General features: G+C 68.0%; 55 protein-coding genes (1 of these 55 only partly in view). 34 read left to right on the forward strand and 21 right to left on the reverse strand.

Going from position 1 to position 55827, the window contains the following annotated elements; genetic code table 11:
- Positions 1–1754, reverse strand: a 1754-nt coding sequence (locus ACLQ7T_RS02630; RefSeq protein WP_420478006.1) for a type I secretion system permease/ATPase, incomplete at its 3' end; no start/stop codon positions are given.
- An 86-nt stretch (positions 1755–1840) separates the two neighbouring features.
- Positions 1841–2485, reverse strand: a complete 645-nt coding sequence (gene upp, locus ACLQ7T_RS02635) for a uracil phosphoribosyltransferase (RefSeq protein ID WP_420478007.1) — start codon at positions 2483–2485, stop codon at positions 1841–1843.
- A 91-nt stretch (positions 2486–2576) separates the two neighbouring features.
- On the opposite strand from upp, the gene ACLQ7T_RS02640 reads away from it, so the two are divergent.
- From ACLQ7T_RS02640 to ACLQ7T_RS02700, 13 genes are all read left to right on the forward strand, one after another.
- Positions 2577–2879: a hypothetical protein gene (locus ACLQ7T_RS02640; protein WP_420478008.1), complete on the forward strand. Its 303-nt coding sequence runs from the start codon at positions 2577–2579 to the stop codon at positions 2877–2879.
- A 164-nt stretch (positions 2880–3043) separates the two neighbouring features.
- Positions 3044–3343 carry a PadR family transcriptional regulator gene (locus tag ACLQ7T_RS02645; RefSeq protein WP_420470946.1) on the forward strand — a complete coding sequence of 100 codons (300 nt, stop codon included), beginning with the start codon at positions 3044–3046 and terminating at the stop codon, positions 3341–3343.
- A 25-nt stretch (positions 3344–3368) separates the two neighbouring features.
- Positions 3369–4478 carry an HAAS signaling domain-containing protein gene (locus ACLQ7T_RS02650; protein ID WP_420478009.1) on the forward strand — a complete coding sequence of 370 codons (1110 nt, stop codon included), beginning with the start codon at positions 3369–3371 and terminating at the stop codon, positions 4476–4478.
- A gap of 63 nt (positions 4479–4541) precedes the next feature.
- Positions 4542–6317 carry an SLC13 family permease gene (locus ACLQ7T_RS02655; RefSeq protein ID WP_420478010.1) on the forward strand — a complete coding sequence of 592 codons (1776 nt, stop codon included), beginning with the start codon at positions 4542–4544 and terminating at the stop codon, positions 6315–6317.
- 136 nt (positions 6318–6453) lie between these two features.
- The gene (locus ACLQ7T_RS02660; RefSeq protein ID WP_420478011.1) at positions 6454–7554 is read left to right on the forward strand and encodes a bifunctional transcriptional activator/DNA repair enzyme AdaA; all 1101 of its coding nucleotides are present in this window, start codon (positions 6454–6456) and stop codon (positions 7552–7554) included.
- A complete protein-coding gene (locus tag ACLQ7T_RS02665) occupies positions 7538–8068 on the forward strand; it encodes a methylated-DNA--[protein]-cysteine S-methyltransferase (protein WP_420478012.1) in 531 nt (176 codons plus the stop codon). The genes ACLQ7T_RS02660 and ACLQ7T_RS02665 overlap by 17 nt, the downstream gene beginning before the upstream one ends.
- A gap of 53 nt (positions 8069–8121) precedes the next feature.
- The gene (locus tag ACLQ7T_RS02670) at positions 8122–8946 is read left to right on the forward strand and encodes a hypothetical protein (protein ID WP_420478013.1); all 825 of its coding nucleotides are present in this window, start codon (positions 8122–8124) and stop codon (positions 8944–8946) included.
- A gap of 161 nt (positions 8947–9107) precedes the next feature.
- Entirely contained in the window at positions 9108–10196 is a 1089-nt protein-coding gene (gene nadA, locus ACLQ7T_RS02675) for a quinolinate synthase NadA (RefSeq protein WP_420478014.1), read from the forward strand.
- A gap of 33 nt (positions 10197–10229) precedes the next feature.
- Positions 10230–10397 carry a hypothetical protein gene (locus ACLQ7T_RS02680; RefSeq protein WP_420478015.1) on the forward strand — a complete coding sequence of 56 codons (168 nt, stop codon included), beginning with the start codon at positions 10230–10232 and terminating at the stop codon, positions 10395–10397.
- Positions 10398–10511: 114 nt separating this feature from the next.
- Complete coding sequence (locus tag ACLQ7T_RS02685) at positions 10512–11384, forward strand: metalloprotease (protein WP_420478016.1); 873 nt, start codon at positions 10512–10514, stop codon at positions 11382–11384.
- Positions 11381–12901 (forward strand): L-aspartate oxidase, encoded by a 1521-nt coding sequence (locus tag ACLQ7T_RS02690; RefSeq protein ID WP_420478017.1) that lies wholly within the window; start codon positions 11381–11383, stop codon positions 12899–12901. Before ACLQ7T_RS02685 ends, ACLQ7T_RS02690 begins: the two co-directional genes overlap by 4 nt.
- A complete protein-coding gene (gene nadC, locus ACLQ7T_RS02695) occupies positions 12898–13743 on the forward strand; it encodes a carboxylating nicotinate-nucleotide diphosphorylase (protein ID WP_420478018.1) in 846 nt (281 codons plus the stop codon). The genes ACLQ7T_RS02690 and nadC overlap by 4 nt, the downstream gene beginning before the upstream one ends.
- 67 nt (positions 13744–13810) lie before the next feature.
- On the forward strand, positions 13811–14026 hold the full coding sequence (locus ACLQ7T_RS02700) for a hypothetical protein (protein ID WP_420478019.1): 216 nt from the start codon (positions 13811–13813) through the stop codon (positions 14024–14026).
- Here the strand turns inward: ACLQ7T_RS02700 and ACLQ7T_RS02705 are convergent, their stop codons facing one another.
- Complete coding sequence (locus ACLQ7T_RS02705; protein ID WP_420478020.1) at positions 14027–15079, reverse strand: cell wall hydrolase; 1053 nt, start codon at positions 15077–15079, stop codon at positions 14027–14029. It lies immediately after the preceding gene.
- Positions 15080–15595: 516 nt separating this feature from the next.
- Between ACLQ7T_RS02705 and ACLQ7T_RS02710 the strand changes: the two genes are divergently transcribed.
- Together ACLQ7T_RS02710 and ACLQ7T_RS02715 are read left to right on the forward strand one after the other, a co-directional pair.
- Positions 15596–15781 (forward strand): hypothetical protein, encoded by a 186-nt coding sequence (locus tag ACLQ7T_RS02710; protein ID WP_420478021.1) that lies wholly within the window; start codon positions 15596–15598, stop codon positions 15779–15781.
- Positions 15782–15928: 147 nt separating this feature from the next.
- A complete protein-coding gene (locus tag ACLQ7T_RS02715; RefSeq protein WP_420478022.1) occupies positions 15929–16300 on the forward strand; it encodes a DUF6481 family protein in 372 nt (123 codons plus the stop codon).
- A 34-nt stretch (positions 16301–16334) separates the two neighbouring features.
- Here the strand turns inward: ACLQ7T_RS02715 and ACLQ7T_RS02720 are convergent, their stop codons facing one another.
- Complete coding sequence (locus ACLQ7T_RS02720) at positions 16335–19976, reverse strand: PAS domain S-box protein (protein ID WP_420478023.1); 3642 nt, start codon at positions 19974–19976, stop codon at positions 16335–16337.
- 187 nt (positions 19977–20163) lie between these two features.
- Here ACLQ7T_RS02720 and ACLQ7T_RS02725 point away from each other — a divergent pair, with 187 nt between their 5' ends.
- From ACLQ7T_RS02725 to ACLQ7T_RS02740, 4 genes are all read left to right on the forward strand, one after another.
- Positions 20164–20643: a Dps family protein gene (locus ACLQ7T_RS02725; protein ID WP_420478024.1), complete on the forward strand. Its 480-nt coding sequence runs from the start codon at positions 20164–20166 to the stop codon at positions 20641–20643.
- 120 nt (positions 20644–20763) lie between these two features.
- Positions 20764–21933: a cell wall hydrolase gene (locus tag ACLQ7T_RS02730; protein ID WP_420478025.1), complete on the forward strand. Its 1170-nt coding sequence runs from the start codon at positions 20764–20766 to the stop codon at positions 21931–21933.
- Between the two features lie 86 nt (positions 21934–22019).
- Positions 22020–23567, forward strand: a complete 1548-nt coding sequence (locus ACLQ7T_RS02735; RefSeq protein ID WP_420478026.1) for a sensor histidine kinase — start codon at positions 22020–22022, stop codon at positions 23565–23567.
- A 94-nt stretch (positions 23568–23661) separates the two neighbouring features.
- A complete protein-coding gene (locus tag ACLQ7T_RS02740) occupies positions 23662–24069 on the forward strand; it encodes a response regulator (RefSeq protein ID WP_420478027.1) in 408 nt (135 codons plus the stop codon).
- A gap of 101 nt (positions 24070–24170) precedes the next feature.
- Here ACLQ7T_RS02740 and trxB read toward each other — a convergent pair whose 3' ends face one another.
- A complete protein-coding gene (gene trxB, locus ACLQ7T_RS02745) occupies positions 24171–25181 on the reverse strand; it encodes a thioredoxin-disulfide reductase (RefSeq protein WP_420478028.1) in 1011 nt (336 codons plus the stop codon).
- Positions 25182–25251: 70 nt separating this feature from the next.
- Here trxB and ACLQ7T_RS02750 point away from each other — a divergent pair, with 70 nt between their 5' ends.
- Positions 25252–25467 carry a glycine zipper domain-containing protein gene (locus ACLQ7T_RS02750; protein ID WP_420478029.1) on the forward strand — a complete coding sequence of 72 codons (216 nt, stop codon included), beginning with the start codon at positions 25252–25254 and terminating at the stop codon, positions 25465–25467.
- Here the strand turns inward: ACLQ7T_RS02750 and ACLQ7T_RS02755 are convergent.
- From ACLQ7T_RS02755 to ACLQ7T_RS02775, 5 genes are all read right to left on the reverse strand, one after another.
- A complete protein-coding gene (locus ACLQ7T_RS02755) occupies positions 25464–25922 on the reverse strand; it encodes a hypothetical protein (RefSeq protein ID WP_420478030.1) in 459 nt (152 codons plus the stop codon). The genes ACLQ7T_RS02750 and ACLQ7T_RS02755 overlap by 4 nt on opposite strands.
- A gap of 25 nt (positions 25923–25947) precedes the next feature.
- Entirely contained in the window at positions 25948–26952 is a 1005-nt protein-coding gene (locus ACLQ7T_RS02760) for a mitochondrial fission ELM1 family protein (protein WP_420478031.1), read from the reverse strand.
- Positions 26943–27416 carry a transcription elongation factor GreA gene (greA, locus tag ACLQ7T_RS02765; protein WP_420470917.1) on the reverse strand — a complete coding sequence of 158 codons (474 nt, stop codon included), beginning with the start codon at positions 27414–27416 and terminating at the stop codon, positions 26943–26945. The genes ACLQ7T_RS02760 and greA overlap by 10 nt, the downstream gene beginning before the upstream one ends.
- Positions 27417–27519: 103 nt before the next feature.
- Positions 27520–27723 carry a hypothetical protein gene (locus ACLQ7T_RS02770; RefSeq protein ID WP_420470916.1) on the reverse strand — a complete coding sequence of 68 codons (204 nt, stop codon included), beginning with the start codon at positions 27721–27723 and terminating at the stop codon, positions 27520–27522.
- 88 nt (positions 27724–27811) lie between these two features.
- Positions 27812–28477 (reverse strand): glutathione S-transferase family protein, encoded by a 666-nt coding sequence (locus ACLQ7T_RS02775; RefSeq protein WP_420470915.1) that lies wholly within the window; start codon positions 28475–28477, stop codon positions 27812–27814.
- A gap of 110 nt (positions 28478–28587) precedes the next feature.
- Here ACLQ7T_RS02775 and ACLQ7T_RS02780 point away from each other — a divergent pair, with 110 nt between their 5' ends.
- The gene (locus ACLQ7T_RS02780) at positions 28588–29883 is read left to right on the forward strand and encodes a dicarboxylate/amino acid:cation symporter (protein ID WP_420470914.1); all 1296 of its coding nucleotides are present in this window, start codon (positions 28588–28590) and stop codon (positions 29881–29883) included.
- Here ACLQ7T_RS02780 and ACLQ7T_RS02785 read toward each other — a convergent pair.
- From ACLQ7T_RS02785 to ACLQ7T_RS02810, 6 genes are all read right to left on the reverse strand, one after another.
- Complete coding sequence (locus ACLQ7T_RS02785; RefSeq protein WP_420478032.1) at positions 29880–31475, reverse strand: methyl-accepting chemotaxis protein; 1596 nt, start codon at positions 31473–31475, stop codon at positions 29880–29882. The genes ACLQ7T_RS02780 and ACLQ7T_RS02785 overlap by 4 nt on opposite strands.
- Positions 31465–31845 carry a hypothetical protein gene (locus ACLQ7T_RS02790; protein WP_420478033.1) on the reverse strand — a complete coding sequence of 127 codons (381 nt, stop codon included), beginning with the start codon at positions 31843–31845 and terminating at the stop codon, positions 31465–31467. The genes ACLQ7T_RS02785 and ACLQ7T_RS02790 overlap by 11 nt, the downstream gene beginning before the upstream one ends.
- A 74-nt stretch (positions 31846–31919) precedes the next feature.
- Positions 31920–35219, reverse strand: a complete 3300-nt coding sequence (gene carB / locus ACLQ7T_RS02795; protein WP_420478034.1) for a carbamoyl-phosphate synthase large subunit — start codon at positions 35217–35219, stop codon at positions 31920–31922.
- A gap of 25 nt (positions 35220–35244) precedes the next feature.
- Positions 35245–35559 carry a hypothetical protein gene (locus ACLQ7T_RS02800; RefSeq protein ID WP_420478035.1) on the reverse strand — a complete coding sequence of 105 codons (315 nt, stop codon included), beginning with the start codon at positions 35557–35559 and terminating at the stop codon, positions 35245–35247.
- Positions 35560–35740: 181 nt separating this feature from the next.
- The gene (locus ACLQ7T_RS02805; protein ID WP_420478036.1) at positions 35741–39067 is read right to left on the reverse strand and encodes a TonB-dependent receptor domain-containing protein; all 3327 of its coding nucleotides are present in this window, start codon (positions 39065–39067) and stop codon (positions 35741–35743) included.
- 204 nt (positions 39068–39271) lie between these two features.
- On the reverse strand, positions 39272–39973 hold the full coding sequence (locus ACLQ7T_RS02810) for an HAD family hydrolase (RefSeq protein WP_420478037.1): 702 nt from the start codon (positions 39971–39973) through the stop codon (positions 39272–39274).
- Between the two features lie 163 nt (positions 39974–40136).
- Between ACLQ7T_RS02810 and ACLQ7T_RS02815 the strand changes: the two genes are divergently transcribed.
- The 3 genes from ACLQ7T_RS02815 to carA are packed head-to-tail and all read left to right on the forward strand — an operon-like array spanning position 40137 to position 43591.
- Positions 40137–41000, forward strand: coding sequence for a hypothetical protein (locus ACLQ7T_RS02815; protein WP_420478038.1), 864 nt, complete (start codon positions 40137–40139; stop codon positions 40998–41000).
- A 47-nt stretch (positions 41001–41047) separates the two neighbouring features.
- Positions 41048–42385 carry an amino acid permease gene (locus tag ACLQ7T_RS02820; RefSeq protein WP_420478039.1) on the forward strand — a complete coding sequence of 446 codons (1338 nt, stop codon included), beginning with the start codon at positions 41048–41050 and terminating at the stop codon, positions 42383–42385.
- A 48-nt stretch (positions 42386–42433) separates the two neighbouring features.
- Positions 42434–43591: a glutamine-hydrolyzing carbamoyl-phosphate synthase small subunit gene (gene carA, locus ACLQ7T_RS02825; protein WP_420478040.1), complete on the forward strand. Its 1158-nt coding sequence runs from the start codon at positions 42434–42436 to the stop codon at positions 43589–43591.
- A gap of 26 nt (positions 43592–43617) precedes the next feature.
- On the opposite strand, the gene ACLQ7T_RS02830 is transcribed toward carA, so the two are convergent.
- Complete coding sequence (locus ACLQ7T_RS02830; protein ID WP_420470904.1) at positions 43618–43884, reverse strand: hypothetical protein; 267 nt, start codon at positions 43882–43884, stop codon at positions 43618–43620.
- A gap of 338 nt (positions 43885–44222) precedes the next feature.
- On the opposite strand from ACLQ7T_RS02830, the gene dnaG reads away from it, so the two are divergent.
- From dnaG to ACLQ7T_RS02855, 5 genes are all read left to right on the forward strand, one after another.
- Positions 44223–46103, forward strand: a complete 1881-nt coding sequence (dnaG, locus tag ACLQ7T_RS02835; RefSeq protein ID WP_420478041.1) for a DNA primase — start codon at positions 44223–44225, stop codon at positions 46101–46103.
- Positions 46104–46171: 68 nt separating this feature from the next.
- Complete coding sequence (locus ACLQ7T_RS02840; protein ID WP_420478042.1) at positions 46172–46429, forward strand: hypothetical protein; 258 nt, start codon at positions 46172–46174, stop codon at positions 46427–46429.
- 68 nt (positions 46430–46497) lie between these two features.
- Positions 46498–48447, forward strand: coding sequence for an RNA polymerase sigma factor RpoD (gene rpoD / locus ACLQ7T_RS02845; protein WP_420478043.1), 1950 nt, complete (start codon positions 46498–46500; stop codon positions 48445–48447).
- Positions 48448–48493: 46 nt separating this feature from the next.
- Positions 48494–48691, forward strand: coding sequence for a DUF2256 domain-containing protein (locus ACLQ7T_RS02850; protein ID WP_420478044.1), 198 nt, complete (start codon positions 48494–48496; stop codon positions 48689–48691).
- A gap of 11 nt (positions 48692–48702) precedes the next feature.
- Entirely contained in the window at positions 48703–49437 is a 735-nt protein-coding gene (locus ACLQ7T_RS02855) for an extensin-like domain-containing protein (protein WP_420478045.1), read from the forward strand.
- Between the two features lie 4 nt (positions 49438–49441).
- Here the strand turns inward: ACLQ7T_RS02855 and ACLQ7T_RS02860 are convergent, their stop codons facing one another.
- Positions 49442–50101, reverse strand: coding sequence for a response regulator (locus ACLQ7T_RS02860; protein WP_420478046.1), 660 nt, complete (start codon positions 50099–50101; stop codon positions 49442–49444).
- Positions 50102–50108: 7 nt separating this feature from the next.
- Positions 50109–52055: a sensor histidine kinase gene (locus ACLQ7T_RS02865; protein WP_420478047.1), complete on the reverse strand. Its 1947-nt coding sequence runs from the start codon at positions 52053–52055 to the stop codon at positions 50109–50111.
- A gap of 220 nt (positions 52056–52275) precedes the next feature.
- On the opposite strand from ACLQ7T_RS02865, the gene ACLQ7T_RS02870 reads away from it, so the two are divergent.
- On the forward strand, positions 52276–52731 hold the full coding sequence (locus ACLQ7T_RS02870; RefSeq protein ID WP_420478048.1) for a peptidase S1: 456 nt from the start codon (positions 52276–52278) through the stop codon (positions 52729–52731).
- Between the two features lie 82 nt (positions 52732–52813).
- Positions 52814–53968, forward strand: coding sequence for a TMEM43 family protein (locus tag ACLQ7T_RS02875; RefSeq protein WP_420478049.1), 1155 nt, complete (start codon positions 52814–52816; stop codon positions 53966–53968).
- Between the two features lie 3 nt (positions 53969–53971).
- Here ACLQ7T_RS02875 and ACLQ7T_RS02880 read toward each other — a convergent pair whose 3' ends face one another.
- On the reverse strand, positions 53972–54319 hold the full coding sequence (locus ACLQ7T_RS02880) for a DUF1428 domain-containing protein (RefSeq protein ID WP_420478050.1): 348 nt from the start codon (positions 54317–54319) through the stop codon (positions 53972–53974).
- A gap of 109 nt (positions 54320–54428) precedes the next feature.
- Between ACLQ7T_RS02880 and ACLQ7T_RS02885 the strand changes: the two genes are divergently transcribed.
- On the forward strand, positions 54429–54962 hold the full coding sequence (locus ACLQ7T_RS02885) for a hypothetical protein (RefSeq protein WP_420478051.1): 534 nt from the start codon (positions 54429–54431) through the stop codon (positions 54960–54962).
- Between the two features lie 7 nt (positions 54963–54969).
- Here the strand turns inward: ACLQ7T_RS02885 and ACLQ7T_RS02890 are convergent, their stop codons facing one another.
- A complete protein-coding gene (locus ACLQ7T_RS02890) occupies positions 54970–55179 on the reverse strand; it encodes a flagellar basal body rod C-terminal domain-containing protein (protein ID WP_420470893.1) in 210 nt (69 codons plus the stop codon).
- A gap of 103 nt (positions 55180–55282) precedes the next feature.
- On the opposite strand from ACLQ7T_RS02890, the gene ACLQ7T_RS02895 reads away from it, so the two are divergent.
- Both ACLQ7T_RS02895 and ACLQ7T_RS02900 read left to right on the forward strand, forming a co-directional pair.
- Positions 55283–55606 (forward strand): Mpo1-like protein, encoded by a 324-nt coding sequence (locus tag ACLQ7T_RS02895; protein WP_420478052.1) that lies wholly within the window; start codon positions 55283–55285, stop codon positions 55604–55606.
- Positions 55607–55710: 104 nt separating this feature from the next.
- Positions 55711–55827 carry the 5' portion of an SDR family NAD(P)-dependent oxidoreductase gene (locus ACLQ7T_RS02900; RefSeq protein ID WP_420478053.1) on the forward strand. Its footprint extends 633 nt past the window's final position, so the window shows 117 of its 750 coding nt (coding positions 1–117); the start codon lies at positions 55711–55713; the stop codon falls past the right edge of the window.

The raw sequence follows: 55827 nt of genomic DNA on the forward strand, positions 1-55827 counted from the left end.
GCCGTCCGGGGCGTGGCCGGGGCCGTCTGCCCCGGCGCGCGCGGCGCGGCGGCGCGCATCTTCTCGAGCACCTCCTCGCGCGGGCCCTCAAGCTGGACCATGCCGTCGCGCATCATCAGCAGACGATCGACCCGGGCCAGGACGCCCGCGCGGTGGGCGATGATCACCACCGCCGCGCCCCGCGCCGCGGCGCCGAGAATGGCCTGCATCAGGGCGGCCTCGCCTTCCTGGTCCAGGTTGGAGTTCGGCTCGTCCAGCACCAGCAGGACGGGGTTGTCATAGAGGGCGCGGGCCAGGGCGACGCGCTGCGCCTGCCCCGCCGACAGGCCCTGTCCGAACGGGCCGAGCACGGTGTCGTAGCCCTTGGGCAGGCGCAGGATCAGCTCATGGGCTCCGGCGGCGATGGCCGCCTGGACCGCGGCCTTGTCGGCGGTGTCCTGATCGACCCCGACGGCGGTGGAGAAGCGGGAGATGTTGTCCTTGATCGTTCCCGCGAACAGGCTCGGCACCTGCGGCAGGTAGCCGATCCAGCGGGCCAGCTCATCGCCTTCGCGCGCTTCGTACTCGGCGCCGTCCAGCCGCACGGCCCCGGCGTGGGGCTTGAGTGCGCCCGCCAGCACGCGGGCGAGGGTGGTCTTGCCCGAACCGCTGGCGCCGACCACGCCGAGGGTCTGGCCCGGTTGAAGGTTGAAGGTCACGCCGCGCAGCTGCGGGGCCTCGGTCTCCGGGAACTTCACCGAGATCCCCTCGACCTGCAGCCGTCCGCGGGGCGCGGGGAGGGCAGTGCGCTCCCGCTCGACGGCGGCCGTGTTGGCGAACAGCTCGGTCAGGGTCTTCCAGCTGGCGGACGCCTGCACCAGCGTCGGCCAGACCCCCACCAGCAGTTCGACCGGCGCGACCGCCCGGCTGAGCAACACGGAAGAGGCGATGATCGACCCGGGGGAGATTTCGCTGCGCACCGCCAGGAAGGCGGCGAGCCCCAGGGCGGCGGACTGCATGACCAGCCGCAGGAATTTGATCGCGCCCGAATAGCGGCCGCCGGTCAGCTGGGCGTCCGCCTGCGCGGCGGTGGCCTGCCGTCGTTGTTCGATCTGGCGCGAGATGGAGGACTGGCGCATGCCCAAGGCGCGCACGACCTCGGCCTGTCCGGCGATGGCCTCCTGGGCGGCGTAGGCGTGGTTCTGGGACTGGATCGATCGGGCCAGACGGGGGCGGGTGTCCCGCTCGTTGAGCCAGGCGAGGGTGAACAGTATGCCTCCGCCGACGAGGGTCAGGACCCCGATCGCGGGGTGAAGCAGGAAGCAGCAAAGCAGGTAGATCGGCGTCCACGGCGCATCGAACAGGGCCAGCATCCCCTGTCCGCCGATGGCGCCGCGGACATTGTCGAACTCCCGCAGGGCCTGGGTTGACGGCGCCCTGGCCTGCAGGTCCATGACCCGCTGCAGCACCTTGCCCGAAAGCAGGCGGTCCAGCCGAAGACCGGCCCGAAGCATCAGCCGCCCGCGCAGCCAGTCCAGCCCGGCGAGGGCCCCCAGGGCGAAGACCGCCACGACGGTGACCAGCACCAGGGTCTCTATCCCGCCCGTCGGGACGACGCGGTCATAGACCTGCATCATGTACAGGGTCGGGGTCAGGTAGAGCAGGTTGACCAGCGCCGAGAAGACCGCGGCCCAGATGAAATGCGGCTTGCACGCCTTCAGCGCCTCGGCCAGGGGCTCGGTCCCTGGTTTGCCGGGAAGCAGGTTCTTAAACACGGGGGAGGTCGGGTCCTGCGGTTGTCCGGCCCCATTCTAACCCGCTGGCGGGCCGGGACAAAGTGGTCTCTGGTCGGGCGGGTCGCCTATCGGGTCCCGAACAGCCGGTCGCCGGCGTCGCCGAGGCCCGGAACGATATAGCCGTGATCGTTCAGGCGGCTGTCCACGGCGGCGGCCCAGACCGGCACGTCGGGGTGGGCGGCGCGCAGCCGGGCGACGCCCTCGGGGGCGGCCACGAGGCAGACGAAGCGGAGGTCCCGAACCCCGCGCGCCTTCAGCCGGTCAACCGCGGCGATGGCCGAGCCGCCGGTCGCCAGCATGGGGTCGACCACGACGCAGAGCCGGTCGGCGACGTCCTCCGGCGCACGGAAGTAGTATTCGACGGCGTCCAGCGTCTCCGGATCGCGATAGAGGCCGACGTGGGCGACCCGGGCGGAGGGAACGAGGTCCAGCATCCCCTCCACCAGCCCCAGTCCGGCCCGCAGGATGGGCACGAAGACCAGCTTCTTGCCCTCGATCCGGCCGCCCTGCGCGGGGCCGACCGGCGTCTCGACCGGCCAGGGCTCCAGCGGCAGGTCGCGGGTGACCTCGTAGCAGAGCAGGGTCGAAATTTCCCGCAGCAGGGTGCGAAACTGGACCGTCGAGGTCTCCTTCGCCCGCATGATCGACAATTTGTGCGTCACCAGCGGGTGATCGACGACGGTCACGCCGTCAGCGGCGAAGGCGGGCATGGCGGGCTCCTGTGTTGGCGCGCTGCATAGCATGCGCGAGGGGTTGCGCGGCGAAGCCGGGTGCGGACTAATGTCGGCTTCGGAGAAGTTCATGCGCGTGCCAACTCGCTCCTCCCTGTTCTGGTGGATCACCGTCCCGGCGGTGATGGTCGCGGGCGTGTTGCTGGTTCAGGTGTTCCGGGCGGCCTGGATTGTAACCCGCGCACCCATCCCTCCGTCCATGGTGGCGGAACCGGAACATCGTCTGTCGTTCGCCGATATGGGTTTCATGGTGCTGGCGGGGGATGATCTGGCGAGCTTGCTGGGAACCAGCCTTGCGTTCGGACTTGGGCTCGGTGTCGTGTGGCTGCTGAGCCAGTGGGCTGTCAGACAGGTCGCGCGCCGCATTCGATAGCGCCCCCGTTTCCCCCGGACGAGGGCTTCGGCCTCACGCGATCGTCGACGTAACAATGCTCGCTTGACTCCCTCGCACAGTATGCGCCATACACTGTGTGTCACACACTATGTGACGCAACAGGAGGGCGTGGCGTGAGCCTCGATCCCGAACTTTTCGAAAGCATGCGGCTGGAGTTGCGCCGCGGGTCGCTGGTGCTGGCGGTGCTCGCCTGCCTGCGGACCGAGCGTTACGGCTACACCCTGCGCCAGGCCCTGGCGGCGGACGGGCTGGAGATGGAGGAATCCACCCTCTACCCGCTGCTGCGCCGGCTGGAGAGCCAGGGCCTGCTGCAGAGCGAATGGCGCGAGGAGGAGAAGCGGAAGAAGCGCTTCTACGTCCTGTCGCCCGGCGGCGTGTCGATGCTGGCCGCCCTGACCGACGAATGGCGGGGCATCAGCGCCTCGCTGGACAAGCTTCTTTGATTATCCGGGGACAAGGGGAAGTCTGATGGACCTGATTGATCGCTATCTGAACGCCGTCGCCGCCCAACTGCCGCAGAGCGAGCGGGCCGACATCATCGCCGAACTGCGGGACATGATCCTGAGCCGTTTCGAGGAGAAGGAGGAGGCACTGGGCCGCCCCCTGACCGAGGCGGAGCAGGAGGACATCCTGCGCGACGTGGGGCATCCGCTGGCCGTGGCGGCGCGCTACGGTTCGGGGCCGCAGCACATCGTGGGGCCGGAGCTCTATCCGTGGTGGATGTTCGCGGTGCGCGCCGGCCTGATCGCCATCGTGGCCATCACCGTGCTGGGCGCCATCGTCCGGGTGGTGGTCGGCGACGTGGAGGCGGGCCGCGCGATCGGCCAGGCCTTCCACAGCATCTTCAACGGGGCGATCAGCCTGATCGGCTTCGCCACCGTCGGCGCCTACATCATCGAGCGGCAGAAGGAGAAGCCGCGCTTCCTGCGGGAATGGCGGGTCAAGGATCTGGGCCTGTTCGAGTTCGGCGGCAACCTGAACGCAGAGGCCGTCTCCCGGGGATTGAGCGAAGGCGACTGGAGCGCCAAACCGGCCGGCAAGGGCAAGGCGCGCGCCGCCTCGCCGACCGTCCGCGCGCTGGGCAGCGCCGTGGGCTGGGGCGTGATCCTGCTGTGGTGGGTCGGCTGGTTGCCGCTGACCCACACGACGCCGGAAGATCTCGGCGCCGTGGTGCACGGGGTCGACTTCGGCCGGATGCTGGCCGAGATGCACGGCCTGCTCTACTGGCCGGTCATCGCCTTCGCCCTGGTGCGGATCGCCTTTGACCTGACCCGCGCCCTGCATCCGAAGGGGGTGCGCTTCACGGCCCTGGGGGACATCGGCTTCGGTCTGGCGGAAGCGGCGCTGTTTGTCTGGGTTTGGCTGTACTCGCCGATGTCGCCGATCGTGTTCGTTCCCGATGTCGAGAGCTTCCTGGACCGGGTGCGCGCCATGATCGAGACCGGCTGGTGGCCGCTGCCGGGCATCCTGATGCTGTGCGTCGCCTTCGGCTTCCTGATTGCGGCGTCCAAGGTCGTCGGGGCGCTGGGACGTCTGGTCACCGGCCGGGATCGGCGGCTGATCGACGCATCGAACTGAACCTTCGGGCGTTAGGCCCCGGCGGCGATCCGGCCGCCGGGGCTTTTCGTTCAGGGAGCGGGCGTGACGCTGCAGCAGGGGCTGGCCTTCGGGCTGGTGGGTTTGACCATCGTCGCCTTCATCTGGGGGCGGTTTCGCTATGACCTGATCGCCCTGTCGGCGCTGGTCCTGGGGCTGGCTGTCGGGGTGATCCCGGCCGAGGCGGCCTTCGACGGTTTCCGCAACGATGTGACGGTGATCATCGCCGCCGCCCTGGTGGTCAGCGCGGCCTTCGCCCGGTCGGGCATCGTCGAGATGGCCCTGAAGCGGGTCCTCCCGCTGCTGAAGACCGAACGCAGCCAGACGCCGGTGCTGACGGTCGCCGTCACCCTGCTGTCGATGGTGACCAAGAACGTCGGGGCGTTGGCGATCATGATGCCGGTGGCGCTGCAGGTCAGCCGCAAGACCGGGTCCTCGCCGTCCCGCCTGCTGATGCCGATGGCCTTCGGCGCCATGGCCGGGGGCATGGTCACCCTAGTCGGCACCGCGCCCAATATCATCGTGGCCGAGGTTCGCGCGGACCTGCTGGGCGAGCCGTTCCGCATGTACGACTATGCGCCGGTCGGGCTGGCCCTGACGGCGATGGCCCTGGCGTTCCTGGCCTTCGGGTACCGGCTTCTGCCGAAGGACCGCCAGGGGGCGGTCGGGCTGGACGAGGCGCTGGCCGCCAACGGCTACGCCACGGAAGCGAGGGTCCCCGAGGACTGGACCAGTCCCACGCCGAATATCCGGACCCTGACCGCGATGGGGGACGGGGAGGTCCGCATCCTCGCGCTGATCCGGGGGCGCAGGCGGGTCGCCAGTCCCCGCTGGAACCACAAGGTCCTGCCGGGCGACACCCTGTTGATCGAGGGCGGCCCGTCGGCGCTGGAGAGCTTCCTGTCGACCAGTCGTCTGCAACTGGTCCGTGAGGACCGGCCGGTGATGCTGGAGCAGCCGACGGATGAGGTGCAGGTCGTCGAGGCGGTGATCGGCCGCAACTCGCCCCTGTCCGGCCAGTCTGTGCGGGCCGCCGACCTGTATGGCCAGTACGGGGTCAATCTGATCGGGGTGTCGCGCAGCGGCTACGAGCTGACCCAGAAGCTGCGGTCGGCGCGGCTGCAGGCCGGGGATGTGATCCTGCTGCAGGGCGGGGAGGCCGGGTTGCCGACGGCCCTGAAGGCGTTGGACTTGCTGCCGCTGGCGGAGCGCGAGGTGCGGCTGGGCAGCGTCCGCAAACGGTTCCTGCCCGCGGTGGTGCTGGCGGTGGCGATGACCCTGGTGGGGTTCGGCGTCGTGCCGGTGTCGGTCGCCTTCTTCGGGGCGGCGGTGGTTATCGTCGCCCTGGGCGGGCTGAAGATGCGCGAGGCTTACGGTGCGCTGGACGGCCCCCTTCTGATCCTCATCGCGGCCCTGATTCCGGTGTCGGACGCCATCCAGAGGACGGGCGGCGCCGACCTGATCGCCGTGGCGCTGAGCGGCCTGTTCACCCATCTGCCGGGCGTGCTGGCGGTCGGCGGCCTGATGTTCGCGGCGATGGCGGTGACGCCCTTCCTGAACAACGCCGCGACGGTGCTGATCGTGGCCCCCATCGGGGCGAGTCTGGCGACCCAGCTGGGCTATAATCCCAACGCCTTCCTGATGGCCGTGGCGGTCGGCGCGGCCTGCGATTTCCTCACCCCCATCGGCCACCAGTGCAACACCCTGGTCATGGGACCGGGCGGCTACCGGTTCGGGGACTATGCGAGGCTGGGGGCGCCGCTGAGCCTGCTGGTGCTGCTGGCCGGGCCGCCGCTGATCCTGCTGTTCTGGCCACTTTAGTTCGGCCGCGGAACGTCGGCCCTTCGGGACCTCCCGACCCGACGCGGCCTGTACGACGGAGGCGGGCCGGTGGGAGGTCCACGCTCATGTCCGAAAACCGCGAGCGTTCCTCTCCGCTGCGGCCTATCTTCCGCTCATGGAAAACCCTGCCGCTCTCGATCAGGAGGCCTGCTATCGCGCCGTGATGACGCGTGATGCGCGGTTTGACGGGCGGTTCTTCGGCTGTGTGAAGACGACCGGCATCTACTGCCGTCCGGTCTGCCCGGCGCGGACTCCAAAGAGAGAGAACATGATCTTCGTCGCCTCGGCGGCGGCGGCCGAGGAGGCGGGGTTTCGCGCCTGCCTGCGGTGTCGTCCGGAGACGGCGCCGGACATGGGGGCGTGGCGCGGGACGTCGAATACGGTGAGCCGGGCCCTGGCCCTGATAGAGGCGGGGGCGCTGGATGACGGCGACGTCGATGCGCTGGCCGGTCGGCTGGGCGTGGGCGAGCGGCATCTGCGCCGCCTGTTCCGCCAGCATCTGGGCGCCGCGCCGGTCAGCGTGGCCCAGACCCGGCGGGTGCTGCTGGCCAAGGCCCTGATCCACCAGACCGACCTGTCGATGGCGCAGGTGGCGCTGGCGTCCGGTTTCGGCAGCGTGCGGCGGTTCAACGAGACCTTTCAGGCCCTGTACGAGCGGCCGCCCTCGGCCCTGCGGCGACGGGGCGAGCGGGCGCATGAGGGCGGGGTGGTGCTGAGCCTGCCCTATGCGCCGCCGTATGACTGGCGCGCGATGCTGACGGCTCTGGCGGAACGGGGCGATGCGGTTGAAGGGCGGCGTTGGTCGCGGGTGCTGGATCGGGAGATCGACGGGGCCGAGGGTTCGGTCCGGGTCGAGCCGGGCGAGGCGGGTCGGGTCACGGTCTGCATCGAGACGACAGAGCTGAAAGCGCTGCCGGGCGTGTTGGCGCGGGTGCGGCGGGTGTTCGATCTGTCGGCGGATCCGGACGCCATCGCGAGAGACCTGTCCGCCGATCCGGCATTGGCGCCTCTGGCGGCGGCGCGACCCGGGTTGCGACTGCCGGGCGACTGGATCGATGACGCGGCCGAGCCGCCCAACGACAGATTGAAGGATGATCGCCTGACCGCGCGCGCTGAGATGTGGCGCCCGTGGCGGGCCTACGGGGCGCTGCATCTGGCCATGGCCGGGGCCGACGCCGCTGAACTGATGGAGCGAGACGATGCCGAAGCGGTCTGAGGCGGAAACCCTGACGCTGGATCGGCTGGCCACGCCGGTCGGCGAGATGCTGCTGGTCACGGGGCCGGAGGGCGCGGTGCGGGCGTTGGAGTTCGCGGGGTACGAGGCGCGGATGCATCGCCTGCTGGCCCGGCACAGCCCGGGGGCGGCCGTGGTCGAGGGGCGCGCTCCCGAGCCGGTGCGCGTCGCGGTGGAAGCCTATTTCGGCGGTGCGCTGACGGCGCTGGACGGTCTGGCGGTGAAGACCGGCGGCACCGTCTTCCAGAAGGCGGTCTGGGCGGCCCTTCGGACCATTCCGGTCGGGGAGACGCGGACCTATGGACAGCTGGCGGCGGCCGTCGGATCACCGAAGGCGATGCGGGCCGCCGGGCTCGCCAACGGCCAGAATCCGGTGGCCGTGATCGTGCCCTGTCACCGGGTGATCGGCGCCGATGGAACCTTGACGGGATATGCCGGAGGCCTTGAGCGCAAGCGCTGGTTGTTGGCGCATGAAGGGCGTGTGACAACCGCTTGACGGCTCCCCGAGTCTGCGTGTCACTGCGCGCGGGATGTGAGGGGTTTCAGGTCATGAAGACGATGCTTTCGGCGGGGCTGGCCATGGCGCTGGGCCTGGGCGCGGCGACGACGGCGACGGCGCAGGACGACGACTGGGAGTTCCAGCAGGACCCGGCGCAGAATATCGCCATCGCGGTGACCCGGTATGACGCCGGCCAGATCATTGTCGTCCAGTGCCGCGACAACCGGCTGACGGTCGTCCTGGGCGGCCTGCCGCGGTCGACGGAGCCCCTGGAGCTGACGGCGAGCCGGGCGGACGGACGATCGGACATCCAGGACTGGGTCTCGAGCGGGGCGCCGGGCGCCTTCCGCGCCGTTTCGCCCGGTCGGGCCGCGCGTTTCCTGAAGGGCGGCGGCCTCTATTCGGTCCGGACCGAGCCTGGCTCGGAGACTCCCTTTACCGGCGCCTTTGACCTGCCGGGCCAGTCCGCCAATGTCGATCAGGTGCTGACGGCCTGTGGCTGGGGCCTCTCCGACGACCGGGACCTGCTCGCCGAGGCCGAGGTCTCGCTTGAGAACGTCGGGCCCACCGTACATCGCCGGTCGTCCAGCCGGAGTGTGGCCCTGCGCTCCCGGCGCCCGAACCCGAACGCACGGCCCGCCCCGCGTCTGCCGACGCCGGAAATGGAGGTCAGCTGCATCGTCCGGAGCGGGCATCTGGCGGAGTGCCGGGCCGATCACGCGGCCAGCGCCGCCCTGCCGCCGGTGATGGGGGTGATGCGGGCCGCCGAAGGGCGTGAGGTCTTCCCCATCGACGGCGCGACCCTGGCCGAGGCCGAGGGCAAGGTGTTCCATGTCATCGGCCATGCGGCGATGCTGCGTTTCGCACCGGACTAGGATTTCGAAATCGGCAGGGCCGGCGGTTCCGGGGTTGAATTCCCGGGCCGTCGGCCTAGATTGCATCCGGCTTATGCTGAAAGTGAGCATAAGTAAGCGGGCGACCCGATCTGTTGGTCGCCGTTCTTTGGGTCGTTGATTTGCTCAGATCGAGCAAAAGGATGGATGCCATGGCGGACGGGATGTTCGGTCTGTCGAAGGAACTGGAGCGCGAGACCGCGCCGGTCTGGGAGAAGGTCAAGGACCACGTCACCCCCCTGGAGTGGCCGGGCTACGCGGCTCTCATCAGCGAGATCAATGCGCTGAAGAAGGAACGGGACGCCGTCATCCTCGCCCACAACTACATGACGCCGGAAATCTTCCACGGGGTCGGCGACTACGTCGGCGACAGCCTGGGTCTGGCCAAGGAAGCTGCCCGGTCGAACGCGAAGGTGATCGTCCAGGCGGGCGTACATTTCATGGCCGAGACCTCGAAGATCCTGAGCCCCGGGAAGACGGTGCTGATTCCCGATCTTCGCGCGGGATGCAGCCTCGCCAGTTCGATCACCGGCGAGGATGTGCGGCTGATCAAGCAGCGCTATCCCGGCCTGCCGGTCGTGACCTATGTGAACACGACCGCCGATGTGAAGGCCGAGACGGACATCTGCTGCACCAGCGCCAACGCGGTGCAGATCGTCGAATGGGCCGCCAGGGAGTGGGGCGTCGACAAGGTCATCCTGATCCCGGACGAGTATCTGGCGCGCAATGTGGCGGCGCAGACCGACGTGGGGATCATCGCCTGGAAAGGCCATTGCGAGGTGCACAAGCGGTTCACCGCGCAGGACATCGCCGACATGCGCGACGCCTGGCCGGACGCCGAGGTTCTGGCCCACCCGGAATGCCCGGAGGAAATCCTCCAGGCGGCTGACTTCGCCGGCTCGACGGCCGCGATGACCGACTATGTGGAGCAACACAAGCCGAAACGGGTGGTGCTGATCACCGAGTGTTCGATGGCGTCCAACATCAAGGGCGACGTGCCGGACGTACAGTTTGTCGGCCCCTGCAACATGTGTCCGCACATGAAGCGGATCACGCTGGAGAATATCCGCGACTGCCTGCGCGACATGAAGTTCGAGGTGACTGTACCCGAGGCGATGGCAGAACGGGCGCGAATGGCCGTGCAACGCATGATAGACCTGCCTCCGCCGCCGATTCCCGCGCGGTATGACCTGGTGAAGGCCAGGCATCACGTGGATGTGGAGCTGATCTGAGTGGTTCGAGTTTGGCGCGTACCGTTTGGCTACATGATCATTATCTGGCGTGCGAAGCAGCGTTGGGTTGCATTCAGACCGGTTCAGGACCTGCGCCGGGTCTATGAAATCCTGAGCCGCCGGGGCGTGCCGAAGAATCTGGTGCGCGAGGCGCTGACGCGGGCCGATCCCGCCGGGGCGCGGGCGCATAATCTGGACTGACACCATGCATTACATTCCGCCTGTCCGCGCCGTCGCGACGGTTGATCGCAAGACCCTGCGGCTTCTCGCCGTACTGGCCTTGTGGCTGAAGGCGGAAAAGGCCACGTCGCGGAGATGAGCGACACCGACACCCCCCGCCGCCCCGGCCCCTGGGACCTCAAGCCTGACGAGACAGGCGCGCCGCGCGGTCTGCATGTTCGGCTGGAGACCAGAGAGGGGCCGGTGGCGTCCACCTCCGCCCATCCGGTCGTTCAGGGACAGGGGCTCGGCTGGGCGCTGATCTCAACCCTGCTGCTGGGCGGGTTGATCTACATGTGGACCCGAAGCTTCGAGATCGTGGCGGCGGTGCTGTTCGGCGTGCTGGTGCATGAAGTCGGGCACATGCTGGCCATGAACCGGCTCGGCATGGGACCGGCGCGTATTTTCATCGTGCCCTTCTTCGGCGGCGCGGCCATCGGTCAGCGGCCGGCGGCCAGCGAGTGGCATGGCGTTCTGGTGGCTCTGGCGGGGCCGGCCTTCGGCCTGCTGGCGGCGATCCCCTTCTTCGCCCTGTATGGATGGACGGGGCAGGGGATCTGGCTGGGCTGCGTGATCGCCATCGCCTTCATCAATCTGATCAACCTCCTGCCCGCTCCCATGCTGGACGGCTCCCGCGCGCTGGGGCCGGTGCTGGCGAAAATCCACCCGATGGTCGAGAAGGTCGTGCTGCTGGTGATCGGCGGCCTTGCGATCCTGTGGGGGGCGTCAAACGGCAGCTGGCTGTTCGCGATCTTCCTGTCGATCGCCCTGTTCAGCTACCTGCGGCGGGGCGTGTGGCGGCCGGATGTGCGACGCCTGACCGTCGGTGAGGCGATCAAGGCGACGGGGTTGTTCGTCCTGACCGCGGCGGCGTGCGTGGGCGTCGGCCTGGCGGCCTTCCTGCCCGGCGCCGAGACCCTGGCGGGCGCCGCCGGCCACGGCGCAAGCCTGCTTGAGTTCGGCCAATGAGCCGGGTTCGTCACGATGGCCCGCTGATTGTCGGCGGCGGACTGGCCGGTCTGTCGGCCGCGCTGGAAGCCGCGCCGCGTCCAACCCTTGTGGTGACGCCCGCGCCCCTGCTGCAGGCCTGTTCCTCGGCCTGGGCGCAGGGCGGTGTCGCCGCCGCGCTTTCGGCGAAGGATGCGCCTGATCTCCACGCCTCGGACACCGCCGCGGCCGGCGCCGGTCTGGTCGATCTGGCCGCCGCCCGGGCCCTGACCGGAGACGGTCGGCAGACGGTGGAGTGGCTGGCCGGTCTCGGCGCGCCGTTTGACCGGGATGTCGACGGCGGCTTTGCGGTCAGCCTGGAGGCCGCCCACTCCCGCGCCCGGGTCGCCCGGGTGGGCGGGGACGGCGCGGGCCGCGCCATCCTCTCGGCGCTGGTCGCCAGTGTGCGCGCCGCGCCGCATGTGACTGTCTGGGAGAACGGGCGCCTGCGCGGGCTCCTTCAGGATGACACGGGCCGGGTGCGGGGCGCGGTGATCGAGCGTGACGGGCGGCTGACGGAGGTCCTGGCTACGGCGGTTGTCCTGGCGACCGGCGGCGCGGGGGGGCTGTTCGCCCGGACCACCACGCCGGCGGCCCTGCTCGGCGAGGGCATGGCGCTGGCCTATCGGGCCGGAGCGGAGATCCTGGACCCCGAGTTCGTCCAGTTCCATCCGACCGCGATCGATGTCGGACTGGATCCCATGCCCCTGGCGACCGAGGCCTTGCGGGGCGAAGGCGCGCGGCTCATCGACGCCGAGGGTCGGTTCCTGCTGGGGGAGGACGCCGACGCCGACCTGAAGCCTCGTGACGTCGTGGCGCGGGCCGTTCATGCGGCGCGGCTGGATGGACGGGGGGCCTATCTGGACGCCCGGACCGCCGTGGGCGGCGCCTTCCCCCATGAATTCCCGGCCGTGTTCGCCGCCTGCATGCGCGCCGGACTGGATCCGCGCGAAACGCCAATCCCGGTCGCGCCGGGAGCCCACTATCATATGGGCGGGATCGCCGCCGGACTGGACGGGCGCACCAGCCTGCCCGGATTGTTCGCCGTGGGCGAGTGCGCGGCGACCGGGGTGCACGGGGCGAACCGCCTGGCGTCGAACTCCCTGCTCGAAGCGGCGGCGTTCGGGCGGCGAACGGGCCGGGCGGCGGCGGCGGAGACGGGCGGGCAGGGGCAGGCGAGCGCCGGCGAGGGCCGCCCCGACCTGGCGCCCGAGGCCCTGACGGCCCTGCGGGTGATGATGAGCGACAATGTCGGCGTCGTCCGTGACGCCGCGGGTCTGGCGCGGGCCATGGTGCTGATCGAACGGCTGGAGCAGGAGGCGCGGGGCGCCCTGCCTGTGCTGGCGGCCCGCCTGATCACCGGGGCGGCCCTGGAACGGCGGGAGAGCCGGGGCGGCCACTACCGCTCGGATTATCCGCAGACCGACGCCGCGCCGCGCCATACGCGGTTGCGCCGTGAACCCGAACTGCCCACTCCGGGCACCATGGCCGCCGAATGATCCCGTCCCTTCCAGACACCCTGATTGAACCGATCGTCCGGGCCGCGCTCGTCGAGGACCTGGGGCGCGCCGGTGATGTGACCGCCAGGGCCTGCATCCCTGAAGGCGCTCGAATGCGGGCGGTCTTCGCGGCGCGGAAACCGGGCGTGCTGGCCGGAATCGGCTGCGTGCGGCTGGCGGTCCTGGCGATGGATCCGCAGGCGTCCGTGACGCTGCGGTTGCGGGACGGCGACCGGTTCGAGGCCGGGGCTGTGCTGGCGGAGGTCGAGGCCGACGCGCGCGCCTTCCTGTCGGCCGAGCGGACGGCGCTGAACCTTCTGGGACGGCTGTGCGGGATCGCGACCCTGACCGGCGCCTATGTGGCGGCGGTCGAAGGAACCGGGGCCCGGATCGCCGACACGCGCAAGACGACGCCGGGGCTGCGGGCGCTGGAGAAGCATGCCGTGCTCTGCGGCGGCGGGCTGAACCATCGCTTCGGCCTGGATGACGCCATCCTGATCAAGGACAACCACGTCGCTGTCTGCGGCGGCGTCGGCGAGGCTGTGCGCAGGGCGAGAGCTGCGGCGGGCCATCTGATGAAGGTCGAGGTCGAGGTGGACGGGCTCGAGCAGCTGGCCGAGGCCCTTGCCGAAGGCCCTGACGTGATCATGCTGGACAATTTCAGCCTGACGGACCTCCGCGAGGCCGTCGCCCGCGTCGCCGGCGCGGTGACCCTGGAGGCGTCCGGCGGGGTCAATCTGGAGACCGTGCGGGCCATTGCCGAAACCGGCGTGAATGTGATTTCGGTCGGGGCCCTGACCCACTCGGCGCCGTCACTGGATATCGGCCTGGACGCGATCTGAGCCGAACGGCGTTCCGGAACAGTCCGGGAGCGGAGTGGTTCTTCTCCTATACGAAAGGAGATCACGGATGACCCACAGTCCGAAAATCCCCAAGGAACAGCGCAGCTTCGCCGATCGCGGCGGCGCGTCGGCGGAGGAGGCGATGACCGCGGATCGCCGGGATGTGGCGACGGGCGCGCAGTCCGGTCAGCCGGGCGATGCAGACGTCAATCTGGAAACGCAGGGACGGTTCGGCAACCTGCGCCAGAACCTGACCACGCACTGGAAGGTGCAGCAGCGCTGATCAGGCGGCGGGACGGCCGGTGTCGGTCGAGGAAAGCGCCGCGATCGGCGTTGCGGCCGGCGCAGTCCCGCGACGCGGAGTTTCAGCCGTCGCGGGCGCGGCCGCCGGAGCCGGGGCCTGCGGAGCGGCGGCGTCATGACCGGCGGCCTGACGTTCCTGCGCGATCAGCAGATTATAGGCGACGGCTCCGGCCTCGCGGGCCGGCGCGATCGGATCAAGGCTGGCCTGAACGACCTGGGGCATGTCCGCGTCGCTGGACCGGCGGGCGGCATAGCTGAAGGCGCTGGAAGCGCCGGAGCGTCCGCCGAAGCGGTAAAACAGATGGTCGCCGACCTGGCTGACGCGCACCAGGCTGTTCCGCCACTGGGGGGAGACCCCGGTGGTGTGGAAATGGGTGGCGTTGCCGACGCCGCTGAACACCGAGCCGGACAGGGCCGACGACGCGACGGCGCGGGCGCGTTCCCAGGCGGCGCGGTTGACGCGGCCGCGCATCGAGCCGTTGCAGGTGAAGCTGAACTGGCAGCCGGTCCGACGCCCCGCGCCCTGGAAGACGACGCCGCAGACCGTCTTGGGGAAGGCCGGGTGACGGACGCGATTCAGAACGACCTGGGCCACGGCGCGCATGCCGTCACGGCCCTCGCCCCGCGCTTCATAGTAGGCCGCCTGGGTCAGGCAATCGAGGTCTCGGGACGCTTCCAGCGCGCCGGACAGCCGGAAGGGCTGTGCCGCGACCGGACCGCCGAGGTTGGCCTGACGCAGGCCGGTGATCTGGACGGGCGCGGAGCCCCGGAGTTGCTCGAGACGGGCGGTGAGCAGTTCCGCCTGACGGTCGCGCTGGCTGGGCCCGGCGACGGTATAGGGATCGTGACGGCGCGCGATGGTCAGCGCGCTTTCGTCGAGACCGCCCGCCGCAGCGGCCAGCGCTTCCTCGGTGAAGCCCGCGGCGCCGGCGCCGTCGATGCGCGAGGCCTGATCCTGAATCGCCGACGCCTTGGCCGCCGCGCCGCCCAGATAGGCGCCGCCGACCGCAAGTCCCACCAGAGCGCCGAACATCGCCGCCGCCGTGCCGGGCCGAATCCGGGCTGCACGATCTACGGGCGGGTTCACACGCGTCTGCGAGGAAGTCGGCAAAGGCTCAGTCCTGTTCGACAGGGCGCAGTGCCGCCCCCGGGTAGTCTCGCCGCCGAGTGATCGGATCACGTTCGACGGTTTCAGTTTCGACGTTCGGCGAACGGGCCGGTGTCGAGGGACGCGCCTTAAGCCAGCGGTTTGTGGCGCCAATGTGGTTGATTCGCAAGAATCCTGTGCGCTGCAGCAATTGTCGCGCCCCGATGTGTATGCGGAGAAAAATATCAAGGGCGCCGAAGGTTTTTGGATCAGTCTTTCCAGCGTATACTGTATTCAACGACATTGCGTCTTCGCCGGGTTGCGGATGGCCTTGGCGCGTCGGTCTTCGTGCGGGTCATCTTCTAGTCTTTCGGCGGCCGATTTCCTGAAAGGCGACTTTCCGCCACGGTTCGGAACCGCTCGGGAGGGCCGACGTTTGATTCCGCGAACAGGAGAAAAGTCATGCGCCGTCTCGCCACCGTCACCTTACTGGCCGCCTTCGCGATGGGGGCCGCTGCCTGCGGAACCACAACGGAACAGAAAGCGGCGACCGGCGCTGTCGCGGGCGCAGTCGTCGCCGGTCCGGTCGGCGCGGCGGTCGGCGGCGCCGCGGGCGCAGCGGTCGGCCATGCCGAGCGCCCCAACTGACACACCGGAGCGGGCGTCTGTGTGCGTCCGCTCTGCAAACCTTGCTTTTTGACCCCATATGGGGTTAGCGGACCCGCCCGGGGCTGAGCTGAGCTCGCCCCGGCGCACGCGCACCTGACATCCAACAAGGATACGACGACTCTACGCATGAGAGATCTGAAACAAACCGGCTTCAACGACCGCATCTCCGCCCAGAAGGACGCCAAGGCCGCCCTGCTCGCCAAGTTCAAGCCCAAGGCCGCCGCGCCGGACCCCGAGTTCGACAAGCTGGCGGAGAAGCGCGCCGCCGAGAAGGAGGCGCAACGTCAGCAGCACGAGCTGGCCAAGGCCGAGCAGCGTCGTGAGAAGGCCGAAAAGGAAGCCGCCAGGATGGCTGCCGAACAGGCGGCCCAGGACGCGATTGACGCTGAACGCCGCGCCGCCCGCAAGGAGCGCAAGCAACTGACCAAGGAAGAGCAGAAAGCCGCGCGTGACGCGCGCTACGCTGCGCGAAAGGCCCGCGGCTCCAAGCGCGGCTGACCGATCCGACGCCCGGAGCCGGCGGCTTCGGGCGTCAATCCGCTACGGCGGGAACCTGACCCAGAATTCCGGCCAGTTGCTCACCTGAATACGGCTTCCGCAGGAAGGGCCACGGCGCGTCCGAAAGGGCTTCGTCCACGTCGTCGCCGGCATAGCCCGACGTCAGGACGATCCGCATGTCCGGCCACTCCTTCGCGCAGACCCGCGCCAGCTCGATGCCTGTCATGCCGCCGGGCATGACCACGTCGCTGAGCATCAGGTCGAATCTTTCGATCCTCAACATCTCCAGCGCGCGCGGCGCGTTGTCCGCGGCAGCCACATCCATGCCCATGGCCGTCAGCAGGTCCAGGGCGATGGCGGCGACACCGGGGTCGTCCTCGACCAGCAGGACCCGCCGGGCGGCGACGCGGGGGAAGGGCGTCGTATCCCGGACATCGGCGTCGTTCTCGTCGGCGCGGTCCAGCGGCGGCAGGTAGAGACGGAATTCGGTGCCCCGCCCCAGGGTCGAGGCGACGCGGATTCCCCCACCGGACTGGCGGGCGAAGCCATACACCTGGCTCAGCCCCAGCCCCGTGCCCTTGCCGACGGCCTTGGTTGTGAAGAAGGGCTCGAACACCCGGCTGATCACCTCCGGATCAATGCCGGCGCCGTTGTCGGAGACCGACACGCAGACATAGTCCCCGGCGGGCAGTTCCTGCACCTCGCCGTCCCGGACTGTCGCGGTCTGGGTCTGGACGGTCACGCGCCCCTTGTCGCCGACGGCGTCGCGGGCATTGACGACAAGGTTGAGCAGGGCCGCCTCGAACTGGGCGGGATCGACGTGCACGCGCGCGCCGCCGCGGCGCAGTTTGAGCCGGAACTCGACCGCCTCGCCGACCGCGCGCTTGAGCAGGGGCTCGCTGCCCCGGATCAGGCCGTTCAGGTCCAGGGCCTCGGGTCGCAGGGCCTGGCGGCGGGAGAAGGCCAGCAACTGGTGGGTCAGCCCCTCGCCCCGGCGAGCGGCGGCCAGGGCGGCCTCCCCGAGCTTTTTCTGGCGGGCCGCGTCGTCGGGCGAGCGCAGCATCATGTCGAGGGCCCCGATGACGACGGTCAGCAGGTTGTTGAAGTCGTGGGCCACGCCACCGGTCAGGCGACCGACCGCCTCCATCCGCTGGGCGTGCATCAGATCCGCTTCAGCCTTGGCCTTCTCCGCCAGCGCTTCGCTGACCCGCTCCTCGAGAAGTTCGTTGATGCGTTTCAGATCATCCTCGGCGCGGCGGGCCTCGGTGACATCGATGTTGGCGCCGACATACCCCTGGAACCGCCCGTCGCCGTCGAACCGGGGAATGCCTTCGCAACGCAGCCAGCGGCGGCCCATCTGCGGATGCTCCACCTCCATCACACTCTCGAACCGGTCGCGCTGTTCCAGGGCGTTCAGGAAGCCCTGATAGAAGGCCTCGAGCCCGTTGGCGGTCATGATGGCCTGCCAGTTGTCTTCCAGGTCCTCGTCGTGCTGGACCCCGAAGAAGGTGCGGTAGCGTCGGTTGGCGAAGAGGACCGTCCCGGTCTCGTCCGTCATCCACATCTGGGCCGGGGCGCTGTCCGCGACCGTGCGGAAGCGGATTTCGGACTCCTGCAGCCGCGCCTGCGCCTCGCGGATGTCGGTCACGTCGAAGGCGACGCCGACGAAGCCCATCACCTCGCCGTCGGCGTCCAGTCGGGGTCTGGAGAAGGACTTCAGCCAGCGATAGGCGCCGTCGTGGCGCAGGTAGCGGGCTTCCATCGAGAAGGGCTGGCCCGTCGCCTCGCCCGCGACGGATTCACGGATGATCCGTTCGTGGTCATCGACGTGGATCACGTCGCGCCAGTCCGCCAGACGGGCCGCTTCATAGGTCTCGCCGGTGTAGGCGACATAGGCCTGGTTCACGAACTCGCGCACCCGGTCCTTGCCCGTGACCCAGATCAGCACCGGCGCGGTGTCGGCGATGGCGCGGAAACGTTCCTCGCTCTCCCGGACCGCACCCTCGGCGCGGGCGCGTTCAATCTCGGTCCAGGTCCGTCCGGCCACATCCTGAAGCAGTTCGACCTCGGCGTCGGTCCAGGTCCGCACATCGGCGTCGTGAGCGTAGAGGAAGGCGCGCAGCCGGCCGCCGCGGATCACGGGCGCGCGCATCAGGGCGCGGGTGCCGAGGCGCTCGAAGACGTCGAGGGCGTCGCGGGTCCGGGGGTCGAGGCGGACATCCGCAATCCGGATCAGGCGACCTTCGGCGAGATCGCGGATCAGGTCCGCGCCGAGATCGGCGAGGGCGAACTGGCCCTCCGCGGAGACCGCACCGGCTGTCCAGTCCCGGCTCATCGAGACAAGGCCCCGGGTCTCATCGACCTCCCCGTAGCCGACCCGGTCGGCGCCGAACTCGGCGCCCAGGGCTCGCTCGACCTCCACCATGATGTCGTCCGGGGAGATGAGATCCCGAAGCCGATCGGTCAGCGACAGGAGGAAGGTCTGGCGTCGCTCCTGCGCCTCCAGCGCCGTGATCGCCGTCCGGGTGTCGGTGACGTCGAACGACATGCCGACATAGCCCATGAATGCGCCGTCGGCGTCAAACCGGGGGTTCACAGCGACGCGCATCCAGCGCCAGGCGTCGTCGAAGCGTTTGAAGCGGGCCTCGAAACCGTAGGGGCGATGGGCGGGGCGCGCGATCGCCATAACCGCCTCCACCTCGCTCCGGTCCTCCGGGTGCAGGGTCTCACGCCAGGTCGCGCCCATGAGGTGGTCCGCTCCGCCACGCCCGTAAAACTCGATCAGGGCGGTATTGACGAACTCGACCTCGGCCTCGGTGTTGGTCATCCAGACCGGGGACGGCGCCGTGTCGGCCATCAGGCGGAAGCGGGTCTCGCTCTCGCGCAAGGCGGCTTCCGCAGCCTTGGCGGCTGTAATGTCCACCAGCACCCCGATGAAACCGATCAGGCCCCCCGAGGGATCGGTGAGCGCGCGCAGGCTAGTCAGGGCCCAGACGACCGTCCCGTCCGGCCGGATGTAACGCTTCTCGACCCGGCCCTCGCCCCCGTCGCGCGCCGTCTTCAGCGCATCGCCCGTGATCTCGACGTCATCGGGATGGGTGACATCCCGCGTCGTGATGCCCACGACCCTGTCCGGAGTCAGGCCCAGTATCTCGGCGAACCGGGCGTTGGCGCTGACGACCCGACCCTGCAGGTCGACCCGGGCGATCCCCGCCGAAGCCTGGTCCACCATGGCCCGGAGTTCCTGGGTTGTTTCGCCGACCAGGGTATCCGAAGCCCGCAGCCGCCGGATGGTCTCGTCGAGATGGCGAAGGGTCGAGCGCAGGGAGGCCGCCAGGATGACGCCGAACAGCGCGGCGAATACGAAGCTGCCGATGCCCAGGGCCAGGGTCTGGGGCGTGCCGCTCATCATCCCGCCGCCGATCCGGGTGAGCATCACCGCGCCGGCGATGCTGACCGCCATGGCCGCATAGCCGGCGATCTGCCCGCCCCACAGGGCCGCGACCAGAACCGCCGGGATCAGGATGGTCAGTCCGCTGAAACCACCGAACAGGGGTTGCAGGGGGGCGCGCAAGGCGAGGCCGATCAGGCCGCAGACCACGCCGGTGAGAATGGCCTGGCCGGGCCGTCCGGGCTGGGCCAGAGCCAGCTGTCTGAAAAACCGGTCCGCCCCCAACTGAGAACCTGCCCCCTCCGCACGCAGTGTTCCGCATGCCTGACTGCAACGCTACGCCGGGAAAGGCGTTCCCGAACGCCGCCCGTATCATGCATAAAGGTCAAGCTTTCCTTCCGGCGGGCTTGGACCGGGCCGGAGCGGCGCCTAAGTGCAGACCAGAAACCGCTTCCAATCAGGATACCTCCCCATGACCGTCAAGATCGACACCGGCCTCAACGCGGACGAACGGAACAGCGTCGCCGAGGAACTGACCAAGGTTCTGGCTGACAGCTTCGCCATCTACCTGAAGACCCACGGCTATCACTGGAACGTCCGCGGGCCGGAATTCTTCAGCTTCCACAACCTGCTGGAGCAGCAGTACCGCGACATCTGGGCGGCGCTGGACGAGATCGCCGAGCGTATCCGCGCGCTTGGCGTGCTGGCGCCGCAGAGCTTCTCGGGCTTCGGCAACCTGACCTCGATCAAGGACGGCGAGCCGGACAAGGACGCCATTCCGATGCTGAAGGAACTGCTGGCTGACCACGACACCCTGATCGCCACCGCCCGGAAGGCGTTCAAGGTCGCGGACGAGGCCGGCGACGAGGCGTCGGCCGACCTGCTGACCCAGCGCCTGGCCGCGCACGAGAAGTTCGCCTGGATGCTCCGGTCGACTCTCGGCGGTCGTTAATCTTGACCGAACGGCGCTTTTCAGTCTGAAAAGCGCCGCTCTTCGGTTGCAGGATGCGAGCTCCGGTCCCCGGAACGGATGCTCTGGAGATGAACGCTGAACAGGACGGCCCTGACCTCGATGGTGAAGCGCACGCGCCGGCTGGTCGCCGCCGCGCCCTTCATGCTGGCGGTCTTCGGGGTGGCGATGGCGGCGTCCTCCACGCCGCGCCCTGAAATCGATCGACGTGTCGATGTGGTCCGTCAGGTCACCGGCGGCGATCTGTCCGACCGGGGGCTCGCGGCGATCAAGGCGCGGATGACGCCCGCCCAGCTGGCGCTGGCCCAGCGTATGGACCCCTTTTCGCGTCGGCCCGAGCTCTATGGTCTGACGCCCGGCTGGGAGACGCTGGGTCTGGCCGGAAAGCCGACCCTCGATTTCGGCGAGACCGGGCTCGAAGCGCTTCGGCTGAACGCGGCCACGCCCTCGGTGTCCGGCCAGTTGCGGGCCGCCCGGCCTTTCGTCTTCCGGCCGGCTTCGGCGGAGGATCGACGTCGCGCGCAGCGCTGCCTGACGCAAGCCATCTATTACGAGGCGGCGCTTGAGCCGACCGAGGGACAGGAGGCGGTCGCCCAGGTCATCCTGAACCGCGTCCGGGATCCGAATTACGCCAACAGCATCTGCGGCGTGGTGTTCGAAGGGGCGGAGCGGGTGACCGGCTGCCAGTTCAGCTTCACCTGCGACGGCGCCCTGTCGCAGGCGCCGGCGGCCTGGGCCTGGGACCGCGCGCGCAAGGTCGCCGATCGCGCCCTCGCCGGGCATGTGTCGGCGCAGGTCGGTACGGCGACGCACTATCACGCTGACTACGTTCACCCCTGGTGGGCTCCGACCCTCAACAAACTGACCCAGGTGGGCGCGCACATCTTCTATCGCTGGAAGGGTGTGTACGGAGAACCTGCAGCCTTCAACCAGAGCTATGCCGGGCGCGAACCGGTGATCGACGAGGCCCGGTTCGCCCGGCCGCGCATCAAGCTCCCGGAGACTGTGACGGCGGAAGAGGCGGAGGCGGCGCTGGCGCTTGCCGCAGCCAACGGACGGGAAACTACGCGCACGGTTGAGATCAACGGTCAGACCCGGACCGTGGGCGTGCTTTCGCTGGGCGGTCGTCGTCAGGCCACCGCGGAAGACATCGCCACGATCAACGAAAGGCTGGCGGCTTTCGAGGCGCCCGCACGCCCGGCTCCGGCCGCCGCGCCCGCGCCCGGGGTCACGCCGATGGCGGTCGAGGAAGTCGGACGGCCCGGCGCCTGAATTCGCCGCTGCCACGGTTGCAACGGGACGCGCATCTTCGCATTAGAGTCGGGAGACCGGCGCACGGCGCCGCTTGAGGCCAGGGCGTGCGAGACAACAGGACCGGTTCCAGCAGCGACGCCGCCGAGCAAGAGCGACTGGCGGCGCTGCGCGCCTACGGGGTTTTGCACACCGCCCCGGAGGTCGACTTTGACGAACTGGTCGGGCTGGCGGCGCGCATTTGCGAGACGCCCACGGCCCTGATCAGCCTGGTCGCCGACGATGAGCAGTGGTTCAAGGCGCGCGTGGGACTCGACGCCTGCGCGACGCCGCGGGACTGGTCCTTCTGTGACCATGCCATGCGCGGCGAGGGCGTCATGGTGGTGCCCGACGCCACGCAGGACCTGCGCTTCGCCGACAATCCACTGGTCACCGGAGCCCCCGACATCCGCTTTTACGCCGGGGCGCCGCTGGTCAGCCGCGAGGGGCAGCCGCTGGGCTCCCTTTGCGTCATCGACAGCCGCCCGCGCCCCGAGGGGCTGAGCGATCTCCAGATCGAGACCCTGACGGTTCTGGCCCATCAGGTGATGGCCCAGATGGAACTGCGCCGATCCCATGCGGCGCGGGCCGGGATGACCGAACAACTGGCGGAGAGCGAGGCCCGCTTCCGGGCGATCGCGGACTCCATGCCCCAGATGGTCTGGTCGACCCTGCCGGACGGCTTCCACGACTACTACAATGCCCGCTGGTACGAGTTTACGGGGGTGCCCGAGGGCTCGACCGACGGCGAGGCCTGGAACGACATGTTCCACCCCGAGGATCAGGATCGCGCCTGGGCCCGCTGGCGGCATTCACTCGAGACGGGAGATCCTTACGAGATCGAATACCGTCTCCGCCATCGTTCGGGCGTCTATCGCTGGACGTTGGGCCGCGCGATGCCGATCCGCAATGAGGATGGCGAAATCGTCCGCTGGTTCGGCACCTGCACCGACATCGACGACCTGAAGCGGATGGAGCAGTCCAAGGAACTGTTGAGCCAGGAACTGAGCCACCGGATCAAGAATATCTTCGCGGTGGTCTCGGCGCTTATCGCCTTGTCGGCCCGGCAGTTCCCGGAGGCGAAGCCCTTTGCGGGCGTGGTGCGGACCCGGATCAACGCCCTCGCCCGTGCGCATGAGTTCGTACGGCCCCATACCGAAACGTCCCGGCCGCTGGTCGGCACAATGACCCTGCACGCCTTCCTCGCCGATCTGTTCAAGGCCTACGCCGGACCCGAAGGGGCGGCGCGGGTGCGCCTGTCGGGAGACGATGCGACCTTCGACGATCAGGCGGCCACATCGGTGGCCCTGCTGTTCCACGAGCTGGCGACCAACGCCGCCAAATACGGGGCGCTGTCGACCGACGGAGGCCATGTGGAGCTGGAGACCCGAAACGAAGGGGATCGTTTCATTCTGGGGTGGCGTGAGTACGGCGGCCCGGAACTGAAAGGCCCGCCCGCGCGTAGTGGCTTCGGCTCGTCGCTGGCGACCCTTTCCGTGGAGGGGCAACTGGGTGGACGGCTGGAGCGGGTCTGGGCTTCGGATGGGCTGCGTGTGATCGCGGACCTGCCGGCGACAGCCCTGTCCCGGCGCCGGGCGGCTCTGGCGCTCGAATAGTCTCGTCTGGCCCGAAACCTGCAGCGCATTTGCGCGTTCCCGTGGCGCCTCATACAGAGGCCCTTCGCCTGAAAGACCTGACGTCCGTTCCGATATGACCGCCCGTATCCTGATTATCGAAGATGAAGCCCTCGTCGCGATGGAGTTGCGCTTTGTGCTTGAGGATCTCGGGCATGAGGTGATCGGGACGGCGGCGGACGCGCGCTCGGCGCTGGATCTGGTCCGGGAGAATGAGGTCGATCTCGCGCTCGTGGATATCCACCTTTCCGACGGCGCCACCGGCGTGGAGCTGGGTCGCATCCTGGCCCAGGAGATGGGCGTCACCGTCCTGTTCATGACGGCCAATCCCGGCATGGTCCGCAACGGCGTCGCCGGCACCATCGGCGTGCTTTCCAAGCCGGCCGAGGAGCGCGCTGTGCAGAAGGCCGTCGATTATGCCCTGCGGCGACGCGTCGGCGAGCCGGTCGAGGCCGCGCCGGCGGAGCTGCAGCTGTTCGGCTGACACGACCGCGCGCCGGGGCGCATCCGACGCCGACCGCTCAGCCGGCGCCGTGATCGGGTTCAATCAGGCCCAGAAACAGGACGCGTCCGGGCCCGGCGGGATCACCAGACGCCGATCTTTTCCGCTTCCTTGTGCGAAATCGGATGGTGGGCCCTGGCGTGGTCTTCCTCGGCGAGGAAGCGCACAGCCTCCAGCGCGGCCATACAGCCCATGCCCGCGGCCGTGACGGCCTGACGGTAGATGTCGTCGGTCACGTCGCCCGCGGCCCAGACGCCCTCGATGGCGGTGGCGGCGGTGCCCGGCTTCACGACCAGATAGCCGCCCTGTTTGGTTTCCAGCTGTCCGGCGAACAGTTCCGACGACGGCGCGTGGCCGATGGCGATGAAGACGCCGTCGGCGGTGATTTCGCGGGTCTCGCCGGTCTCGACGTTCTTCAGCCGCGCGCCCGTGACGTTCACGCCGCCGAAGCTGTTGGTCTCGCCCAGGATTTCGTCGATGGCGTTGTTCCAGACCACCTCGACCTTCGGGTGGGCGAACAGGCGGTCCTGCAGGATCTTCTCGGCGCGGAACTCGTCGCGGCGGTGCACAACGGTGACCTTGCGGGCGAAGTTCGTCAGGAACAGCGCCTCTTCCACGGCGGTGTTGCCGCCGCCGACCACGATCACGTCCTTGTCGCGATAGAAGAAGCCGTCGCAGGTGGCGCAGGCGGACACGCCGAAACCCTGGTATTTGGCCTCGCTCTCCAGACCCAGCCACTTGGCCTGGGCGCCGGTGGAGATGATGACCGTCTCGGCCAGCATCTCGGTTCCGCTGTCCAGCGTCAGCCGGAACGGGCGCTGCGACAGGTCGGCCTTCACGACGATGTCGTGGATGACCTCGGTCCCGACGTGCTCGGCCTGCTTCTGCATCTGTTCCATCAGCCAGGGGCCCTGGATGACGTCCGCGAAGCCGGGGTAGTTCTCGACGTCGGTCGTGATGGTCAGCTGACCGCCGGGCTGCAGGCCCGCGATGACGACCGGCTGCAGGAGCGCGCGCGCGGCGTAGATGGCGGCGGTCCAGCCGGCGGGGCCGGACCCGATGATGGCGACGCGGACAGTACGGAGAGTGCTCATGGCGCCTATTTAGGGGCTGATTCCGCTTTTCGCGATGCTAGGCTCGCCGGAGGGGACAAAGGAGTCGGGGATGAAGAAGAGCAATCCAGCCGCTTTCCTGCCGATCGGCATCGGACTGGGGCTGTCCATGGGCGTCGCGCTCGGTGTGGCGACGGACAACCTGGCCCTGGGGCTCGGCCTTGGCGTGGCTATCGGATCGGGCATCGGCGTGGCGCTGATGGGCGCGGCCACCGCCGCCAATGCGAAAAAGAAGGACGAGGACGACACCGGCGCGTCCGGAGCCTAGTTCGGCTCGTCCTCGCGGGCCCAGACCGCGAAACGGCAGCCTACGGGCTCCAGCAGGACCCAGACCTCACGGTCTTCCGCGCCCATGGGAACGAGGGCGGGGACGCCGTCGATCGGGACTATGACGCGGTTGTAGCGGCGGAAGGGCCAGTCATCGAGCGGCTCGAGGCTGTCGAACTGATAGGTCAGACCGCGGACCGTCAGAGGGCGACGTTCGCGGTACCAGTCGCGGTCGCTTGCAGTGACCTCTTGCGATGCATCGAACGGGGCCGCGCCTTCCGCAAGCGTCGCATACCACCAGACCTGACCGTCAGGGCGCCTGAAGCCGGTATGGCGATCCAGCCGTCCCTCCTGGGCCGTGCAGATCGACACACGCGGTCGGGCCGCCTCCTCGGCGGATATCTGCGACAGGCCGAAGGCGGCGAGGGCGAGAAGCTCCAGCATGGATATCAGCAAGCCACGCCCGGCCTCGCGCGTCGAGCTATCCGTTCCTGACGGCGAGGCGCGTCAGGACGTCCCGCGCCGCGCGGTCGGTCTCTGCCAGCGGCTCATAGCTCCAGCTTTCCAGCGTTCCGTCGAACGGCCGCGCCGCGCCGCGTTCACGCAGGTCGGCGTGCAGGCGGGCGAATTTGTCAGCGGGCCTGGTGGGGACCATCGGCAGGATGTGCACCGGCTTGCCGGTCGAGGCGGCCTCGGCGGCCATGTTGGCGCTGTCCTCGGTGACCAGGATGTGGTCGGCGAACTGCAGGAAGGCGAAATAGGGGTTCGGGCCCTCGCCGTTCCAGATGAGGCCGGGCAGGTGGGACAGCCGCGCGGTCATCGCCGCCTTCGCCGCCTGGGGCGTCCGGCGTGAGAAGGTCAGCATCAGGGAGCCGCCCGCCGTCGTGATCGTCGCCGCGATCCGGTCGGCCAGGTCCGCGGCGTGGGCCTCGGGCAGGTCGTGGGCGCGCGACTTGCCGCCGATCAGCACCGCCACGCGCGGGCGGGGCAGGGGCTCCAGCCGATCCGCAAAGGCCGTTGCGCCCTCCGCCAGCCGGGCGGCCGAGATGCGGTGGGGCGAGCCGGTGATCGACAGGACGTTCGATCCGTCGATCCCGTCATGCTTCGGGGCCACGATCAGATCATAGTCGCCGGTCCGCCAGCGCGGGTCCTGGGTCTGGACGACGAAGGTCTTTCCGCCCGAGCGGGGCTTGGCCATCAGCGACAGGGGCAGGGTGGCGCGACCGGTGGCGATCCACACGTCCGGCCAGGCCTCGCCGGACTTGGGGAAGGGATCATCCGACGTCGGGTCCAGCATCCATGGCGCTTTCAGCGCCGAGGGCAGCTTGTCGAAAGCTTTTCGCCACTTGACGCGGCAAACGGTGATTTCAGACGGCGAAAGGCGCTGGAGGGCTTCCGCCAACCCCAGCGCCTGATTTTCCATCCCGATCCGGCCGTCCGAGACGACGCGGATCGTGAGCGGTTTCGGCGGTGAGCCTACTTCCACTCGACCTTGAGGATTTCGTACGCCTTCACGCCGCCGGGCGTGTTGACCTCGACCACGTCGCCGACCTCTTTCGAAATCATGGCGCGGGCGATCGGGGAGGCGATGGAGATCTTGCCCGCCTTCACGTCGGCCTCATGCTCGCCGACGATCTGGTAGCGGCCCTCTTCCTCGGTGTCCTCGTCGACCACGGTGACCGTGGCGCCGAACTTCACCTGGTCGCCGGACAGCTTGGAGACGTCGATCACCTGGGCGCGCGACAGCTTGTCCTCGATCTCGGCGATCGAGCCTTCGATCCAGCCCTGCCGCTCCTTCGCCGCGTGATACTCGGCGTTTTCGGACAGGTCGCCGTGCTCGCGGGCCTCGGAAATGGCCGCGATCACGTTCGGCCGTTCGACCGACTTCAATTGCTTCAGCTGATCGTCGAGGACACGGTAGCCCTCGGCCGTCATCGGCACTTTTTCCATATGTCGTGAATTTCTTGCTTCGCCCGACTGACAGACTACTCGACACAGAGGTCGCTGGGCGCACGCGACCGGCCCAAGAGGGTAGGGCCTTAAGTCGAAAGGTTCAAGGGCGCGTGAGTGTCGCGGTTTTCCGGCCCCGAATCTGGTGGACCTGACGGATCAGGCTCCAGGCCAGCCAGGCGACGGCGGCGAGGCCCAGGGTCATGAACAGGCCGGACACCAGCAGGATTCCTGCGGCGATGAAGGCGAGAACGAAGGCGATGGCCGCGACAAGGGCGGCGATGATCTGGACAGTCTTCAGGCGCATGGCCCGTTAACGTTCGCGCCGGGTCCGGGTTTCCTGCGGACATCGCGACTGACGAAACCGTGTCCCGGGTGTCGCAGTGCCGACCCGGTCAGGCGTAGGCGTAGGGGCCGCCCCGCTGAAGCGCCCTCTGATAGGCCGGGCGGGCGTGGATGCGCTGCAGGAAGGCCGCCGCCCGGGGCATGCGGTCGCCGAAGGGCGCGCGAGAGCTCGCCGCCTCCAGCGGGAAGCTCATCATGATGTCGGCGGCGGTGAAGCGGTCCCCGGCGAACCATTCGGCTTTTCCGAGTTCGGCTTCCCAGTAGCCCAGATGGCTGGCGATCTGCGGATCGATCAGATTGGCGCCGACCTTCTTCGAGATGCCGCTGGCGATCGGGCGGATCAGGGCGGGTGAGCGCTGCGGCACCACGCTGAAGACGAGCTTCAGGAGCAGGGGCGTCATGGCCGAGCCCTCGGCATAGTGGAGCCAGTAGGTATAGCGCCGGCCCTCCGGCGTGCCGGGGGCGGGCTTCAGTCCGGCGTCGGGGAAGGTTTCGAGCAGATATTCGACGATGGCCCCGGTCTCGGCCACGATGACGTCGCCGTGCTGGATGACGGGTGACTTGCCCAGCGGGTGGATGGCTTTCAGCTCGGGCGGCGCAAGCCGGGTCTTCGCGTCCCGTTCATAGCGCTTCACCTCATAGGGCACGCCCAACTCCTCGAGCAGCCAGAGCACCCGCTGCGAGCGCGAGTCGTTCAGGTGATGGACGATGATCATGGGCGCCTCCCGTTAGCGAACCGACTTTGGGCGGTTTCCCCGGCGTCCGTCCAGAGTCGACGGCGAACAAGACGATGGCGTCCGACGCAATCCCCGCATAGCTTCCTCCGATGGCTGCTCTTCGACTCCGTTCCGCCCTGAAATCCCTGAGCCTGTGGGTGATGATCGCCCTGCTGGCCGGCCTGTTCGCGGGAGCGGCGGCCCAGGCGTGGGGCCTGCCGGGCGGGGAGGGGACGGCGGCGGTCATCGGATCGATCGGGACCCTGTGGCTGAACGCCCTGAAGATGACCATCATCCCGCTGGTCTTCGGCCTTCTGGTGACCGGGGTGGCCTCGATCGCCGACGCCGCGGCCACCGGGCGACTGGCGTTGAAGGCGCTGCTGGTCTTCGGCCTGCTGCTGCTGGGCGCCGTGACCTACGCCTTCCTGGCCTCCGAGGGACTGCATCTTCTCTGGCCGATCAGCCCGGAAGGGGCGCGCACCCTGCTGGCCAGCGCGCCGGACGCCTCGGCGGTCACCAACAGCGCTCACGGGGGCGGCCTCCCGGCCTTTCTGACCAGCCTCGCCCCGCCCAACGCCGTGCGCGCCGCGGCCGAGGACGCCATCCTGGGTATCGTGGTCTTCGCCGTCGCCTTCGGTTTCGCCACCACCCGTCTTGAGGCGCGGCTGCGTGAGCCGCTGGTGACCTTCTTCGAGGCGGTGTCCGAGACGATGATCGTCATCGTCCACTGGGTGCTGCTGGCCGCGCCGGTCGGGGTGTTCGCCCTGTCGATGGGGGTCGGGCTGAATGCAGGTCTCGGGGCGCTGGGCGTGCTGGGCCACTATGTGGCGATGGTCGTGCTGGCCCAGGTCGGGCTGATCCTGCTGATCTACGCCGTGGCCGTGCCGTTCGGGCGGATCGGACTGGCGCGGTTCGCGCGCGGCGTGGTTCCGGCGCAGGTCGTGGCCTTCTCGACCCAGTCTTCCCTGGCCAGCCTCCCCGCCATGGTCGAGCAGGCGCGCAATGCCCTGGGCGTATCGACCGCGACGGCGGGCCTGGTCCTGCCGCTGGCGGTGGCGGTGTTCCGCATCACCAGCCCGGTCGCCAACCTGGCGGTGGTCATCTACGTCGCCCACCTGCATGGCATCCATCTGGGGCCGGCCTTGTGGGTGGTCGGCGGCCTGACGGCGCTGGCGGTCTCGGTCGGCACCGTGGGCCTGCCCGGTCAGGTCAGCTTCTTCGTCTCCATCGCCCCCATCTGCCTGGCCATGGGCGTGCCGGTGCAGGTCCTGCCCCTGCTGCTGGCGGTCGAGGTCATTCCGGACATCTTCCGCACCATCGGCAACGTCACCGCCGACCTGGCGGCGGCGAGGATCGTTGAGGGGCGGGACGCGGACGTGGACCCGGAGCCGGGGGCGGGAATCTAGGCGGCCAGGGCGTCCCGCGCCGCCGTCTCCGACGGCAGGCGGAAGCCGCTGACCAGGGCGCCCAGACGTTCGGCTTCCTGGTTCAGGACGGTGACCGCCTCGTTGGTCTCGTCGACCACGGCGCTGTTTTCCTGGACCGTGCGGTCGATCATCGAGACGGCCGTGTTGACCTGCCCCAGACCTTCGCTCTGCTCGGCGCAGGCGCGGGAGATTTCGCGGATCAGGTTGTTGATCTCGGTGAAGCGCTCGACCATGCCGTCGATCGTCGTACCGGTCTGGCCGACCATGGCCACGCCGTCGCCGACCTGACGGCCGGAGTCCTGGATCAGGGTTCGGATTTCCTTCGCCGCGTCCGCCGAGCGCTGGGCCAGGGCCCGGACTTCCGAGGCGACGACCGCGAAGCCGCGGCCCGCGTCGCCCGCGCGCGCGGCCTCGACGCCGGCGTTCAGGGCCAACAGGTTCGTCTGGAAGGCGATTTCGTCAATGACGCCGATGATCTGGCTGATTTCGCGCGACGAGTTGTCGATCTGGGTCATGGCGGTGACCGCCGAGTTGACCACCTCCACCGAGGTCTGGATGTGGGTCCGGGCCTGGGCGCTGACGTCGGCGACCCGATCGGCGCCGGCGGCGGTCGATCCGGCCGTGGTGGTGATCTCTTCCAGCGCCGCCGCGGCTTCTTCCAGACCGGCGGCCTGACGCATGGTGCGCTGGGCCAGCTGGTTGGCGGCGCGGGCCAGTTGGTCGCTCTGGCCGCGGATGCCGTGGGTGACGCCGGAGATGGCGGCCATGGAGGCGGCCAGCCGGTCGACGGCGGCGTTGAAGTCTTCGCGCAGCAGGCGATAGGCCTCGGGGAAGTCGGACCCGATGCGGGCGGTCAGGTCGCCGCCGGCGAGACGCGCGAGGCCCTCGCCGAGCGCGGTGACCGCGACCTGCTGTTCGCGGGCGTTCTGTTCCCGCTCCGCCAGGCTGGCCTGTTCCATGCGACGCTGGCCGGCCTCGCTCTCGCGCGCCATGCGGTCGGCCTGATCGGCGGCGTCCCGGGCCTCGGCGGTTTCAGCCATGGTCCGCTGCACCCGCTCGAACATGGTGGAAACGCTGTTGGTCACCGCGACCAGGACCAGGGTCTCGACAATCAGGATCACGGCGTGGAGCACGACGCGGCCGAAATCGCCGCCGCCGGGGAAGACCACCGCGGGGAGGATGAAGTTCAGGGCGAGGTGGTGCAGAGCGACGGCGGCGGCGCCGGCGGCGATCACGCGCCAGTCGCTGAACACGACTAGCACCGCGAGGGCGGCGAAATAGGTCATGTGCATGTCGATCTGCCAGCTGTGGCCGGCCAGGGCGCCGACCAGCAGGGAGACCTGGGCCATCAGGACGACGCCCAGACCCATCTGGGCCGCAACGCCGCCGCGACCGACCTTCCACAGCGCCCCGGCCGCGCCCGCCAGGGCGATTGCGCTGATCAGCGGCCCGATGAAAGCTTCGCCCGCGAGCATGCGCGCCGCGGCCACCAGAGGGGCCATGACGGCGATCAGGGCGATCAGGACCTTGCCGCCAAGGCGGCGTTGGGCGTCGAGGGAATCAAGCGACATCGTCACCTCCGGAAGCGGACCCGCACCAGCGTGCGAGGGAGCCGTCGAGAACAAGCCAGGCCCCGCTGCGGCCCAGCGCCTGGCGCTCGGCATCCGATCGGGGACGGGACAGAAGAATGAAGGGGGCCGCGCCCTGGCCCATCACCGGCGCGGCGGCGGCGGTGCGGGAGAAGGCGTCGGCGGGATCACGCCAGGGCGAATAGATGACGGCCACGACGTTGTCGTCGGGGGCGGCCGCGGTGTTGGCGACGACCGCGACCGTGCTGGCGCACGCAACCAGAGCGCCTACCGCAAAGGCCCTGAAAGGAGTGCTGACCCGCGCCATGAGACATTCGTCCAGATACAGGACCCAGCCATGCGCCCGCGCCACCTAACGGAGGTTTAACTGCGCGCTAGCGGCAATTGCGGATCCGGCGACCGTTGTTCGACGGCCGCCGGAGGTCTTCAGGCGTAGTTCTGGATCGGGCGAACATCCAGTTCGCCCGCCTTGATCGCCCCGATCGCCTGGGCGGCGGCCAGCGCCCCCGCGGCGGTCGTGTAGTAGGGGATCTTCATCATCAGGGCGGTGCGACGCAGGCTGAAGCTGTCCTGCAGGGACTGCTTGCCCGAGGTGGTGTTGAAGACCAGCTGGACCTCGCCGTTCTTCATCGCATCGACGATGTGCGGACGACCTTCCAGCACCTTCTTCACATGCCCGACCTCAAGACCCTGCTCGACCAGATACGAGTGGGTGCCCTCGGTGGCGATCAGGCTGAAGCCTTCGGCCAGAAGAGTCTTCGCCGCGTCGAGGATGAAGGGCTTGTCCTCGTCCTTCACGGAGATGAAGGCGCAGCCTGCGGTCGGCAGGGTGGTGCCGCCGCCGATCTGGGACTTGGCGAAGGCGCGGGCGAAGGCGGGGGCCATGTCGGCCTCGCCGTCGCGCTTCCAGTCCAGACCCATGACCTCGCCCGTCGAGCGCATTTCCGGTCCCAGAACCGTGTCGACGCCGGCGAAGCGCGCGAACGGGAAGACCGCCTCCTTCACCGCGATGTGGTCGTAGGGCTTGTCGGTCAGGCCGAAGGATTTGAGCGGCACGCCGGCCATCACCTTGGCGGCGATGGCGGCGATGGGCCGGCCGATGGTCTTGGCGACGAACGGCGCCGTGCGCGAGGCGCGCGGGTTCACTTCCAGCACGAAGATACGCGGGTTTTCGCTGTGCGGCTCCTCAATGGCGAACTGCACATTCATCAGTCCGCGCACCTTCAGCGCCCGGGCCATGGCCTCGGTCTGGCGCTTCAGTTCGGCGACGGTCTCGGGGCGCAGCGACCACGGCGGCATCGAACAGGCGCTGTCGCCCGAGTGGACGCCGGCTTCCTCGATATGCTCCAGCACGCCGGCCACGAAGACGGTCTCGTCGTCGCACAGGGCGTCCACGTCCACCTCGGTGGCGCGGTTCAGATAGTGGTCGATCAGCACCGGATCGTCGCCCGAGACCGACATGGCCTCGTGGACGTAGCGGTCCAGCTGCTCGCGGTCGTGCACGATCTGCATGCCGCGGCCGCCCAGCACATAGGACGGACGCAGGACGACCGGATAGCCGACCTCTTCCGCCTTCTGGGCGGCTTCCTCGGCGCTGCGGGCCAGACCGTTCGGCGGCTGCTTCAGGCCGATGTCGTGCAGCATCTGCTGGAAGCGCTCGCGGTCCTCGGCCAGGTCGATCGAGTCGACCGTGGTGCCCAGGATCGGCACGCCGTCCGCCTGCAGCGCGTGGGCCAGCTTCAGCGGCGTCTGACCGCCGAACTGCACGACCACGCCGATCAGTTCGCCCTTCGAGCGCTCGACGTCGATCAGCTCCAGCACGTCCTCGGCCGTCAGCGGCTCGAAATACAGGCGGTCCGAGGTGTCGTAGTCGGTCGACACCGTCTCGGGGTTGCAGTTGACCATGATCGACTCGACGCCGATGTCGTCGAAGGCGAACGCCGCGTGGCAGCAGCAGTAGTCGAACTCGATGCCCTGACCGATCCGGTTCGGGCCGCCGCCCAGAATGATCGCCTTCCTGCGGTCCGACGGATCAGCCTCGTTCTGCGGGACCTGGCCCAGGGCGCCGGTCTCGTAGGTCGAGTACATATAGGCGGTGGCGCTGGCGAACTCGGCGGCGCAGGTGTCGATGCGCTTGAACACCGGGCGGACCTCAAGGGCGCGGCGGGCGGCGCGGACGTCGGCTTCTGCCTTGCCGGTCAGCTGACCCAGACGCGCGTCCGAGAAGCCCTTGGCCTTCAGTTTGCGGAAGTCGGTCGCGGTGGTCGGCAGGCCCTGCACGACGACATGGCCCTCGGTGCGGACGATGTCGGCGATCTGGCGCAGGAACCACGGTTCGTACGAGCAGGCGGCCTGGACTTCCTCGACGGTCAGGCCGTGGCGGAAGGCCTGGGCGATCACGCGCAGGCGGTCCGGAGTCGGCACGCCCAGGGCGCGGATGACGGCGGCGCGGGCGGAGGCGTCGTCCTCGGCGCCGGCGACGCCCTCGATCTCGACCTCATTGAAGCCGTTGAGCCCGGTTTCGAGGCCGCGCAGGGCCTTCTGCATCGATTCCTGGAAGGTTCGGCCGATGGCCATGACCTCGCCCACCGACTTCATCGAGGTGCCGAGCAGGGGCTCGGAGCCCGGGTATTTCTCGAAGGCGAAGCGCGGAATCTTGGTGACGACGTAGTCGATGCTCGGCTCGAACGAGGCCGGGGTCACCTGGGTGATGTCGTTCTGCAGCTCGTCCAGGGTGTAGCCAACGGCCAGACGGGCGGCGACCTTGGCGATCGGGAAGCCGGTGGCCTTGGACGCCAGCGCCGACGAGCGCGACACGCGCGGGTTCATCTCGATGACGACCATGCGGCCGTCCTTCGGATTGATCGCCCACTGGACGTTCGATCCGCCGGTCTCGACGCCGATCTCGCGCAGCACGTTGATCGAGCCCGTGCGCATGCGCTGGTACTCTTTGTCGGTCAGCGTCAGGGCCGGGGCCACGGTGATCGAGTCGCCGGTGTGGACGCCCATCGGGTCCACGTTCTCGATCGAGCAGATGATGATGCAGTTGTCCGCGGTGTCGCGGACGACCTCCATCTCGTACTCCTTCCAGCCCAGCACCGATTCCTCGATCAGGACCTCGGTGGTCGGGGACAGGTCGAGGCCGCGCAGGACGATCTCCTCGAACTCCTCGCGGTTGAAGGCGATGCCGCCGCCGGTGCCGGCCAGGGTGAAGGACGGACGGATCACGGCGGGCAGGCCGACGAACTCCAGACCTTCCAGCGCCTCCTCCATCGAGTGGGCGGCCTTCGAGCGGGGGCTTTCCAGACCCAGCTTGTCCATGGCGTCGCGGAATTTCTGACGGTCCTCGGCCTTGTCGATGACCTCGGCCTTGGCGCCGATCATCTCGACCCCGTGGCGCTTCAGGGCGCCCGATTCCTCCAGCGCCAGCGCCGTGTTCAGCGCCGTCTGCCCGCCCATGGTCGGCAGCAGGGCGTCGGGCTTCTCCTTGGCGATGATCTTCTCGACGATCTCCGGCGTGATCGGCTCGATGTAGGTGGCGTCGGCCACCTCCGGATCGGTCATGATCGTGGCCGGGTTCGAGTTCACCAGGATGACCCGGTAGCCCTCGGCCTTCAGCGCCTTGCACGCCTGCACGCCGGAATAGTCGAACTCGCACGCCTGCCCGATGACGATGGGACCGGCGCCGATGATGAGGATCGACTGGATGTCTGTGCGCTTGGGCATGGCCTGAGGCTCTTCTTCTTGATCGTCAGTTCGTCACGACCGCGCACTCCCAGCCGTCATAGTCGAGCTGGAAGGCCGCGGCCCAGGATTGCATCATGGAGGAAACGGGCGCGAACGAGGCCTCGTCCACGGGAATCGTCGTTTCCAGAACGGTCATGTCCCCCTGACCTCGGGTGACGAAGCCGGCGCGCCGGGCCACCTCGTTCAGGTCGTCGTGGTCCCCTTCGCCATAGAAGTAGAAGAGGGTGTGGCGCGGCGTCACGCCGTTGTCGCCCTGTTCCGCCAGGGCCGCGCGCACAGCGGCGTCGCGTTCTTCATGGCTGGCGTCGGAAGCGAACACGGGCGGGGGAGGCTCCTTGCGCGCGCGAACCCGCAACGGCGGGCGCCGCGCGGTCCGGTCGGGTTGTCGGTTAAGCGGCCCGTCTAAAGACGCGGACCTCCGGGGGCAAGAAGGATTCCGTCCCCGAAACGACAAAGGGCGGCCCTTGCGGGCCGCCCTCCGTTCCTGCCGTGTCGTTCGATCAGAACGGACGGTAGTTCAGGCCGATGAAGAAGCGACGGCCGTACGGGTCGAAGTTCGAGTAGAGCGTCGTTCCCAGATAGGTCGGTTGCTCCGCATCGAACGCATTGACCACCCCGGCCCGCAGCGACAGGTCGTTGCGGACGTTCCAGCGCACGGTGAAGTCGTGGCGGGTGAAGTCGCCGGTATCGAACTCGGCGTATTCACGCTGGTCGTTGTTCGAGACGGCGTCACGGATCTGGATGATGTCCTGGGCCGACTGCCAGTCGGCGGTCCAGTTCACGCTCCAGACGTCGTTCGGCGTCCAGGTCAGCGACGAGCTCATGCGGACCCGCGGGTAGTAGAGGGTGCCCGCGAGCGCGGTCTGGTCCGACGGGTCGTCGGCGTTCAGATACTCGTTCTGTTCGATCAGCCACGAGCCGGCCAGGGCGTAATCGATACGACCCCAGGCCTTGCCCGTCAGCTGCTCGATGTCGAACGAGTAGCGACCGGTGAAGTCCAGGCCGCGGGTCTCGAGCTTGGCGTAGTTGACCGATCCCTCGATGAAGCCGCCGATGGCGTCACCCACCGGGGCGCCGACGCCGAACGGGACGTCGGGGTTGTTGCGGAAGATGGTCGCGCACGCCGCCGTGTTCAGGGTCGCGCCGCTGACGCAGTTGTTGGCGACCGTCTGGGCCGAGACCGACGAGATCACGTTGTCGATCTGGATCTCATAGTAGTCGAGCACCAGCGAGAAGCCCGGGAAGAAGCGGGGCTGCAACACCGTCGAGAAGGTGAAGCTGTCGGATTCTTCCGGTTCCAGGAACGGGTTGCCGCCGCTGACGCCGGCGATGCCGGACGTGTAGACCGGGTTGTAGTCGTCGGCGTTGCTCGCGGTCGCACCGGCGAAGTCGAAGGTGTAACCGGCCGCGGTGGCCAGGCTGGTGCAGTTGTTGATCCGGTTGGCCCGGGTCTCCGCATCCTGGGCGGCAATGACCAGGGTGGCGCACGGGTCGACGAAGCCGTTCAGGAAGGTCTGGCTGTAGGGCGCGAAATTCTCGGCCAGATCGGGCACGCGGACCGAGCTGTTCAGGCTGGTCTTGAAGGCGATGTCCGGGATCGGACGGTAGACCAGGTTCACGCCGTGAACGTTCACATCGCCGACGGTCGAGTAGTCGGCGTAGCGGTAGGACCCGCTGATCTCGGCGTAGTCGCCCAGCCAGCTGTCGCGGAACAGCGGCAGCGACAGTTCAGCGAACAGCTCCTCGCTCTCGTACTCGACGAAATCGAAGTCCGGGCCCGAGTTCAGGAACAGGAACTGACGGCCGGCGGTGTCGCGGTCGCGGCCCGTGGCTTCGGTGCCTTCGCGACGGTATTCGGCGCCCAGGGCGACTCCGATGGGGCCGGCGCCCCAGAAGTCCCACAGTTCACCGGCGACGCTGGCGACGGCCTGTTCCTGCTCGTTGCGCTCGGTGATCGCGATGACGGCATCGATGTAGTTCAGGGCTTCGGCGGTCTGGTTGCCCTTCCCGAACACGTTCAGCGGGGTGCAGTCGTTGATCGATTGCCGGCCGTAGGCGCTGTCGCGCAGGTCTTCGCCGGTGCCCATGTCGAGGGCGCCGTTCGGGACGTTGCGGGCATCGAGCAGTTGAACACGGCAGACGATTTCGCCGGGTGTGCCGTTGACCTCGCCCGCGACGTCGACCACGGCGTCCGCCGCCAGGGCGAAGCGCTGCGAGTCCGTGCCGCGTTCGCGGTTCTCGATTTCGACCTGACCGTAGGTGTAGCCGATGTCCCAGCTGATGTTGCGGACGAAGCCGATGCCGTCCGACCAGCCGCGCGCACCGACGACGTAGCGCTGGAGTTCACGGGTGTTGTCCTGGGTGCGATCCGGGCCGAACATGCTGTGACGCGCGTTCTGCAGAAGGATCGGCGCCAGCGCCGCGCCGGGCGTGGTGTCCGTCGGCTGTCCGTAGGGCGTCACCAGGTTGCCGGCGATGGCGTCCTTGACGTTCTGCGGCAGGAAGGCGTTGTCGCTCCAGCGCAGGTCGAAGTTGGCGACGTTGTAGATCGGGTTGACGCTGTCCGCGCCGTACGAGTTCACCAGATCGATGTCGTAGAAGGTCGGCTGCGCCAGATCGTAGGTGTCTTCGGTGACGTATTTGGCTTCGGCATAGAGGTCGATGTTCGACGTCAGGGCGAAGGTCGCACCGGTCTGGAAGCGGGCCGATTCCGACCGCGGGACCCGCGAGCCGGTGCTGAAGGTCGCCGGGTTCTCGCCGTCACCGCCGAGGTTGTACGGGCGGTTGATGCCGGTCTCGCCGACGCGCTCACCGAAGTCGGCGAGGCGGGCGGTCGTGCCGTCGTACCAGTAGGTCTTGCCCGGCTGAACGCCGAAGCAGTTGGCGCTGTAGGTGAAGTGGGCGGCCGAGCCGGTGCCCGAGAAGCAGTCCTCATACGGAATGTTCGGGTTGTTCAGGGCGCTGGGCTGCGAAACGTTGGCCAGGGTGGTCTGGCCCCAGCGCGGACGGTCGATACGGTTCACGCCGGTGTAGACGCGCGAGTCGATGATGCCGTCGCTGCGGGCCGTGGTCGGATCGGCATCCACGCCGATGCGCACCGGCGCGTTGCGAAGCCAGTCGATGTCCAGCGAGGTGACTTCGTCGACCTGCTCGTATTCGCCGTGCAGGTAGAGGTTCAGACGGTCGTCCAGCAGGTTGATGCCGGCCAGGGCCGAGATGCGTTTATTGGCTTCACCGTTCTGGTTGATCATGCCGTAGTTGGCGTCGATCTCCAGACCTTCGAAATTCTTGCGCAGCACGAAGTTGAGCACGCCCGAGACGGCGTCGGCGCCGTAAACCGACGAGGCCCCGCCGGTGACGATCTCGATGTTCTCGATGAGCAGGCGCGGGATGGTGTCGACGTCGACCGACAGTTGACCGCCGCTGGATCCCACGTGACGACGACCGTCGACCAGGGTCAGGGTGCGGTTCGAACCGAGCGAGCGGAGGTTCGGCAGCGACAGGCCGCCGTCCCCCAGGCCGGAGCCCGTGGTGTCGGAGGGAACCACCGAGTTCGACAGGGCCGGGATGGTGGCGAGGTAGTCGATCACCGTCGTCTGACCGGTCGACAGCAGGTCCTCGCGTTGGACCTGGATCAGCGGGGTCGGGGCGTTTTCGGCGCTACGACGAATGCGCGAGCCCGTGACGACGACTTCGCCGAGTTCCGTCGAGTCCTGCGGTTCCGCCGCGGTCTGGTCGGCGGGGGTCTGAGCCCAGGCCGGGGCGGCAAAGGCGATCGCGCCGGCCAGCACGGTGCTGGCCAACAGGTGGCTACGCATAACAATCATATGTGAATCTCAATCCAGGTAAGGGGTACGCCTTGCACTGCCTCCCCCAAGCCAGAGCGAGGCCACAAACTCACCTCAGATGTGCCCGGTCAAGACCATTTCTGACATTATTGCAATATTTCGATGTTATGTGTGACGACTGTGAGGCGGTCGAGCATCATCTCAAAAAAACTTTGAAATACGTCGGAACAAAGCTGCGTTATATCAAATACAGCAACGCTTGGCGATCCACTCCGGGAGATCGGCGATCTGATCCAGCGCCCCGTAGCGGGCGTGGTCTTCAGGCGCGTCGGCGAGTTCGTGCGCCCAGGTGATGGCGTAGGGGATGTGAACGGCGAAGGCGCCGGCCGCGAGCGCGGGGAGGACGTCGGACTTCATCGAGTTGCCGGCCATGACGGCTTCGGCGGGGCCTGTGCCGTGCCGGGAGAAGATGTGGGCGTAGGTATCGACGGTTTTTTCGGACACAATTTCGACCGCCGCGAACAGATCGCCGAGACCGGACGCCGCCACTTTTCGCTCCTGGTCCATCAGGTCGCCCTTGGTGATCAGGACAAGCCGGTAGGTCTCGGCGAGGGCGGCCAGGGCCTCGTCGACGCCGGGCAGGGTCTCGACGGGGTGGGCCAGCATCTCGCGGCCGGCCGCCAGGATCTCGCGCACGACCTCGGGCGGGGCCTTGCCGTCGGTGAGTTCCATGGCGGTTTCGATCATCGACAGGGTAAATCCCTTAACCCCGTATCCATAGAGCCGGAGGTTGCGTCGCTCGACGTCGGCCAGCCTGGCCTCGATCAGCGCCTCGTCCCCGTGCTCAGCCAGAAGGTCGACGAAGCGGGCGTGGGTCAGCCTGAAAATCGTCTCGTTGTGCCAGAGGGTGTCGTCGGCATCGAGGCCGACCGTGGTGATGCTCATGTCAGGCTCAGGGAATTGAATTCGCACGGAAGTCGAACGCCTGAACGCCGGGGCGTTAATGATCAATGCGAAACTGACCATGTTTGTCAGGGATATGTTTGCGAACGCGGCGCAATTTCCCTGATCAGGCAGAACCCGGGGGGCGCTCGCAAGGACGCCGGTCATGATGGGAACTCCGACAGGGCGGATCGGTCCGCCCGACGACCCGCCGTGGGGTGATGAAGACCGGACGGTGGAATCAGGGGCGGGGCGGGGCGCATCCGATCCGCCGGGCGATCAGCCGGAAGCCCTCCTTCCGCTCCAGCGGCGCGCCTATGCGATGCCCTACGAGAGCCTGACCTTCACCATGGTGACCCGCGCCCGGCAGGAGTTGACGGTCACCCTGGCCGCCCAGCCTGTCTTTGACCTTTCGCTGTCGACCCCGGTGAGTCGGCGGATACGCCGGACGGTCCGTCACCAGGGCGGCGAGCGGGCGTTGACGGGGATGGGGCGGCGTACGCTCGAGGCGGCCGATCTGCGCCGGATTGATTTGCAGACCCTGCACCAGGGCCTCGACCTCCTGAGGCTGGGGACGCACCAGAGCGGCGTGTTGCCTGTGTTCTGGCGAACAGTCGCGACCAGCCAGGGGCGGTTCGCCCTGCTGTGCACTGAAATGCAGCACGACCAGCCGGGGGCGCTGCTGGTGGAAGTGATGGGCGGGGTGGAGCAGGCGCCGCCGGAGGCGATCCAGTCCGCGATCAGCCATTTCGATACCGCCAACCAGGCGGCGATCCTGCATTTGTCCCCGGACGTCGGGGCGGTGCGGCGGCTGGCGGGGGTGAGGGCGCGATGCCTCTCTGTCGACTTCGCCGGGGTCCATCACGAGCATGCGAAGGACTGGGCGACGGCGGCGGCCCTGATCCGGGCGTGCCGCGAGGTCTGCGGCCAGGTCATGTTGCTGAACCTGAGGCCGGACAGGGGGCTGGCGGCGCATCAGGCCGGCGCCACCCATGCGGTTTTCGCCGGGATGGATGCGCTGACGATCTGATACGGCGCCGGTTGACGAAAAGCCTCGCGCGACGGCACGTCTCGCGCATGAGCCATGCAGATCATCCCCTCCCGCTGCCGGAAGACCCGCTTTCGGACCGCCAGAAGCTGGGCTGGGGGCTGGCCGCCCTCGTCGTCGCCGGCAACATGATCGGCTCGGGGCTCTATATGCTGCCGGTCAGTCTGGCCGCGACGGGAAGTTCCAGTCTGATCGGCTGGCTGGTGGCGGCGGTGGGCGCCTGCACCCTGGCGCTGGTGTTCGGCGCGCTGGGGCGGGTGGCGCCGAAGGCGGACGGCCTGTCGGGCTTCGCCGAGAAGGGCCTGGGCCGGTTCGCGGGATTCCAGGTCTCGCTGGCCTTCTGGATGGCCTGTCTGGTCGGCAATGTCGCCGTCGCGGTCGCGGCGACCGGCTATCTCGGCTTCTTCTGGCCGGTCCTGAAGAATCCCGTGGCGGCCACCCTTTGTAACCTGGCGCTGATCTGGGTCGCGACCGTCGCCTATATCATCGGGGCGCGCACGGCCTCCTGGCTGGCCGCCGCGGCGCTGGTCGTGGGGCTGATCCCTATTGTCATCGCGGTCGCGGCCGGAGCCGCGGCCTTCGATCCGGCGCTGTTCGCCGCCTCCTGGAGTCCGTCGGGCGAGCCTCTGCTGAAGACGGTCCCGGCCTCCCTCGCCATCATCTTCTGGGCCTATCTCGGGGTGGAGAGCGCCGCGGCCCTGTCGCACCGCGTGCGCCATCCGGCGGTGGATGTGCGCCGCGCGTCGGTGGCGGGCGCCTTGCTGGCGACGGTGGTCTACATCGCCGCGACCGTCGCCGTGTTCGGTGTGATCCCGCTTTCGCAACTGACCCATTCCACCAGCCCATACGCCGACCTGGCGGCGCGGGTGTTCGGCGGTTCGATCGCCGGCGTGGTGGCGATCTGCGCTATCGCCAAGACCCTGGGCACGATCGGCGGCTGGACCATGATGGGCGGCGAGACGGCGCGGGCGGCGGCGCAACAGGGCTATCTGCCGTCGGGCTTCGGGTCCGCCACGAAGACGCCGGTCGTCACGCCCCTGCTGGGCGCGGCCTTCATGAGCGTGATCGCGGTTCTGTCCGGGCAGCCGACGCTGGGCGGTCAGTTCAACATCCTGGTCGGTGTGACCTCAGTGCTGACCCTCAGCATCTATGCCGTCTGCTCCCTGTCGCTGTTCCGGATGGCGAAGACGCCGGGCGCGCGGGTCGTGGCGGTGCTGGGCCTGTTGTTCGCGGTGGCGGCGGTGGCCGCGGCGGCGCCCGGGTACGTCCTGCCGACGGGCGGCTTTGTGATCCTTATGACCGTCGCCTGGTTCGTATTCCTGAGAAAGTCAGGATCACGCGTTGACCCTGAGGGCCGGGGGGCCTAACCACCGCGCCGTTTGTTCGCCGGAATCCCGGTCCTGATGGAGCCCGCCATGACCCAGACCCTTCTTCCCGGCGTCACGGGCGTTCTGGCGCTGGCGGACGGCACGATCTTCCAGGGCGTGGGCTGCGGCGCGACCGGCACGGCGCTGGGCGAGGTGGTCTTCAACACCGCCATGACCGGCTATCAGGAAATTCTGACCGACCCGTCCTACATGAGCCAGATCCTGGCCTTCACCTTCCCGCACGTGGGCAACGTCGGGGTGAACGTCGAGGACATCGAGCAGATCGGCGGCGGGGCGGACACGGCGGCGCGGGGGGCGATCTTCCGCGACGTGCCGACCGATCCGGCCAACTATCGCGCCGAGAGCGACTTCGACGGCTGGATGACCCGTCGCGGTGTCGTGGGCCTGGCGGGCATCGACACCCGCGCCCTGACCGCCCGCATTCGTGACACCGGCGCGCCTCACGCGGTCATCGCCCACGATCCGAACGGCAATTTCGACCTTGAGGCCCTGGTCGCCGAGGCGAAGGCCTGGACCGGTCTGGTCGGCCTTGACCTGGCCAGGCCCGCCTCGACCCTGCAGGCGTTCGAGTGGGACGAGGGACTGTGGGAATGGCCGGAGGGCCACCCGCGCGTCGACGCCGCCGACAAGTCGGTTGTGGTCATCGACTACGGTGTGAAGCGCAACATCCTGCGCGCGCTGGCCTCGACCGGCGCGAAGATCACCGTCGTCCCGGCCACGACGACCGCGGAAGAGGTGCTGGCCCGCAATCCGGACGGCGTCATCCTGTCGAACGGTCCGGGCGATCCGGCGGCGACCGGCGCTTACGCCGTGCCGCAGATCCGAAAGCTGGTCGAAAGCGGCAAGCCGGTCTTCGGCATCTGCCTGGGTCACCAGATGCTGGCGCTGGCGCTGGGCGCCAAAACCGTGAAGATGGATCAGGGCCACCACGGCGCGAACCACCCGGTGAAGGACCTGACGACCGGCAAGGTCGAGATCGTGTCCATGAACCACGGCTTCACCGTGGATCGGAACAGTCTGCCGGACGCGGTGGAAGAAACGCACGTCAGCCTGTTTGACGGCACCAACTGCGGCATCGCCCTGAAGGGCAAGCCGGTGTTCAGCGTCCAGCACCACCCGGAAGCGTCGCCCGGGCCGACGGACAGCCTGTACCTGTTCCAGCGGTTCGCGGACTCGATGAAATAGCCCGGGGCGCCCGCTCTGGCGGGCGATCAGGGCAACGGGGCGAAGCTGACGTCCTCGCGCAGGGCGCAGGCCTTGCGCACCGCCACCGGGGCGGCATGCAGCCAGTAGTCGGCGTCCTCGGGACGGTTGGCCCGCCGTCGCTCCAGTCCGCGCAACCGCCTGAGGGCTGCGTTCTCGAGCAGGCGCGCATGCAGGGCGCGGGGCGAGACGAACGGGATGGCGGGGGAACCGGGGACGGCGACGGCGTCGGGGCCTTGGGGCTCCACCGCCGGACGGGCGATGGCGATGAACATGGCGGTCTTTCGATCCGGGCGGCGACGCAGCGTCCGCTGCGAGACCGTCAGAGGCCGTCCTGTTTCTGGGACGGTTGCGTGAATAATCCACAAGAGCTGTGGATAGTTCCAAGAAATTGCGCTTTGAATCAGACGGTTAGGGTCGCTGTTTCGCCTTCTTGGTTAATGAAACGTAAATCTAAAGGTCCCGCGTGGGTTAACGATGCGTCCAAAAATGCCGCATCCCGGTTGTAGATATCTCTTGGGGTAACTTTGGGAGAGTTGAGTATGGCTGTCGGTAGTTGTGGGTTCACAGAACCTGTGCTGTCCGATTTGTCCGACTCACGTCATCTGCTCCGGTGCGTTTTGATGACCGCTTCATTGATGAACTGAAGGCTCGCCTTCGCCCGTCCGACATCATCGGACGGTCGGTGAAGCTCAAGCGTCAGGGACGCGAGTTCGTCGGCCTGTCGCCCTTCTCGAAAGAGAAGTCGCCGTCCTTCTTCGTCAATGACGACAAGGGCTTCTTCCACGACTTCTCGTCAGGCAAGCATGGCGACGTCATCAGCTTCCTGCAGGAGACCGAGCGGCTGAGCTTCGTCGAGGCGGTGCAGCGGCTGGCGGCGGAGGCGGGGATGCAGCTGCCCGCCGAGGACCCGCAGGCGCAGGAGCGTGAGCAGAAGCGTCAGGGCCTGAACGACTGGATGGACCTGGCCCAGAAATGGTTCGCGGCCAATCTGCGCCGCTCGCCGGGCAAGGCGGCGCGCGAATATCTGGAGCGTCGCGGCCTGCCGGAGGATCAGTGGGAGCGGTTCGGCCTCGGCTACGCCCCCAATGACCGCGAAGGGCTGAAGCAGGCCCTGATCCAGCGCGGGGCCAAGCCGGGCGATCTGGTCGAGGCGGGGCTGCTGATCTCGCCCGAGAGCGGCGGCCAGCCCTATGACCGGTTCCGCGACCGGCTGATGTTCCCCATCCTCGATGCGCGGGGGCGGATCGTCAGCTTCGGCGGCCGGGCGATGAACCCGGACGATCGGGCCAAATATCTGAACGGTCCCGAAAGCCCGCTCTTCCACAAGGGCGCGACCCTGTACGGCCTGCCGGAAGCTCGGCGCATTCTGGGTGCAGAGAGCAAGAGCGATCAGTCGATCGTGGTGGTCGAAGGCTACATGGACGTGATCGCCTGCCAGCGAGCGGGGATTCCGGCTGTAGCTCCGATGGGTACGGCTCTTACCGAAGAACAGATGGCGCTTCTTTGGCGAACTAGCGCAGAGCCGATACTCTGCTTTGACGGTGACGGTGCAGGTCAGAGGGCAGCCTCTCGTGCTATCGAGCGAGCCCTTCCGTTGTTGAAGCCGAGCCGCTCATTCCGCTTTGTGATGTTGAGCGGTGGCAAGGACCCTGACGACATACTGCGTGACAATGGAGCGCCAGCTCTACGTCAAGCGATGCAAGAGGTGGTTCCATTTTCGCGGATGCTCTTCGAAAAGGAGAGAGAGGCGATTGGCGACTTAGGTACTCCTGAAAAGGAGGCTGGCCTTCTGGTTCGGCTCCGCCAAGCTGCAGCAACCATTGCAGATCCAGACCTCTCACGTACCTACAAAGACTTCTTGGTAGGGTCTTTCTACCAACATGTTCGTCCCTCCCAGGAAGAGAGGAAGCAGGCCAATCGTGTAATCTATCGGGACCGCAAGGCGCGCGCATCGCAAGCGATTATGGATGTGACTCCCGAGGCCCGGGCGGCGGCGATTACGTTGTCTCAGGCACCGAAGCCTATTGTTTCGGCGGTTGTCGAGGGGCTGATCTCCCATCCTGCTCTGGCTCAGGAGCGTGCGGAACTCTTGGCCACCCAAACGTTCGGGGATGCTGGTCTGGACAAACTAATCCGAGACCTCGTTTCAATGACATACGACGTTGAGGTATTCGGGGAGGGGTTGATCCGCTCTAGGTTAATCGCCTTGGGGCATGAAGATACGCTGCGCCGGATAGATCGGACGGCGCGCGTTGCCCACGCGCCTTTCTTGGATGCGACGGCAACTGCGGAAAAGGTCCGGGAAGATCTAACGAAGACAATCGATGTCATGCTGCAGGCTCTCGCTCTTAGCCGAGCGTTGAACGAGCTCAAAAGCGATCATTATTTTGATCTGCCGACATTCTCAGGGCTCAAGTCCCAAAGGGATGCTTTGGATCGCCATATCGCGAGCGGTGAGATTTGGTCCGATCAGTCTCGCGCTCTGCACTAGAAGCGTTGCAAGACCTTGACTCTGCCGCGCTCCGTCGCCATCTGGCGCAATCGGGTCATGACGTCTTGATGCGCGAGGTCGAGAAGGCGGCGGCGAAGTCCGGCGCGCCTTTCCTGGCTGCAGACAAGCCCCTCGGCGAGACGAGGATCCGATGGTCGCAGGCGTTCGATGCGTTAACCCGCGTCGCCGCCCTGGAAGACGCCCTGTCTTCGGCGCGTGGCGTGCCGGGGCAGGACGAGGCGTTCCGCCGGCTGAAGGCCGAGCGGGATGCGCTGCGTCGCGCGATCAAGACCGGAGAAATTTGGGAAGACAGCGCGAGATCGTAAACCAACGAACTCGCCACACGTTGTATCGGCAGGGGTCCATCGGAGCCCGCGCCCGGAGAGAAGACTGAATGAGCGCCCAGACCGAGACGCAGGAAGCCGAAGTTCAAAGCGACGGCCCGCTGCTCGACCTTACCGACGCCGGCGTCAAGAAGTTCATCAAGCAGGCCAAGACCCGTGGCTATGTGACGATGGAGGAGCTGAACAAGGTCCTGCCGTCCGAAGAGGTGACCCCCGATCAGATCGAGGACACCCTGGCGATGCTGTCCGAGATGGGCGTCAACGTCGTCGAGGCCGAGGAAGACGCCGAGCAGAAGGACGGTGAGGGCGGCGAAGTCGCCGAGCGCGCCGAGACTTCGGTGGCCGAGACCCCCGCCAAGGCCGCCTATGACCGCACCGATGACCCGGTGCGGATGTACCTGCGCGAGATGGGCTCGGTGGAGCTGCTGTCGCGCGAGGGCGAAATCGCCATCGCCAAGCGGATCGAGGCCGGTCGCGACGCGATGATCTCGGGTCTGTGCGAAAGCGCCCTGACCTTCGAGGCCATCATGGTGTGGCGCGACGAACTGGCGAACAACCGCATCCTGCTGCGCGAAGTCATTGACCTCGACGCGACCTACGGCGTGTTGAACCCGTCGTCCCTGCCGCACAACCAGGGCCAGGCCGCCGAGAGCGAGGAAGAGGAAGAAGAGCCGGCCGCGGCGGAGGAGAAGCCGGAGTCGGACGACGACGATGACGATTTCGACGACGGCGGCGGCATGTCGATCTCGGCGCTTGAAGCCGAACTGCGTGACGGGGTCATGGAAGTGCTGGACGCGATCGCGGCCGACTTCGGTGGCTTCCGCAAGCTGCAGGACAAGCTGGTCGAGGCCCGTCTCAAGGGTGAGGCGCTCAGCGCCAAGGACCAGAAGACCTACGACGGCCTGACGGCGACCATTTCGGGTCGCCTGAAGACCATGAAGCTGAACAACAACCGTATCGAGGCGCTGGTCGAGCAGCTTTACGCGATCAACAAGCGTCTGATGGGGCTGGAAGGACGCCTGCTGCGTCTGGCCGACAGCTACGGCATTTCACGTCCCGAGTTCCTGAAGGCCTATTTCGGCAAGGAGCTGGACCCGAACTGGTCTGAAGGCATCAAGGAAATGGGCGTCCGCTGGACCAAGTTCAGCGACAATGAAGCGTCCCAGATCGCTTCCATTCGCGCCGATGTCGCCGCCGTGGCGACCGAAGCCGGCCTGCCGATCGACGACTATCGCCGCATCGTCCAGACCGTGCAGAAGGGCGAGCGTGAGGCCCGTCAGGCGAAGAAGGAAATGGTCGAGGCCAACCTGCGCCTCGTGATCTCGATCGCCAAGAAATACACCAACCGCGGCCTGCAGTTCCTGGACCTGATCCAGGAAGGCAACATCGGTCTGATGAAGGCGGTCGACAAGTTCGAGTACCGCCGCGGCTACAAGTTCTCGACCTATGCGACCTGGTGGATCCGTCAGGCGATCACCCGCTCGATCGCCGACCAGGCGCGGACCATCCGCATCCCGGTGCATATGATCGAGACGATCAACAAGATCGTCCGCACCAGCCGCCAGATGCTGCACGAGATCGGCCGCGAGCCGACCCCGGAAGAGCTGGCCGAAAAGCTGGCCATGCCGCTCGAGAAGGTGCGCAAGGTCCTGAAGATCGCCAAGGAGCCGATCTCGCTGGAAACCCCGATCGGGGACGAGGAAGACAGCCACCTGGGCGACTTCATCGAGGACAAGAACGCCGTCCTGCCGATCGACGCCGCCATCCAGTCGAACCTGCGCGAAACCACCACCCGCGTGCTGGCGTCGCTGACGCCGCGCGAGGAGCGGGTCCTGCGCATGCGCTTCGGCATCGGCATGAACACGGACCACACCCTGGAAGAGGTCGGCCAGCAGTTCTCGGTGACGCGCGAGCGGATCCGGCAGATCGAGGCCAAGGCGCTGCGCAAGCTGAAGCACCCGTCGCGGTCGCGGAAGCTGCGCAGCTTCCTGGACAGCTGATGATGAAGGGGGCGGTTCGAAAGGGCCGCCCTTTTTCGTCGCCCGCATGAGCCGCAAGCACGTCAATCTGGGCCGTGCGCCCGCCAAGGGCGATCTGCCGACCAAGGCCTGCGCCGCCTGCGGCCTTCCGTTCAGTTGGCGCAGGAAATGGGCGCGGGACTGGGACCAGGTGAAGTTCTGCTCGGACCGTTGCCGGGAGAAGGATCGCGTGTTGGTGATCCCGCCCCCGCGCAAATCACCCTAGCGTTCGCCCCCATGCGCGCCCTCCCGCCGATCCTGACCGTCGCTTTCCTTCTGGCGAGCTGCAGCCCGATGACGCCGGAGCGGCGGCCCGTGACGTCGTACCCCACGCCCTATTCGCCGACAGAGGCGCCGCTGGTCGGAGCCCTGATCGACCGGCCGATCGATGGTGGAACGCGGGGCGCGGTGATCCGGGAGAGCGCCGAGCTGACCCAGTGCATGGCCCAGCTGACGGCCGCGCGGGTGACCTTCCGGCCGACGCCGGACAAGGGCGACCCGCAGGCGTGCGGGCTGGCGGCGGGCGGGGTGCTGGGCCCCGACATGGGCACGGTGGCGCGGCTGGCGCCCGGCGATGTCGAGATGACTTGCCGCGCGGCGCTGGCGCTGAGTGTCTGGCGGCGACAGTCACTGGAGCCGGCGGCGCGGGAGATCCTCGGCTCGGATGTGGTCCAGATCGACCATTTCGGCGCCTACGCCTGTCGCAATGTGAACAACGGCGGGGTCAGCAACCGCATCAGCGCCCACGCGCAGGCCGCGGCGGTGGATGTGGCCGGGGTTCGTCTTCGCGACGGACGGCGTGTCAGTCTGAAGGACGACTGGTTCGGCGGGGATGAGGCCGAGCAGCGCTTCCTGCGACGCATCCGGGATGACGCCTGCCGTATCTTCGGTACGACGCTGAGCCCGGACTACAACACCGTCCATGCCGACCACCTGCATCTTGAGGCGACGGACACCCGGTTCTGCCGTTGACGGTTCAGAGCGACAGCTGCCGCCGACGCACCGCCTCATAGACGGCCTCGCCGCGGGAATGGACCTGAAGCTTGCGGTAGATGGATTTCACATGGTTGCCGACGGTCAGGGGGGAAATGCCCAGGGCGCGGCCGGCGGCCTTGTAGCTCTGGCCACGGGCGAACAGTTCGAGCAGTTCAACCTCGCGCGGGGTCAGCCGTTCGTCGGTGGAAAGGTCCGGCGCCGCTTCAGCCTCTGGCGCGCGCAGACGTTCCAGCAGATAGACGGCGGCGGAGGGGCTGATCGGCGCCCCGCCGTCCAGGGTGGCCCGGATGCCGTCCAGGATCACCGCGGTGCTGCTGTCCTTCAACAGATAGCCGTCCGCACCCGCATTCAGCGCCGAGACGACTGTGTCGCGATCGCCGAAGGCGGTGATGACGAGCACCCGGCACTCCGGCAGGCGCGCCTTGATCCCGGGAATGAAGGTCAGGCCGCTTCCGTCCGGCAGGCCGATGTCGGTGAGGAAAAGGTCAGGGCCGAAGTCGAGCAGGGCCGGGGCGTCGGCCAGACAATCGGCCATTCCGACCAAGCCCAGGTCGGGGACGCCCTCGACAATCTCACGGAAATGCCGCGCGACATTGGGGTCGTCCTCGAGGATCGCGATGGAGCGGGGGGCGTCGGACATGGCGAACTCAGCTTGGGACCACGTCGGCGGCGGCCGGGGTCAGGGTCAGGGCGACGGTGACGCCCGCTTCGGTGGAGTCGATGTCGACAACCCCGCCGATCAGGGCCGCCCGCGTGCGCATGTTGGTCAGGCCGCGTCCCGCCTTGCCGGACAGGACGCCGCCCTTGCCGTTGTCGGTGACCGTCAGGGTGACGGGAGCGGACGGGCGGGCGAGGATGTTGATCGCGATGCGGTCGCCGCCGGAGTGCTTCAGCGCGTTGTTGACGGCCTCCTGCAGGATCCGGAACAGCTGCAGCAGGGTCCGCGGCGGATAGTCGGGCAGGGCGCCCTGCACGTCGGCGGTCCAGTCGAGGGCGAAGCCGGCGGCCTCGATGCGCGGACGCACCCGCTCATGGAAGGTGGCCAGGGCCGAGGCCAGGGACTCGCCCACCGAGTCCATCGAGTCGATCATGAGGCGCATCTCGTCGATGACGGACTGGAGCCCTTCGGCCACCTGCTCGCTGTCGGCGACCCCGCGACGTGCGGCGAGAAGCATGCTCATAAGCTGACTGCCGAGGCCGTCATGCATGTCGCGCATGATCCGGCGCCGCTCGTCGTCATGGGCCTGATGGCGCACGAGGTCACGCTCGCGGGTATGGGCCACGTCCAGCTCCGCCTCGCGGGCGGCCAGGGCGTCGCCCAGCAAGCGGTTCAGGCCGACGGCGGACTGGAAAAGGGTGAAGTTGCGCTGCACGAAGGCGGCGACCAGCGCCAGCAGCAGGACGGGGGTCGAGTCCAGAAGGAAGCCGCCCGGGGTCAGGCCGAAATACTCGCCCATCGCATCCAGGACGACGCAGGTCGCGCAGATGGACAGGAGCGCCGCCTCCAGCCGCCTCGGCTCGGGGCCCGTGGCGAAGTGCCAGAGCAGGCGGATCACGACCAGCGCGCCGAGGGCGACCGACACCCACATCCACAGCATCGCCGGGACGTCATAGGCTTCCGGCATGGGGCGAAGGCCGAGCCAGACGCCGCAGGTCGAAATGAACACCAGGAAGCCCGCAACCAGGCCGGCCTGCAGTCGCGGCCAGGGGCGATCGGTCCAGGCGTCGATCAGACCCAGAAGACCCGTCGCCGTCATCGCGTTGACGACGAAGAAGAGCCAAAGGCGCATCAGGCCGCCGAAGGGCGGATCGAGAACAAGGCCGTAGAGGCCGTAGGCTGTCCAGGCGGCGCAAAGGGCGGCCAGCCAGAGGGCGAAGCGCTTCCTTTCGGCGCGGAAGACCATCATGAGGGCGAACAGGCCGATGATGCAGGTCGTCCAGACCGAGAGTTGGCGATAGTCGATCGTGCGCCAGAGCCTTACGCCCGCCCATTCGCTGACCTGCGACCAGGGCGCGAGGATGGGCGGAACGAGATCGGTGTAGGGCATGCCCTGACGCACGGTGATGAAGGTCAGGTCATTGGCTCCGGTGCGGAGCAGGCCTGCCGGTATGCGCTCGACGACCGGGCGCTGGCCTTCAAAGGCCTGGTCCGGGTAGGCCATCTCGCCGCGGGAGACGATCACCGATCCGTTCACCAGCACGATGAAGTTGTCCACCTGCTGGTAGGCCGCGAGACCCAGGCCCTCCTCCGGAACGGAGGCCAGATCGAAGGTCAGGCTGAGGGCGAGATAATGGGGCTCGCAGCACTCCGTGTGCGGCAGTTCGACCGTCTCGTAGCGCGCCTGTGCGGCGGCGAGCGGCGTGGGCTTGGGCAGGCGGGCAAGGCGGGTCTGGGTGAAGGCGATGCGATCCAGCTCGACGGTCGACGGCTTGGGCCACAGCGGGGAGGCGTAGAAGGCCCAGAAAGCGGCCTGGACCAGCCCGATGACCAGCAGGAAGCCGATCAGGTCACGGGCGCGCACGCTCAGGCGCGGCAACAGATGTTTCAGGTTCCGGTCCAGCCAGGGGCCGGCTTCGGCGATCGGTTCACGCATCTGATCAGTCTTTCCCCGGGGACGGGTGGAGCCGACCCTTCATCCGGCGCTTCCAGGCATCAGGATCACCGGTTCGGGAAGGCTGCCAACCGCCATATCCATGGTGCTGTAATCCCGCGGCGAGAATGGTCAAGCTTCGAGGGTCAAGACCTGCCGGGCGGCGCCGTCGCCCCGGGTTCACCCCAACTGCGTCCACCGACGCCCGCAAGGAAACGATACAATGAAGACCGTTGCCGCCCTGACCCTCGCCCTGGCCTGCATGGCCGGCTCCGCCGCCGCCCAGGACGCCGGGCGGACTGCGACCTACGGTGAAATCCGGCTGAGCGCCGGCTTCACCCCGGACCCCTATACGGTCAATGTACAGGCGGGCGGCGGCGTCAACGGCGCGAACCTGCCGGGCGCCTGCACCGGCTATATCTCGACCGCGCCGGACTTCGAGGTGACCTATTCGGCGGGCTCCTTCCCGCTGGTCTTCCGCACGCTGTCGTCGGAAGACACGACCCTCATCATCAATGGCCCGGACGGGCGCTGGTACTGTGACGATGACAGCTACGGCGACGGCGATGCCGAAGTCCGCTTCAGCCGTCCGCAGAGCGGCACGTACGACATCTGGGTCGGCAAGTTCGGTTCGGGCGGCACGGCTCCGGCCCGTCTGCTGATCACCGAGACCCCCTGATCCTGACCGTCTGACATCGAACGCCGTTGTCAAAGCCTGGCGGCGGCGTTCATTGTTCCTCACTCCATCACAGGTTGGGCTCATGGCTCCGGATCAGATTACAGAAACCACGCACCGGTCGTGGTTCCAGCGGCTCGGCGCGGCGGTGACCGGCGTGTTGGCGGGCTTTGTCATCGTCGTGCTGGCCATCGGGCTTCTGGCCTGGAACGAGGGCAACGCGATCGCCCGTATGCGCGGGCTGGGCGAAGGTGCGAGAAATGTTGTTGAGGCGCCGCTGGCCCGGATCGATCCGGCCAATGAGGGACGTCTCGTGCATCTGTCGGGACCGCTCACGGTCGATGGCGCGCGGGAGGACCCGCTCAGCGGCGTCGCCGCCCCGGGCGTCAGCCTGCGCCGGACGGTTGAAGTCTATCAGTGGGTGGAGACCCGCCGGAGCGAGACCCGCACAAAACTCGGCGGGGGCGAGGAAACGGTGACCACCTATGACTACCAGCGGGGATGGTCCGACTCCCCCGTGGCGTCCTCGGAGTTCCATGCGCCCGCCGGGCATGAGAACCCGGCCCCGCCCGTCGATGCGACCACGATTTCCGCCGCCGAAGGGCGTCTGGGGGCGTATCGCGTCGATCGCCGCCTGCTTGACGCCGTGCCTGCGACGTCGCCGGTTGTCGTCACAGACGAGCATGCCCAACGCCTGGCCGCCGCGCTTTCGCGCCCGGTGAAGGTGGAGAATGACGCCCTGTACGTCGGCGCTGACCCGGCCAACCCGGTCGTTGGCGATCTGCGGGTCCGCTATCTCTCGGCCCCGTTGGCCGATGTCAGCGTGGCGGCCGCGCAGAGCACCGGGGCGCTTGCGCCGTACGTGGCCCGGAATGGTTCGGAAATCTACCTGACCAGCATGGGCTCCGTCACCGCGGTGGAGATGTTCCGTCAGGCGAAGGACGGCGCCCGGATGCTGAGCTGGATCCTTCGCGCCGTCGGAGTGGCGGGCCTGATGTTCGGTCTCGGGCTGATCCTCGGCCCGATCTCGACCCTGGCAGACGTCCTGCCGCCGCTGGGCGCGGTGGTCCGCTTCGGCGCCGGGGCGCTGGCGGCCGTGGGTGGGCTGGCGATCGGCGCGGTGGTGATCGCCGTCTCCTGGTTCGCCGTGCGGCCCGTCTTCGCGGGGGTTTGCCTGGCGGTGGCGGGCTTGGCCGTGGCCGCGCTGTTCTGGTGGCGGGGACGCCGACGCGCGGCCTGAGCCTCAGTGTTCTGCGACGAGGTCGAAGCCGCCGTAGATCATGCGTTTGCCGTCAAAGGGCGGTTCGCCGCCCATCAGCCGCTCGTCCCGCATGAGCGTTTCCCAACCGGCGTCGCGGGTGGCCTTGTCCGGCCAGGTGATCCAGCCGACGGCGACAGTTTCGCCGTCCTCGAGGGCGACGGCGCGCTTGAAGTCGGTCAGCTTGCCGTCCGGGACGTCTTCGCCCCAGGTTTCGGTGACGGACAGGGCGCCGACCTCGCGGAAGAGGGGCGAGGTCCGGGCGGAATGGTCAAGATAGGCGGCCTTGTTTCCGGTCTTCACGGGAATGACGGTGATGTCGACGAAGGGCATCGGCTCAGGCTCCGGATCGATGATGGGGCAGCCTAACCCAGCCTGAGCCGCATCGACAGTCGCAAGAACACGGTTCATTCTGGGCATCGTCGCCGCGGGGATCGCCGTCATGCTCAGCCTGGGTCATCTGAAGAGCCGTCTGGGGCAGTATGCGGCCCTGTGGATCGCATCCTTCCTCCTGTGCGGTGTGGCCATCCGGGCGACGGCCTTCGTTGTCGATCTGATACCGGCCACGGATCTGGTATTGCCGGCGGCGTTGCTCGGCGCCGCGCTGGCTCTGGGCGGCGGGCTGATCGCCACCCTGTTGTCGCGCCAGACCCTGGGCACCAAGCTGGCGATCCTGGTGCTGGCGGTTCTGCTGGCCTTGCCCCTGCTGTGGGCACCGGTGTCGGCGGCGGTGGCGGTGGCCTTCTTCGCCGACCGGTCGATCGAATACTCCCAAGCCTATGCGGCGTTCCAGATCGGCGTCGCGCGACTGTTGTTCCCGCTGAGCCGGGCCGTGGGCGACGGCGACCTGTTCGGTTGGGTGTGGAGCGCCTTCCAGTGGGTTTCGACCGTGGTCGGCTTCCTTTCGGCCCTGATCAAGATCTGGCCCGCGGTGCGGCGGCTGCTCGGCCCGGAGCCGAGCGTCGAGGAAAACTGAGCTCCGCTCAGGCGAGGATATCCAGCAGGCTTCCGTACATCTCATCCGCGGTCTTCAGGACCGAGGCGTTGGCCTTGAAAGCGGTCTCGGCCTCAATCCGCTCGACAGACTCTTCCGCAAGATTGTCGAGCGGCGCACGGGCGGTGCGCTCCGCGCTTGCTGCGAAGCGGGACGATGCGTCCGAGAGGCCGGCGGCGGCGATGGCGAAGACTTGCATGGCAGACTCCCTTCAGCCGCAGTGTGCGTCAGGGAGCTTACCGGTCGGCTGACAGGCATGGTGAACGCTTGACCGCACGGTGTTCCGGGCGGAACCTGTCGGGATGAGCAGTCAACCCGCGCCCGGCGAACGCTATCAGTCGTTCAGCCAGTTCTATCCGTTCTATATCCACGAACACTCGAACAAGACGTGCCGACGGATACACATCGTGGGTTCCGCTCTCGTGCTGGGCGCGCTGGTCATGGCTGTGGCGACCCTGAATCCGTGGTGGCTGCTGGCGATGCCGGTGATCGGCTACGGCTTCGCCTGGGTGGGCCATTTCTTCTTCGAGAAGAACCGGCCCGCGACGTTCAAATACCCGCTGTGGAGCCTGATGGGCGACTGGCGGATGTTCTTCGAGACGATCAGCGGCAAGCGGAAATTCTAGGGGTGGCGTAAATCGCCGTTCACCCGATCACATTTCGCCGCAGTTACGGGCACAGTTGCCTGCGGATCCCTATGTCGACGGCTCCATTACAGAGGAGCTTAGCGATGGAACTCAGGGATCAGGCGATCATCGTGACGGGCGGCGCCAGCGGGATCGGCCGCGAGGCCTGTCTGGCGTTGGCCAAGAAAGGCGCGAACCTGATCGTCGCCGACTTCAACCTT

The organism is Brevundimonas sediminis, assembly GCF_048799765.1.
Lineage (GTDB): Bacteria > Pseudomonadota > Alphaproteobacteria > Caulobacterales > Caulobacteraceae > Brevundimonas.

Bases quoted from the DNA above. Each gene is read 5' to 3' on its own strand.
- ACLQ7T_RS02880 (WP_420478050.1), bottom strand. From the start codon at position 54,319: ATGCCCTTCGTCGACATCACCGTCATTCCCGTGAAGACCGGAAACAAG.
- ACLQ7T_RS02685 (WP_420478016.1), top strand. From the start codon at position 10,512: ATGAGCGACACCGACACCCCCCGCCGCCCCGGCCCCTGGGACCTCAAG.
- ACLQ7T_RS02820 (WP_420478039.1), top strand. From the start codon at position 41,048: ATGAGCCATGCAGATCATCCCCTCCCGCTGCCGGAAGACCCGCTTTCG.
- ACLQ7T_RS02840 (WP_420478042.1), top strand. From the start codon at position 46,172: ATGCGCGAGGTCGAGAAGGCGGCGGCGAAGTCCGGCGCGCCTTTCCTG.
- rpoD (WP_420478043.1), top strand. From the start codon at position 46,498: ATGAGCGCCCAGACCGAGACGCAGGAAGCCGAAGTTCAAAGCGACGGC.
- ACLQ7T_RS02665 (WP_420478012.1), top strand. From the start codon at position 7,538: ATGCCGAAGCGGTCTGAGGCGGAAACCCTGACGCTGGATCGGCTGGCC.
- nadC (WP_420478018.1), top strand. From the start codon at position 12,898: ATGATCCCGTCCCTTCCAGACACCCTGATTGAACCGATCGTCCGGGCC.
- ACLQ7T_RS02870 (WP_420478048.1), top strand. From the start codon at position 52,276: ATGAAGACCGTTGCCGCCCTGACCCTCGCCCTGGCCTGCATGGCCGGC.
- ACLQ7T_RS02690 (WP_420478017.1), top strand. From the start codon at position 11,381: ATGAGCCGGGTTCGTCACGATGGCCCGCTGATTGTCGGCGGCGGACTG.
- ACLQ7T_RS02715 (WP_420478022.1), top strand. From the start codon at position 15,929: ATGAGAGATCTGAAACAAACCGGCTTCAACGACCGCATCTCCGCCCAG.
- ACLQ7T_RS02810 (WP_420478037.1), bottom strand. From the start codon at position 39,973: ATGAGCATCACCACGGTCGGCCTCGATGCCGACGACACCCTCTGGCAC.
- ACLQ7T_RS02770 (WP_420470916.1), bottom strand. From the start codon at position 27,723: ATGCGCCTGAAGACTGTCCAGATCATCGCCGCCCTTGTCGCGGCCATC.
- upp (WP_420478007.1), bottom strand. From the start codon at position 2,485: ATGCCCGCCTTCGCCGCTGACGGCGTGACCGTCGTCGATCACCCGCTG.
- ACLQ7T_RS02890 (WP_420470893.1), bottom strand. From the start codon at position 55,179: ATGCAAGTCTTCGCCATCGCCGCCGCCGGCCTCTCGGACGCATCGTCC.
- ACLQ7T_RS02775 (WP_420470915.1), bottom strand. From the start codon at position 28,477: ATGATCATCGTCCATCACCTGAACGACTCGCGCTCGCAGCGGGTGCTC.
- ACLQ7T_RS02885 (WP_420478051.1), top strand. From the start codon at position 54,429: ATGCTCAGCCTGGGTCATCTGAAGAGCCGTCTGGGGCAGTATGCGGCC.
- ACLQ7T_RS02805 (WP_420478036.1), bottom strand. From the start codon at position 39,067: ATGATTGTTATGCGTAGCCACCTGTTGGCCAGCACCGTGCTGGCCGGC.
- ACLQ7T_RS02750 (WP_420478029.1), top strand. From the start codon at position 25,252: ATGAAGAAGAGCAATCCAGCCGCTTTCCTGCCGATCGGCATCGGACTG.
- ACLQ7T_RS02780 (WP_420470914.1), top strand. From the start codon at position 28,588: ATGGCTGCTCTTCGACTCCGTTCCGCCCTGAAATCCCTGAGCCTGTGG.
- ACLQ7T_RS02785 (WP_420478032.1), bottom strand. From the start codon at position 31,475: ATGTCGCTTGATTCCCTCGACGCCCAACGCCGCCTTGGCGGCAAGGTC.
- ACLQ7T_RS02730 (WP_420478025.1), top strand. From the start codon at position 20,764: ATGGTGAAGCGCACGCGCCGGCTGGTCGCCGCCGCGCCCTTCATGCTG.
- ACLQ7T_RS02705 (WP_420478020.1), bottom strand. From the start codon at position 15,079: ATGTTCGGCGCTCTGGTGGGACTTGCGGTCGGCGGCGCCTATCTGGGC.
- ACLQ7T_RS02645 (WP_420470946.1), top strand. From the start codon at position 3,044: ATGCGGCTGGAGTTGCGCCGCGGGTCGCTGGTGCTGGCGGTGCTCGCC.
- carA (WP_420478040.1), top strand. From the start codon at position 42,434: ATGACCCAGACCCTTCTTCCCGGCGTCACGGGCGTTCTGGCGCTGGCG.
- ACLQ7T_RS02640 (WP_420478008.1), top strand. From the start codon at position 2,577: ATGCGCGTGCCAACTCGCTCCTCCCTGTTCTGGTGGATCACCGTCCCG.
- ACLQ7T_RS02710 (WP_420478021.1), top strand. From the start codon at position 15,596: ATGCGCCGTCTCGCCACCGTCACCTTACTGGCCGCCTTCGCGATGGGG.
- ACLQ7T_RS02660 (WP_420478011.1), top strand. From the start codon at position 6,454: ATGGAAAACCCTGCCGCTCTCGATCAGGAGGCCTGCTATCGCGCCGTG.
- ACLQ7T_RS02650 (WP_420478009.1), top strand. From the start codon at position 3,369: ATGGACCTGATTGATCGCTATCTGAACGCCGTCGCCGCCCAACTGCCG.
- greA (WP_420470917.1), bottom strand. From the start codon at position 27,416: ATGGAAAAAGTGCCGATGACGGCCGAGGGCTACCGTGTCCTCGACGAT.
- ACLQ7T_RS02865 (WP_420478047.1), bottom strand. From the start codon at position 52,055: ATGCGTGAACCGATCGCCGAAGCCGGCCCCTGGCTGGACCGGAACCTG.
- nadA (WP_420478014.1), top strand. From the start codon at position 9,108: ATGGATGCCATGGCGGACGGGATGTTCGGTCTGTCGAAGGAACTGGAG.
- ACLQ7T_RS02860 (WP_420478046.1), bottom strand. From the start codon at position 50,101: ATGTCCGACGCCCCCCGCTCCATCGCGATCCTCGAGGACGACCCCAAT.
- carB (WP_420478034.1), bottom strand. From the start codon at position 35,219: ATGCCCAAGCGCACAGACATCCAGTCGATCCTCATCATCGGCGCCGGT.
- ACLQ7T_RS02895 (WP_420478052.1), top strand. From the start codon at position 55,283: ATGAGCAGTCAACCCGCGCCCGGCGAACGCTATCAGTCGTTCAGCCAG.
- trxB (WP_420478028.1), bottom strand. From the start codon at position 25,181: ATGAGCACTCTCCGTACTGTCCGCGTCGCCATCATCGGGTCCGGCCCC.
- ACLQ7T_RS02670 (WP_420478013.1), top strand. From the start codon at position 8,122: ATGAAGACGATGCTTTCGGCGGGGCTGGCCATGGCGCTGGGCCTGGGC.
- ACLQ7T_RS02740 (WP_420478027.1), top strand. From the start codon at position 23,662: ATGACCGCCCGTATCCTGATTATCGAAGATGAAGCCCTCGTCGCGATG.
- ACLQ7T_RS02850 (WP_420478044.1), top strand. From the start codon at position 48,494: ATGAGCCGCAAGCACGTCAATCTGGGCCGTGCGCCCGCCAAGGGCGAT.
- ACLQ7T_RS02830 (WP_420470904.1), bottom strand. From the start codon at position 43,884: ATGTTCATCGCCATCGCCCGTCCGGCGGTGGAGCCCCAAGGCCCCGAC.
- ACLQ7T_RS02725 (WP_420478024.1), top strand. From the start codon at position 20,164: ATGACCGTCAAGATCGACACCGGCCTCAACGCGGACGAACGGAACAGC.
- ACLQ7T_RS02680 (WP_420478015.1), top strand. From the start codon at position 10,230: ATGATCATTATCTGGCGTGCGAAGCAGCGTTGGGTTGCATTCAGACCG.
- ACLQ7T_RS02875 (WP_420478049.1), top strand. From the start codon at position 52,814: ATGGCTCCGGATCAGATTACAGAAACCACGCACCGGTCGTGGTTCCAG.
- ACLQ7T_RS02855 (WP_420478045.1), top strand. From the start codon at position 48,703: ATGCGCGCCCTCCCGCCGATCCTGACCGTCGCTTTCCTTCTGGCGAGC.
- ACLQ7T_RS02700 (WP_420478019.1), top strand. From the start codon at position 13,811: ATGACCCACAGTCCGAAAATCCCCAAGGAACAGCGCAGCTTCGCCGAT.
- ACLQ7T_RS02815 (WP_420478038.1), top strand. From the start codon at position 40,137: ATGATGGGAACTCCGACAGGGCGGATCGGTCCGCCCGACGACCCGCCG.